52 protein-coding genes and 1 pseudogene (2 of these 53 only partly in view) are annotated in these 56,218 nt (G+C 72.8%); 27 read left to right on the forward strand and 26 right to left on the reverse strand.

Annotated elements, in window-relative coordinates; genetic code table 11:
* On the reverse strand, positions 1-159 hold the start of the coding sequence (locus HA039_RS31735; protein ID WP_167035212.1) for a CGNR zinc finger domain-containing protein. It extends 525 nt beyond the left edge of the window; the window shows 159 of its 684 coding nt (coding positions 1-159); it begins with the start codon at positions 157-159; its stop codon lies off the left edge, out of view.
* Positions 160-287: 128 nt separating this feature from the next.
* Here HA039_RS31735 and HA039_RS31740 point away from each other — a divergent pair, with 128 nt between their 5' ends.
* The 3 genes from HA039_RS31740 to HA039_RS31750 all read left to right on the forward strand — a co-directional run bounded on the left by HA039_RS31740 (position 288) and on the right by HA039_RS31750 (position 5,819).
* Positions 288-1,220, forward strand: coding sequence for a pyridoxamine 5'-phosphate oxidase family protein (locus HA039_RS31740; RefSeq protein ID WP_167035214.1), 933 nt, complete (start codon positions 288-290; stop codon positions 1,218-1,220).
* 210 nt (positions 1,221-1,430) lie between these two features.
* A complete protein-coding gene (locus HA039_RS31745; RefSeq protein ID WP_167035217.1) occupies positions 1,431-4,718 on the forward strand; it encodes a S8 family peptidase in 3,288 nt (1,095 codons plus the stop codon).
* A 156-nt stretch (positions 4,719-4,874) separates the two neighbouring features.
* On the forward strand, positions 4,875-5,819 hold the full coding sequence (locus tag HA039_RS31750) for a D-2-hydroxyacid dehydrogenase family protein (protein ID WP_167035219.1): 945 nt from the start codon (positions 4,875-4,877) through the stop codon (positions 5,817-5,819).
* A 42-nt stretch (positions 5,820-5,861) separates the two neighbouring features.
* On the opposite strand, the gene HA039_RS31755 is transcribed toward HA039_RS31750, so the two are convergent.
* From HA039_RS31755 to HA039_RS31765, 3 genes are all read right to left on the reverse strand, one after another.
* Positions 5,862-7,106: a threonine synthase gene (locus tag HA039_RS31755; RefSeq protein WP_167035221.1), complete on the reverse strand. Its 1,245-nt coding sequence runs from the start codon at positions 7,104-7,106 to the stop codon at positions 5,862-5,864.
* 113 nt (positions 7,107-7,219) lie between these two features.
* Positions 7,220-7,963 carry a tetratricopeptide repeat protein gene (locus tag HA039_RS31760; RefSeq protein ID WP_167035223.1) on the reverse strand — a complete coding sequence of 248 codons (744 nt, stop codon included), beginning with the start codon at positions 7,961-7,963 and terminating at the stop codon, positions 7,220-7,222.
* A gap of 70 nt (positions 7,964-8,033) precedes the next feature.
* Positions 8,034-9,179 carry a glycoside hydrolase family 88/105 protein gene (locus HA039_RS31765; protein WP_167035225.1) on the reverse strand — a complete coding sequence of 382 codons (1,146 nt, stop codon included), beginning with the start codon at positions 9,177-9,179 and terminating at the stop codon, positions 8,034-8,036.
* A gap of 417 nt (positions 9,180-9,596) precedes the next feature.
* Between HA039_RS31765 and HA039_RS31770 the strand changes: the two genes are divergently transcribed.
* The 5 genes from HA039_RS31770 to HA039_RS31790 all read left to right on the forward strand — a co-directional run bounded on the left by HA039_RS31770 (position 9,597) and on the right by HA039_RS31790 (position 18,062).
* A complete protein-coding gene (locus HA039_RS31770) occupies positions 9,597-12,317 on the forward strand; it encodes a glycosyl hydrolase family 95 catalytic domain-containing protein (protein ID WP_208298746.1) in 2,721 nt (906 codons plus the stop codon).
* Positions 12,318-12,486: 169 nt separating this feature from the next.
* Positions 12,487-13,458: a lysylphosphatidylglycerol synthase transmembrane domain-containing protein gene (locus HA039_RS31775; RefSeq protein WP_167035227.1), complete on the forward strand. Its 972-nt coding sequence runs from the start codon at positions 12,487-12,489 to the stop codon at positions 13,456-13,458.
* A gap of 109 nt (positions 13,459-13,567) precedes the next feature.
* Entirely contained in the window at positions 13,568-14,503 is a 936-nt protein-coding gene (hemC, locus tag HA039_RS31780) for a hydroxymethylbilane synthase (RefSeq protein WP_167035229.1), read from the forward strand.
* Positions 14,504-14,811: 308 nt separating this feature from the next.
* A complete protein-coding gene (locus HA039_RS31785) occupies positions 14,812-16,437 on the forward strand; it encodes a M4 family metallopeptidase (RefSeq protein WP_243869879.1) in 1,626 nt (541 codons plus the stop codon).
* Positions 16,438-16,637: 200 nt separating this feature from the next.
* Positions 16,638-18,062 (forward strand): MFS transporter, encoded by a 1,425-nt coding sequence (locus HA039_RS31790; RefSeq protein WP_243869881.1) that lies wholly within the window; start codon positions 16,638-16,640, stop codon positions 18,060-18,062.
* Positions 18,063-18,233: 171 nt separating this feature from the next.
* Here the strand turns inward: HA039_RS31790 and HA039_RS31795 are convergent, their stop codons facing one another.
* The 3 genes from HA039_RS31795 to HA039_RS31805 form a co-directional block, all read right to left on the reverse strand.
* A complete protein-coding gene (locus HA039_RS31795) occupies positions 18,234-19,262 on the reverse strand; it encodes a hypothetical protein (RefSeq protein ID WP_167035233.1) in 1,029 nt (342 codons plus the stop codon).
* Positions 19,263-19,421: 159 nt separating this feature from the next.
* Positions 19,422-20,207 carry a glycoprotein gene (locus tag HA039_RS31800; RefSeq protein WP_167035235.1) on the reverse strand — a complete coding sequence of 262 codons (786 nt, stop codon included), beginning with the start codon at positions 20,205-20,207 and terminating at the stop codon, positions 19,422-19,424.
* Positions 20,204-20,839: a sigma-70 family RNA polymerase sigma factor gene (locus tag HA039_RS31805; protein ID WP_167035237.1), complete on the reverse strand. Its 636-nt coding sequence runs from the start codon at positions 20,837-20,839 to the stop codon at positions 20,204-20,206. Before HA039_RS31805 ends, HA039_RS31800 begins: the two co-directional genes overlap by 4 nt.
* A gap of 193 nt (positions 20,840-21,032) precedes the next feature.
* Here HA039_RS31805 and HA039_RS31810 point away from each other — a divergent pair, with 193 nt between their 5' ends.
* A complete protein-coding gene (locus HA039_RS31810; protein ID WP_167035239.1) occupies positions 21,033-21,842 on the forward strand; it encodes an SAM-dependent methyltransferase in 810 nt (269 codons plus the stop codon).
* A gap of 198 nt (positions 21,843-22,040) precedes the next feature.
* Here HA039_RS31810 and HA039_RS31815 read toward each other — a convergent pair whose 3' ends face one another.
* From HA039_RS31815 to HA039_RS31835, 5 genes are all read right to left on the reverse strand, one after another.
* Positions 22,041-23,075, reverse strand: coding sequence for a hemolysin family protein (locus tag HA039_RS31815; RefSeq protein WP_167035241.1), 1,035 nt, complete (start codon positions 23,073-23,075; stop codon positions 22,041-22,043).
* Positions 23,072-24,403, reverse strand: coding sequence for a hemolysin family protein (locus HA039_RS31820; RefSeq protein WP_167035243.1), 1,332 nt, complete (start codon positions 24,401-24,403; stop codon positions 23,072-23,074). The genes HA039_RS31815 and HA039_RS31820 overlap by 4 nt, the downstream gene beginning before the upstream one ends.
* Before the next feature lie 222 nt (positions 24,404-24,625).
* Positions 24,626-26,032 (reverse strand): LCP family protein, encoded by a 1,407-nt coding sequence (locus tag HA039_RS31825; protein WP_481906684.1) that lies wholly within the window; start codon positions 26,030-26,032, stop codon positions 24,626-24,628.
* A gap of 97 nt (positions 26,033-26,129) precedes the next feature.
* A complete protein-coding gene (locus HA039_RS31830; RefSeq protein WP_425086394.1) occupies positions 26,130-26,615 on the reverse strand; it encodes a BlaI/MecI/CopY family transcriptional regulator in 486 nt (161 codons plus the stop codon).
* Between the two features lie 155 nt (positions 26,616-26,770).
* Positions 26,771-27,637 (reverse strand): alpha/beta fold hydrolase, encoded by an 867-nt coding sequence (locus HA039_RS31835; RefSeq protein ID WP_167035247.1) that lies wholly within the window; start codon positions 27,635-27,637, stop codon positions 26,771-26,773.
* A 135-nt stretch (positions 27,638-27,772) separates the two neighbouring features.
* Between HA039_RS31835 and HA039_RS31840 the strand changes: the two genes are divergently transcribed.
* The gene (locus HA039_RS31840; RefSeq protein ID WP_167035249.1) at positions 27,773-28,267 is read left to right on the forward strand and encodes a CGNR zinc finger domain-containing protein; all 495 of its coding nucleotides are present in this window, start codon (positions 27,773-27,775) and stop codon (positions 28,265-28,267) included.
* A 16-nt stretch (positions 28,268-28,283) separates the two neighbouring features.
* Here HA039_RS31840 and HA039_RS31845 read toward each other — a convergent pair whose 3' ends face one another.
* The gene (locus HA039_RS31845; protein WP_341830046.1) at positions 28,284-29,780 is read right to left on the reverse strand and encodes a glycosyltransferase family 39 protein; all 1,497 of its coding nucleotides are present in this window, start codon (positions 29,778-29,780) and stop codon (positions 28,284-28,286) included.
* Positions 29,781-29,874: 94 nt separating this feature from the next.
* Here HA039_RS31845 and HA039_RS31850 point away from each other — a divergent pair, with 94 nt between their 5' ends.
* The gene (locus HA039_RS31850) at positions 29,875-30,555 is read left to right on the forward strand and encodes a response regulator transcription factor (protein ID WP_167035253.1); all 681 of its coding nucleotides are present in this window, start codon (positions 29,875-29,877) and stop codon (positions 30,553-30,555) included.
* Positions 30,542-31,999, forward strand: a complete 1,458-nt coding sequence (locus HA039_RS31855) for a sensor histidine kinase (protein ID WP_167035255.1) — start codon at positions 30,542-30,544, stop codon at positions 31,997-31,999. Before HA039_RS31850 ends, HA039_RS31855 begins: the two co-directional genes overlap by 14 nt.
* On the opposite strand, the gene HA039_RS31860 is transcribed toward HA039_RS31855, so the two are convergent.
* Positions 31,996-32,979: a DMT family transporter gene (locus HA039_RS31860; protein ID WP_167035257.1), complete on the reverse strand. Its 984-nt coding sequence runs from the start codon at positions 32,977-32,979 to the stop codon at positions 31,996-31,998. The genes HA039_RS31855 and HA039_RS31860 overlap by 4 nt on opposite strands.
* Before the next feature lie 60 nt (positions 32,980-33,039).
* On the reverse strand, positions 33,040-33,867 hold the full coding sequence (locus HA039_RS31865) for a YhjD/YihY/BrkB family envelope integrity protein (RefSeq protein ID WP_425086434.1): 828 nt from the start codon (positions 33,865-33,867) through the stop codon (positions 33,040-33,042).
* A 269-nt stretch (positions 33,868-34,136) separates the two neighbouring features.
* Between HA039_RS31865 and HA039_RS31870 the strand changes: the two genes are divergently transcribed.
* From HA039_RS31870 to HA039_RS31880, 3 genes are all read left to right on the forward strand, one after another.
* Entirely contained in the window at positions 34,137-35,219 is a 1,083-nt protein-coding gene (locus HA039_RS31870) for a magnesium and cobalt transport protein CorA (protein WP_167037934.1), read from the forward strand.
* Positions 35,220-35,404: 185 nt separating this feature from the next.
* The gene (locus tag HA039_RS31875; RefSeq protein ID WP_167035261.1) at positions 35,405-36,226 is read left to right on the forward strand and encodes an alpha/beta fold hydrolase; all 822 of its coding nucleotides are present in this window, start codon (positions 35,405-35,407) and stop codon (positions 36,224-36,226) included.
* Between the two features lie 98 nt (positions 36,227-36,324).
* A complete protein-coding gene (locus tag HA039_RS31880) occupies positions 36,325-37,116 on the forward strand; it encodes an MBL fold metallo-hydrolase (protein ID WP_167035263.1) in 792 nt (263 codons plus the stop codon).
* Positions 37,117-37,149: 33 nt separating this feature from the next.
* On the opposite strand, the gene HA039_RS31885 is transcribed toward HA039_RS31880, so the two are convergent.
* Together HA039_RS31885 and HA039_RS31890 are read right to left on the reverse strand one after the other, a co-directional pair.
* The gene (locus HA039_RS31885; RefSeq protein WP_167021958.1) at positions 37,150-37,317 is read right to left on the reverse strand and encodes a hypothetical protein; all 168 of its coding nucleotides are present in this window, start codon (positions 37,315-37,317) and stop codon (positions 37,150-37,152) included.
* A gap of 38 nt (positions 37,318-37,355) precedes the next feature.
* Positions 37,356-37,712 (reverse strand): PRC-barrel domain-containing protein, encoded by a 357-nt coding sequence (locus tag HA039_RS31890; protein WP_167035265.1) that lies wholly within the window; start codon positions 37,710-37,712, stop codon positions 37,356-37,358.
* A gap of 431 nt (positions 37,713-38,143) precedes the next feature.
* Here HA039_RS31890 and HA039_RS31895 point away from each other — a divergent pair, with 431 nt between their 5' ends.
* Positions 38,144-39,220 (forward strand): fatty acid desaturase family protein, encoded by a 1,077-nt coding sequence (locus HA039_RS31895; RefSeq protein WP_167035267.1) that lies wholly within the window; start codon positions 38,144-38,146, stop codon positions 39,218-39,220.
* 72 nt (positions 39,221-39,292) lie between these two features.
* Here the strand turns inward: HA039_RS31895 and HA039_RS31900 are convergent, their stop codons facing one another.
* Positions 39,293-39,664, reverse strand: coding sequence for a VOC family protein (locus HA039_RS31900; protein WP_167035269.1), 372 nt, complete (start codon positions 39,662-39,664; stop codon positions 39,293-39,295).
* A gap of 93 nt (positions 39,665-39,757) precedes the next feature.
* Between HA039_RS31900 and HA039_RS31905 the strand changes: the two genes are divergently transcribed.
* Positions 39,758-40,132 (forward strand): BlaI/MecI/CopY family transcriptional regulator, encoded by a 375-nt coding sequence (locus HA039_RS31905; protein WP_167035272.1) that lies wholly within the window; start codon positions 39,758-39,760, stop codon positions 40,130-40,132.
* A gap of 201 nt (positions 40,133-40,333) precedes the next feature.
* Here the strand turns inward: HA039_RS31905 and HA039_RS31910 are convergent.
* Positions 40,334-40,741 (reverse strand): annotated as a pseudogene (locus HA039_RS31910) (hypothetical protein); the annotation flags it as partial.
* Positions 40,742-41,002: 261 nt separating this feature from the next.
* Here HA039_RS31910 and HA039_RS31915 point away from each other — a divergent pair.
* Together HA039_RS31915 and HA039_RS31920 are read left to right on the forward strand one after the other, a co-directional pair.
* Entirely contained in the window at positions 41,003-41,320 is a 318-nt protein-coding gene (locus tag HA039_RS31915) for an ArsR/SmtB family transcription factor (protein WP_167035274.1), read from the forward strand.
* Entirely contained in the window at positions 41,317-42,180 is an 864-nt protein-coding gene (locus HA039_RS31920; RefSeq protein ID WP_167035276.1) for an SRPBCC family protein, read from the forward strand. The genes HA039_RS31915 and HA039_RS31920 overlap by 4 nt, the downstream gene beginning before the upstream one ends.
* A gap of 13 nt (positions 42,181-42,193) precedes the next feature.
* Here the strand turns inward: HA039_RS31920 and HA039_RS31925 are convergent, their stop codons facing one another.
* Positions 42,194-43,045 (reverse strand): helix-turn-helix transcriptional regulator, encoded by an 852-nt coding sequence (locus HA039_RS31925; RefSeq protein WP_167035278.1) that lies wholly within the window; start codon positions 43,043-43,045, stop codon positions 42,194-42,196.
* Positions 43,046-43,248: 203 nt separating this feature from the next.
* On the opposite strand from HA039_RS31925, the gene HA039_RS31930 reads away from it, so the two are divergent.
* Positions 43,249-44,019 carry an SDR family oxidoreductase gene (locus tag HA039_RS31930; protein ID WP_167035280.1) on the forward strand — a complete coding sequence of 257 codons (771 nt, stop codon included), beginning with the start codon at positions 43,249-43,251 and terminating at the stop codon, positions 44,017-44,019.
* Between the two features lie 127 nt (positions 44,020-44,146).
* Here HA039_RS31930 and HA039_RS31935 read toward each other — a convergent pair whose 3' ends face one another.
* Positions 44,147-44,602, reverse strand: coding sequence for a tellurite resistance TerB family protein (locus tag HA039_RS31935; RefSeq protein WP_167035282.1), 456 nt, complete (start codon positions 44,600-44,602; stop codon positions 44,147-44,149).
* A gap of 230 nt (positions 44,603-44,832) precedes the next feature.
* Here HA039_RS31935 and HA039_RS31940 point away from each other — a divergent pair, with 230 nt between their 5' ends.
* A complete protein-coding gene (locus HA039_RS31940) occupies positions 44,833-45,492 on the forward strand; it encodes an alpha/beta hydrolase (RefSeq protein ID WP_167035284.1) in 660 nt (219 codons plus the stop codon).
* A 30-nt stretch (positions 45,493-45,522) separates the two neighbouring features.
* Positions 45,523-46,230: a dienelactone hydrolase family protein gene (locus HA039_RS31945; protein WP_167035286.1), complete on the forward strand. Its 708-nt coding sequence runs from the start codon at positions 45,523-45,525 to the stop codon at positions 46,228-46,230.
* Between the two features lie 30 nt (positions 46,231-46,260).
* On the opposite strand, the gene HA039_RS31950 is transcribed toward HA039_RS31945, so the two are convergent.
* The 3 genes from HA039_RS31950 to HA039_RS31960 all read right to left on the reverse strand — a co-directional run bounded on the left by HA039_RS31950 (position 46,261) and on the right by HA039_RS31960 (position 49,553).
* Positions 46,261-48,192, reverse strand: a complete 1,932-nt coding sequence (locus HA039_RS31950; protein WP_167035288.1) for a sigma-70 family RNA polymerase sigma factor — start codon at positions 48,190-48,192, stop codon at positions 46,261-46,263.
* Positions 48,193-48,357: 165 nt separating this feature from the next.
* Positions 48,358-48,537 (reverse strand): hypothetical protein, encoded by a 180-nt coding sequence (locus HA039_RS31955; protein WP_167035290.1) that lies wholly within the window; start codon positions 48,535-48,537, stop codon positions 48,358-48,360.
* Between the two features lie 134 nt (positions 48,538-48,671).
* A complete protein-coding gene (locus tag HA039_RS31960) occupies positions 48,672-49,553 on the reverse strand; it encodes a UbiA family prenyltransferase (RefSeq protein ID WP_167035292.1) in 882 nt (293 codons plus the stop codon).
* A 190-nt stretch (positions 49,554-49,743) separates the two neighbouring features.
* Here HA039_RS31960 and HA039_RS31965 point away from each other — a divergent pair, with 190 nt between their 5' ends.
* Genes HA039_RS31965 through HA039_RS31975 form a run of 3 tightly spaced genes read left to right on the forward strand, consistent with a single transcriptional unit; the run spans position 49,744 to position 52,368 of the window.
* Positions 49,744-50,796, forward strand: coding sequence for a type III polyketide synthase (locus HA039_RS31965; protein ID WP_167035294.1), 1,053 nt, complete (start codon positions 49,744-49,746; stop codon positions 50,794-50,796).
* Positions 50,797-50,830: 34 nt separating this feature from the next.
* Entirely contained in the window at positions 50,831-51,355 is a 525-nt protein-coding gene (locus HA039_RS31970; RefSeq protein WP_167035296.1) for an isoprenylcysteine carboxyl methyltransferase family protein, read from the forward strand.
* Entirely contained in the window at positions 51,352-52,368 is a 1,017-nt protein-coding gene (locus HA039_RS31975; protein WP_167035298.1) for an NAD(P)/FAD-dependent oxidoreductase, read from the forward strand. Before HA039_RS31970 ends, HA039_RS31975 begins: the two co-directional genes overlap by 4 nt.
* Positions 52,369-52,475: 107 nt before the next feature.
* Here HA039_RS31975 and HA039_RS31980 read toward each other — a convergent pair whose 3' ends face one another.
* A complete protein-coding gene (locus HA039_RS31980; RefSeq protein ID WP_167035301.1) occupies positions 52,476-53,732 on the reverse strand; it encodes a DUF4032 domain-containing protein in 1,257 nt (418 codons plus the stop codon).
* Between the two features lie 244 nt (positions 53,733-53,976).
* Between HA039_RS31980 and HA039_RS31985 the strand changes: the two genes are divergently transcribed.
* Positions 53,977-55,458: an MFS transporter gene (locus HA039_RS31985; protein ID WP_167035303.1), complete on the forward strand. Its 1,482-nt coding sequence runs from the start codon at positions 53,977-53,979 to the stop codon at positions 55,456-55,458.
* Positions 55,455-56,099, forward strand: coding sequence for a TetR/AcrR family transcriptional regulator (locus HA039_RS31990; protein WP_167035305.1), 645 nt, complete (start codon positions 55,455-55,457; stop codon positions 56,097-56,099). The genes HA039_RS31985 and HA039_RS31990 overlap by 4 nt, the downstream gene beginning before the upstream one ends.
* 27 nt (positions 56,100-56,126) lie before the next feature.
* Here the strand turns inward: HA039_RS31990 and HA039_RS31995 are convergent, their stop codons facing one another.
* Positions 56,127-56,218, reverse strand: the 3' end of a protein-coding gene (locus HA039_RS31995) for a TIGR03767 family metallophosphoesterase (RefSeq protein ID WP_167035307.1). 1,669 nt of this gene lie beyond the right edge of the window; only the last 92 of its 1,761 coding nucleotides appear in the window; the start codon falls outside the window, past its right edge; its stop codon occupies positions 56,127-56,129.

The raw sequence follows: 56,218 nt of genomic DNA on the forward strand, positions 1-56,218 counted from the left end.
CAGGTCGCCCGCGTCCAGCAGCGCGTCGTACTCACCCTCCCGGTCCGCCCAGACGGTGTTCATCAGCTCGACGGGGAGGGGTTCGCCGAGGAGCGGCGGGGGCGGGGCGGGGCGGGCGCCCGGCGGGGCGGCGGCCGGTGGAGGCGTGCTGCTGTCCATGGGACCAGCGTAACCGGACCCCTAATGGCTGTCGATCGGCCCAGCCATTTGACGTGTCGGGGCAGACGTGGTTTCCTTGCCCCACATCTAATGGCAAAGAGCATCGTCAAGCATTAGGGGAGCGGGTCATGGGTGTTCCGACCGGATTCCACGAGGGTGAGCTGGCGGTGCAGCGGCGCGCCGGGGTCGCCGGACCGGCAGCCCGGCTGGCCGGCATGCTGGCCCCGCCCGAGCTCGACGGGGGTGCGGCCCTGTTCCTCCGCGACCGCGACCTGGCCGTCCTCACCGCCCGCGACCGCGACGGCCTGCTCTGGACCTCACCCCTGCCCGGCGCCCCCGGCTTCCTCGCCGCCCACGGCCGGTCCCTGGACGTACGCGCCCTGCCCGCCCCCGGGGACCCGCTGGCCGGCCTGGCCGCGGGGCAGCAGGTCGGCATGACCGCCGTCGACCTCGCCACCCGCCGCAGGCTGCGGATCAACGGGGCCCTCGCCGAGGTCGGCGCGTCCGGATTCACGGTGGCGGTCGACCAGGCGTACGGGAACTGCCCCCAGTACATCCAGCGGCGGCACCTGCGCCGCTCCCCGGCGCGCGCGGGCGCCCCGTCCGAGGCGCGGTGGGGCGACACGCTCGACGCGGGCCACCTGCGCCTGATCCGGGCGGCCGACACCTTCTTCCTGGGCACCACCCACCCGACCCGGGGCGCCGACGCCTCCCACCGGGGCGGCGCCCCCGGCTTCGTACGGGCCGACGCCGAGGGCCTGTGGTGGCCGGACTATCCGGGCAACAACATGTTCAACAGCCTGGGCAACCTGGCCGCCGACAACACAGCAGCCCTGCTCTTCCTGGACTTCGCCACCGGCACCACCCTCCACCTGTCCGGCACGGCGGCTGTCGACTGGACCGCTCCCGGCGTCCCCGGCGACGACGGCGGCACGGGCCGCCGCGTCCGCTTCACCCCGCACCGCGTGGTCACCACCACGATCCCGGTCGTCGCGGGCCCGCCCGCCCCGTACCCCCGCAACCCACCCCTCACCGACACCCCCGACCAGCATTCGGCCTGAGCGCACGGCCCGGCGATTCTCGGACGCGTGCTGGCCGATATCGACTTCACGGGAACCCGGCGGTAGGAATTCACCTCTTCTGTTCACACGCGGTCGAAACTGATCGTATATACCTCAACTAAAGCTCAAATGACGCCAGTTGAGGTCCTCAATCACTTCAGCCTTGGGGAAAACTTGCTCAGAAGCAGGAGAACGAGAGCCGGCGCGGCCATGGTCGCCGCACTGCTCACCGCGGGCCTCACCACAGGCCTGACCGCGGCCGCGCCGAACGCCACGGGGACCTCCGCGGGGGAGGCCCCACGGACCTCCGGCACATCCTCCGTCGTCACCCTGATCACCGGCGACCGCGTCTACGCGGACGCGAAGGGCCGGGTCAGCCGGGTACGGCCCGCCGAAGGCCGCGACCACATCGCCATGGCGGTACGCCGCATCGACGGCAGGACGTACGTCCTGCCCGCCGACGCCGCGAAACTGGTGTCCCAGGGGAAGCTCGACCGCCGCCTCTTCGACATCACCGGACTGATCGCGGGCGGCTACGACGACGCGCACCGGACGACGCTGCCGCTCATCGTGTCGTACACGCAGCAGAAGGCGCGGGCGAAGTCCGCCTTCGCGGCCGCCGACGTGTCGGTGCGCCGCAGCCTGCCGGCGCTCTCCGCGGAAGCGGTCACCACGCCGAAGGAGGCCTCCTCCGAGGTCTGGCAGGCCCTCACCGCGCCCGGCGCGCAGGGGAGTTCGTCACGAGTCGCCGGGACGGGCATCGGGCGCGTCTGGCTCGACGGCAAGCGCCGGGCGAGCCTGGACCGGAGCGTCGCGCAGATCGGCGCGCCGACCGCCTGGCAGGCCGGGTACGACGGCAAGGGCGTGAAGATCGCCGTCCTGGACACCGGCGTCGACGAGACACACCCCGACCTCAAGGGTGTCGAGATCGCGCAGAAGGACTTCTCCGGGGCGGGCAACACCGTCGACCACGTCGGCCACGGCACGCACGTCGCGTCCATCGCCGCGGGCTCCGGCGCCAAGTCCGCCGGCAAGTACAAGGGCGTCGCGCCCGGCGCGAAGATACTCGACGGCAAGGTCCTGGACGACGACGGATGGGGGGACGAGTCCGGGATCATCGCCGGCATGCAGTGGGCCGCCGACCAGGGCGCGAAGGTGGCCAACCTCAGCCTCGGCGACTTCGACGCGCCGGAGGTCGACCCGCTCGAAGCGGCCGTCGACAAGCTCTCCGCCGACAAGGGCATCCTCTTCGTCGTCGCGGCGGGCAACGAAGGACCCGGCGCGCGCACCGTCGGCACCCCGGGCAGCGCCCCGGCGGCCCTCACCGTCGGCGCCGTCGACCGGGCCGACAAGCTCGCCCCGTTCTCCAGTGTCGGACCCGCGGCCGACGGGACGCTCAAGCCCGACCTCACCGCGCCCGGCGTGGACATCGTGGCCGCCAAGGCCGCCCAGGGCCAGATCGGCGACCCGGCGGCCGACGGATACGTCACCCTGTCCGGTACGTCCATGGCGACGCCGCACGTGGCGGGAGCCGCCGCGATCCTGTCCCAGGAGCACCCGGACTGGACCGGCGCCCGGATCAAGCAGGCGCTCACCGCCTCCGCCGCGCCCGGTACCGGCCTCTCCGCCTACCAGCAGGGCACCGGCCGGGTGGACCTCGCCAGGGCCGTCACGCAGTCCGTCGTGAGCGACGAGACCTCCGTGAGCTTCGGTGTGCAGCAGTGGCCGCACACCGACGACAGCCCCGCGTCCCGGACGGTCACCTACCGCAACAACGGCGCCGTCCCGGTCACCCTCGACCTCGCCACGGAAGCCACGGGTCCCGACGGCAAGGCGGCCCCGGCCGGCGTCTTCGCCCTGGACACCGACCGGCTGACCGTGCCCGCGGGCGGCACCGCGCACGCCGTCCTCACCTCCGACACCCGCGTCGCGGGCCCGGACGGGGCCTACTCCGGCGCCGTCCGCGCCACGGCCACGGAGGGCGGACAGCGCGTCCGTACGTCCTTCGGCGTCATCCGTGAGGCGGAGTCGTACGACCTCACGCTCAAGTTCATCGGCGCCAAGGGCAAGCCCGCGCAGGGCGGGGCGGACATCATCGGGCACCAGAACGACGTCTGGGAGTCCCCGTTCGACGAGGACGGCGACGGCACCCTGAAGGTCAGGCTCCCCAAGGGCACCTACCTCCTGGACGTGCCGCTGATCAGCCCGAAGGCCGACGGGACGGCGGACCTCGCCCTGCTCGTCCAGCCGAAGTACGACGTCACCAAGAACGCCACCCTCACCTTCGACGCCCGCAAGGCCAAGCCCGTGAGCATCACGCCGCCGGGCAAGGCGAAAGAGCTCACCGCCTACACGAACTACCTGCTGGACACGGGCAACCGGGTCGGTGCCGCCTGGTTCCTCGACAGCTTCAAGGGTGTCTCCACGGCCCAGATCGGCACGGCGCTGCCCGCCAAGCAGTTCAGCGCGCAGTTGGGCGCCTTCTGGCAGCAGGGCAGCACGACCTACCACCTGCTCTACGCCCGGCCGGGTTCCCTCTTCACCGGGTTCACCCACAAGGCCACGGCCGGTGAACTCGCCCTGGTGAACATCAAGATCGGAGCCCCGGCCAAGAAGCGCACCGGCTTCGTCAGCTCCTCCTGGAACGCGACGAGCGGGGACGGTATAGGAGTCGGGAGCCAGCTCTTCGCCCTGCCCGGCACGGCGAAGACGTACATCACGGTCCCCAAGGGCTTCACGTGGAACTTCAGCGTGGGCCAGCAGCAGGCCGAGGACGAGTACGGGGTGTACCTCGGCTCCGACGGCGCGCGGACGTACCAGGCGAAGAAGACGTACACGAAGACCTACAACGTGGGCGTCTTCAGCCCGCGGGTGGGCCCGTACAGCGGCGAGCGGCTGGACAACGACATGCTCGTCTGCGTCGACCTCTTCTCCGACGGCGCCGGGCACTTCGGCAGCTCCCCGGTCACCAAGCAGCGCACGGTGATCACCGCCGACGGCAAGAAGCTCCTCGACAACCGCGAGGACCTCTGCCAGGAGGTCGGCAACCTGCCCGCCACGTCCGCGCGTTACGTCGTCAGCACCGACGCGTCCCGCTCCACCACGCTCGCGGGCGTCACCACCCGCCTCGTCGCCTCCTGGTCGTTCACCTCGAAGCGGCCGCCGGCCACGGGCGCCACCCTCCCGCTGTCCACCGTCCGCTTCCTCCCGAAGCTCGACCTGGCCAGCACCGCGGCCGCCGGCAAGAAGCTCACCGTCCCGCTGGCGATCGACGGCCCGGCGGCCGGCAAGGGCTTCAAGTCCCTCGCCGTGCAGGTCTCGTACGACGGCGGCACCAAGTGGGCCAAGGCCCCCGTCACCACCGCCAAGGACGGGAAGAAGAGCCTGACGCTGAGCCACCCGAAGAAGGCCACCTCGGTCTCCTTCAAGGCGAAGCTCACCGACACCAAGGGCTTCACGTACGACGTGACCGTCGTCAAGGCCTACTTGCTCAAGTAGTCCGCGGGAAGACCCGTTTCTTCCACGCGCCCGCCGCGCCCGGGGACCGGCACCACTCCCCGGGCGCGGTTCCGTGTCCGGATCTCCCCCTCCGCGCCCGGCGGAAGCGGCCCGCGTAGGCTTCGGCCATCAACAGCCGGGCAGGGAGGAACGACCGTGCGCGTCGCCGTGTTGGACGACTACCAGAGGGCCGCTCACCGCTTCGGTGACTGGGGGAGCCTCGACGCCGAGGTCACCTTCCTGCACGACCACCTCGCCGACACCGACACACTCGTCGACACCCTGCGCGGCCACGACGTCGTCGTCGCGATGCGCGAACGCACCCCGTTCACGGAGGAGCGCTTCGCGCGCCTGCCCGACCTGGAGCTGCTCGTCACCACCGGCGCGGCCAACGCCGCCATCGACGTCGCGGCCGCGCACCGCCACGGCGTCACGGTCAGCGGCACGGAGAGCAAGCCGTACGCCACCCCCGAGCTGACCTGGGGCCTCATCCTCTCCCTGATGCGGCACATCCCCGAGGAGTCCGCCGGGATGCGCCGGGGGGAGTGGCAGCACACGCTCGGCGGCGACCTGCACGGACGTACCCTCGGCATCGTCGGCCTGGGACGGCTCGGCGCACGCGTCGCCGCCGTCGGCAACGCCTTCGGCATGCGCGTCATCGCCTGGAGCACCCACCTCGACCCCGCGCACGCCCGCGCGCACGGCGCCGAACCGGTCGACAAGGAGACCCTCTTCGCGACGGCCGACGTGGTGACCCTGCACTACAAGCTCAGCGCCCGCAGCACCGGCCTCGTCGGCCGCCCCGAGCTGGCCCTCATGAAGCCCGGCGCCTACCTGGTCAACACCTCACGCGGCCCGCTCGTCGACACGGACGCCCTCGTCGACGCCCTGCGCGAGGGCCGGATCGCCGGGGCCGGCCTCGACGTCTACGACGTGGAGCCCCTGCCGGCCGACGACCCGCTCCGTACCGCGCCCCGCACGGTGCTGACCCCGCACCTCGGGTACGTCACCGAGGAGACGTACCGCGTCTTCTACGGAGGCGCGGTGGAGGCCATCGCCGCCCACCGCGCCGGCGCGCCCGTCCGTACGCTCACGCCCTGACGCACCCCTGACGCACCCGGACACGCCGTCACACGACCGCCGTCACGCGGTGGCGTCCCCCCGCCGCGCCGGGATCCGGCCGTGCACCGGCAGCGTCGGCACGTCCACCGGCACGGTCTCCGGGTACTTGAGCCCGCTGCCCGTGTTCAGCACCACCACGTTCTCGTCGCCGCGCAGCCACCCGGAGGCACGCAACCGCTCCACCGCCGCGAAGCAGGCGGCCCCCTCGGGGCAGATGAACGCCCCCTCCGCGCGGGCCACCGCCGCCTGCGCGGCCAACAGCTCCTCGTCGCTCACCGCGATCGCGGTGCCCTCCGTCTCCCGTACGGCGTCCAGGACCAGGAAGTCGCCCAGCGCCTTCGGCACGGTGATCCCGAAGGCGACGGTACGGGCGTCCACGGCGGCCACACTCTCGCGGTCACCGCGCTCGAACGCGTCCACGATCGGCGCGCAGCCCGTCGCCTGCACCGCGACCAGCCGCGGCAGGTCCCCGGTCAGCCAGCCCAGCTCCCGCATCTCCAGCAGCGCCTTGTGGATGCCGATGATCCCGACCCCGCCGCCCGTCGGGTACAGGATCACGTCCGGCGCCCGCCAGCCCAGCTGCTCGGCGATCTCGTACCCCATGGTCTTCTTGCCCTCCAGGCGGTACGGCTCCTTGAGCGTGGACACCTCCTGGTAGCCCTCGCGCTCGGCGACCGCCGCGGCCACCAGCTTGCCCGCGTCCCCGATCAGCCCGTCCACGAGGTACAGCTCCGCGCCCGACACCACACATTCGGTACGGGTGATCTCCGGGGCGTCGACCGGCATCGCGATCAGGCTGCGCATCCCGGCGCGGGCGGCGTACACGGACCACGCGGCCCCGGCGTTCCCGTTGGTCGGCATCGCGATCCCGGTGACGCCCAGCTCGGCCGCCCGGGACACCCCGACGGCCGCGCCGCGCGCCTTGAAGCTGCCGGTCGGGATGAGCCCCTCGTCCTTCATCCGCAGCCCCGGCACCCCCACGCTCGCGCCGTAGCGCGGCAGGTCGAGCATCGGCGTCATGCCCTCGCCGAGGGACACCACGTGGCGCGCGTCGCGGACGGGCAGCAGCTCGTGGTAGCGCCAGAGGTCCGGCGCGCGGCCCGCGATCTCCTCGCGGGTGACGGTGGCCCGTACCCGCTCCAGGTCGTAGCGGGCCAGGAGCGGCGCGCCCACCGCCGAGGTCCCCTGGACCACGTCGGGGTCGCTCACCTCTCCGGTCCGGGAGCATTCCAGGTGGTCCAGGGCCGAGAAGAACGCTGCCGGCATGTCGTTCCTTCCACAACGGGTGTCCGGAACGTGCGCGGTCCGGCCTCTTCCCGAGGAGAACGCACGATGATCGTTCCCGTCAAGGCCCGGCCCGTGCCACGCGGGCCGCCCCCTCACACGGCGAGCAGCGCCAGCGCCCGGCGGGCGTCCTGGGCCGCGCCGGCCGTGTACTCCACGTCGAACACGTCCGCCCCGAGCGCGCCGATCAGCCGCTCCCGCAGGGCGTCCTGCTCGACGGCGTCGTCCGGGTCGGGGATCTGCCCGGCCGCCCGGTACGCGCCCGCCGCCGCGCCCAGCAGCCGGGCCGACCGGGCGTGGTCCCCGTCCGCGTCGGCGATCACGGCGGCGTCGGCCGTCACGTACGGCAGCATGTCGGACCAGTCCTCCGCCAGCGCCCGGGCGCGCACCTCGGCGAACAGCTCCCTGGCCCGGTCCGGCCGGCCCAGGCGCAGCTCGACGTAGCCGAGGTTGTGGTGCTCGACGGCGACCATGCGGGCGTCGCCCAGCTCCTGGTGGAGCGTGACGCTCTCCCCGATCAGGACCCGGGCCGTTTCGAGCTCGCCGGACATGGTGGCCACTCCGGCGAGGATGTGGGCCGGACCCGATCCGAGCCGCTTGTCGCCGCTGCCGTCGGCCACCTCGCGGGCCTGCGCGGCCCACCGCCCGGCCTCGGCGAGGTCGCCGCCGCGCACCTGGACGCGGGCCAGCATGCAGAGCGCGTCCACCTGGCCCGCGGCGTCGCCCGCCTCGCGCGCCCGGTCCAGTTCGTGCCGGCTCAGCCGCTCCACGACGGCGGTGTCACCCCGGCGGAACGCGTCGCGCGCCTGCTCGTGAAAGCTCATGCCGTGAACGCTCATGCCCACCACGCTACTGCGGTCGCGCGGGTACGGCAGAGGCCCGCGCGACCGCCCGGCGACGCCCCGCCCGTCAGGTGGCGAGCGCCGCCAGCTCCGACCCGGCGAGCAGGAACGCGCCCACCCCGAAGTCGGCGGTGCTTCCGTAGGTCACCGGCTGGCTGGACTCCGGCCGGTCGCCGACCTTCTGCACGTAGCCGAGGAAACCGTCGGGGTGCACGGCGGTGGCGACCAGCCCGTTCCAGGCGCGCGCGGCGACCGGCAGATAGGTCGCGCGCGCGACCAGCCCGGTGGCGACGGCGTACGCGGTGCCGTACACGAAGAAGGACGTGCCGCTGGTCTCGGGTCCCGGCAGGTGCGCGGGGTCGGCGAGGTTGACGTTCCAGAAGCCGTCCGTCCGCTGCACCTTGGCCACGGCGGTGACCAACTGCGCGAGCGTGGACCGGTATTCGGCGACGTGGCGCTCGGAGGCCGGCAGGGCCTTGAGCGTCTTGACGTGGCCGCCGGCCACCCAGCCGTTGCCGCGCGACCACACCACCGGCCGGCCGCCCGGCGACACGATGCCGCCCGGCAGGAACCGGTCGTCGCGGTACCAGAGGCCGGTGGCCGCGTCGTACAGCCCCGGGCCTCCCCGGACCCGCTTGGTGTGCTGGTACAGGCTGTAGAGCTTCTCCCAGTACTGCGTGTCGCCGCGGAGCCTGCCGAGGCGGGCGAAGGGCGGCATCGCCATGTGCAGGGCGTCGTCCCACCACCAGTCGTCGTTCTTGGCGGGCTGGTCCGTGTACACCATGCGGCGCAGGGACGCCTCGATGGCCGTGAGTTTCTGCGCCGAGGGCTCGATCTCGTACAGGTCGAGGTAGGCCTGTCCCGCGTTGTGGTTGTCGGCGTGGCGGGTGTTGACCCCGCCGTTGAGGCCGTACGCGTGCTTCTCCGCCCAACGCCGCGCGTAGGTGAGGTAGGCGGCCTCGCCGGTCAGCCGGTACACCGCGAGGAGACCGCTGAAGAAGGTGGCGTTGGCCCAGCCGTTGTCGCCTGAGTTGCCGTGCGTGCCGATCCACTGGTCGGCGACCCGGCGCAGTACGCCGACGATCGCCGCCCGGGACGGCAGTTGGGGGGAGGGGGCGGCGGGCGTGGGGGCCGCCGACGCGGCCCGCGCGGGCAGCACGGTCGCGGAGGCCGCGAGCGCGGCGCCGCCGGCGAGCAGGTGTCGTCTGTCCATGTGAACGACTCCTCGGTATGTGGGGGTCCCTATCTTCGGGTGCGACCCCTGAAGTGTCCATGGTGGGTACGGAACTTCTACCGATCGGACGCGATCCGAGCCCGGCCCGCGTCCGGATCGTCTGTTCATGTAGGTGAACGGCTGGCGCGCCCGGGTGGGCGGTATCGGCAAGGGAGTCCCCTACGGAGGTCCGATCAATGGAAGTCCAGCCTGGGGGAGAGGGCCGGAAATACTTGTGCGCGACGGCTTGACGGCCGGAAACCTCCGATGTTCACTGCGTGTTGCGAGCATGTCACGCCGCTGCTTCATGCAACTCGCCCATCCCCGCCCGGTTACGCCTCCGCCTGCCGCCAACCGCCTGCCGTCGAAGCACCTTTCCCCGCACCGCCCCCTCGCCGTCCGTGGGAGTGACACACCATGAGAGCCACCCGACTACCCGTCTTCCTCCTTGCCCTCGCCTGCCTGTTCGGCGGTCTCGCCGGTGCGCCGGCCTCCGCGTCGACCACCGATGCCGCGTTCAACTCCGGCACCGGCGCCCTCGACGTGGACTACGCGAGCTATCTCTCCAAGCACGACATCGTCTACAACCGCCCCAACACCAGCCCCGTGCAAGGCCTGACCGTCGGCAACGGCAGGACCGGCGCCATGGCCTGGCAGGAGAACGGCCTCACCATGCAGGTCTCCGGGGTCGACACCTCGCAGCAGACCGCGTTCGGCGCCGGGCTGCTCAACCTGCGGACCACCCCCGCGATGGACTCGGGCTACTCCACGTACCAGCAGCGCCTTTCGCTGTACGACGGGACGCTCACCACCAAGTACGACAACAACCGCACCGTCACGGTGATGGGTTCGCCGAACTCCGAGGTCATGGGCGTCCACGTGGACGACACCCGGGGCGGCGTGTCCAGCATCTCGCTCGACCTCAGCCTCTGGGACGTCTCCCAGCTCGGCAACAGCGGGGACGTGCCCAACCTCGACACCTGGAAGACGGTGTCGACCTACGCGGACTCCACCGGCGCCGGGCTCAGCCGGGGCCAGGCCGACCCGCAGAACTTCGGCTACACCCTGGCGGCCACCGTCGAGGGGGCGCCGTACACCGCGCAGGTCGTGGACGGCCGCAAGGTACGGCTCACGATCACGCCGTCGTCCAGCTACACCATCTGGTTCACCGCCAGCAGCCGGCTCAACGCGCCGTCGCACAACTCCGTCGCGCAGGCGAAGAACGCGCTGAACGCGGTCAAGAGCACGGGATACACCACCACGTACAACAACTACCGCAACTGGTGGCACTCGTTCTGGCAGAAGTCGTTCGTCCAGTACTCCAACGGGTCCAAGGACGCGGACTACATGGAGAACATCTACTACCTGAGCACGTACATGATCGCGGCGGGCGGGTACGGCACCAAGCCCTTCCACTTCATCAACGGCGTCTTCCGGGCCACCGGGGACGCGACGAAGTGGAGCAACGCGTACTGGTACTGGAACCAACGCGACGTCTACAACTCGTTCCTGGCGTCCAACCACAGTGATCTGCTCAACGGGTTCAACCGGTTGTACAGCGACAACTTCAACGCGCTGAAGTCGGCGACCCAGACCAGATACGGCGTGGACGGCATCTGGGTCCCGGAGACCATGGGCTGGGACGGCAACGCGCGCGGCACGGTCAACAGCGACTACACGAAGAACATCTGGTCGACCGGCGCCGAGGCCGCGTACAACATGTTCCTCCAGTACAAGTACACGAACGACGCCAACTACCTGCGGAACACCGCGTATCCGTTCATGCGCGAGGTCGTCAAGTTCTACCAGGCGAAGCTGTCCCGCAACGCGAGCACCGGCCAGTACTACGTCGCGACGTCCAACTCGCACGAGACGTACTGGAACGTGCCCAACGCCATCACCGACCTCACCGCCGTCCGCATGCTCTTCCCGCTCGCCATCCAGGCGGGGACGCAGCTGGGACTGGACGCGAGCCTGCGCCCGCAGTGGCAGTCGATCCTCGACAACCTCATCCCGTACCCGGCGGACGCCAACACCTACCTGCCGCACACCCCGCCGATCGCGCAGACCCGCAACAACGAGAACGTCGCGTCCGAGATCATCTGGCCGTACGACCTCACGGGCATCGGCTACCCGGACCAGCAGAAGGCGATCAACACCTTCAACGCGCGGCCCTTCCCGTACGGGAACGTCTGGGCACCCGACGCCGTGCAGGCGGCCCGGCTGGGCCTGGGGGACCAGACCTACCAGGGCATGAAGACCATGCTGCGGCAGTACCAGAACTACCCGAACGGCATGACGACCAACACCAACGGCGTCTTCGAGTACCTCGGGGTGCACCTGACCGCGATGAACGAGTCGCTGCTCCAGTCGTACAACGACAAGATCCGGGTCTTCCCCGCCGTCCCCACGGACTCGACGTTCGTCGGCAAGTTCAGCCTCCAGGCCAAGGGCGGCTTCACCGTCAGCTCGGAGCGTGAGGCCGGCGAGGTCAAGTACGTCGGCGTCAAGAGCCAGTTCGGCAACAGCGCCCGCGTCGTGAACCCCTGGGGCACCCAGCAGATCAGGGTCCGCCGGGTCTCCGACAACGCGATCGTCGCCAGCGGCGCGAGCGCCGAGATCACGTTCTCCACGGCGGCCAACACGGTCTACGTCGTCGAGCGCACCGCCAAGCCGCTGTCCAACTACACCACCACGCGGCTCACCGGCACGGCCAACCAGGGCTCCAAGGCACTGAGCGGGACCGCCTCCACCCTGGGCATCTCCGGCACGGCCAACCCCATGGTCAACAACACCGCGCTGACCTACGACAGCAACTGGCACCTGACGAGCCCCCGGGGATACGGCGACTACAACGACGACACCCACCACAGCAACACGGTGGGCGCGGTCGCGCAGTACACCTTCACCGGGACCGGCATCCAGTACCTGTCCGAACGCAACGGGGACATGGGGACGGTGGACGTGTACCTGGACAACGTCCTCCAGGCCACGGTGAATCTGAACGCGTCGGGAGCGCGGCAGGTGCAACAGGTGGTCTGGCAGAAGTCCGGACTCTCGTCGGGCACGCACACGTTCAAGGTCATCAACAGGAGCACCGCGGTGGGCATGATCGACGCGCTACGGATCACTCCGTAACACCGTGTGATCCCGCGCAGGCGCTGTCCCCTCACCGGGACAGCGCCTGTCCGTCGTCCAACGGACCCCCGCAGGACGCCGGGACGTCGCGCCCGCCTGGGACGCTCACCGCGAGAGCACTTCCCGGCAGGTGCCCGCGCACCACGGACGACCAGGGACGACCGAGCCGATGGCCCTACTTCACCCGTCCGTCCCCCCGGGCGGCCTCCTCCGGCGCCTCCCGGTGCGCCGGATCCTCATGGTCCTGCCGCTCGTGGCGGTCGGCGTCTGGGTCGTCCTGCACCGGTCGCTCATCGTCTCCGGCGGCCGGGAACTGCTCACGGCCGACCGCTTCTGGCTGCTCGCCGCCGTGACGGCGACCGGGCTCGGGTGGGTGGCGGTGTCCTTCACCCGGCAGGGGACGGTCCTGGAGAGACTGCCCGCCGGACGGCTCCTGGCCACGCAGTTCGCCGCCGGAGCCGCCAACCACCTGCTGCCCGCCGGGCTCGGCGCGGGCGCGGTCAATCTGCGCTTCCTGCGCCGCTGCGGCCTCCCGCTGTCCCGTTCCTCGGCCTCGCTCGCGCTCTACCTGCTGGCCGAGTCCGTCGGGCGCGTGGTCCTCCTCCTCGTCCTGCTGGCCGCGTTTCCCCGGGCGCTGCGCCTGGACGGCCTCGTCCCGGACGGGGCCGTGCTGCCGCTCGCCACGGCGGCGGCCGGGGCGGTGGCCGCCGCCGTCCTCGTCCTGTTCGCGGTGCGCCCCCTGCGCCGCCTCGTCCGCGACTTCCTGCGCGTCGCGCTGACCGAGGCGCGCAGCCTGCACACCCGGCCGGCCCGCGCGCTGGCCCTGTGGGGCGGTTCGCTGGCCTTCCCCGCCCTCCAGGCGGCCGGGCTGGTCGCGGTGGCGCTGGCGCTCGACGTGCCCGTACCGGCGGTCCACGTCGCCGTCGCCTACCTCGCGGCGAGCGTGGCGGCGGCCGCCGTACCGACCCCGGGCGGCATCGGTTCGGTGGACGCCGCCCTGGTCGTGGCCCTGGTGACGGCGGGCGCGTCGGTGGCCGTCGCCACCTCGGCGGTGCTCGGCTTCCGCATCATCACGGTCTGGCTCCCGCTGGTCCCCGGCGCGCTGGTCCTCGGCCACCTGGTCCGCAGGAGGGTCGTCTGAAGGAAGCCGTCCGAAGGAGGGGAGTCCGGCCCGGCGGTTTGGACGGTCGGGGCCGTGGGTACGGGAGTCCGGCCACGAAGCGCCCCGGCGACGGCCTATCGTGGTCCCCATGTCCGCTCCCACGCTGATCCGCATCGTCTCCCGCGACTCGCCCATGGCCCTCGCCCAGGTGGAACGAGTCCGTGCCGAACTGGGGCTGCTGCACCCCGGCATCGCCACCGAGGTCGTCCCGGTCAAGACCACCGGCGACAAGTGGATGGGCGATCTGTCCCAGGTCGAGGGCAAGGGGGCGTTCACCAAGGAGGTCGACGCGGCCCTGCTCGACGGGGAGGCCGACCTGGCCGTGCACTGTGTGAAGGACGTACCCGCCGACCGGCCGCTGCCCGCCGGCACCGTCTTCGCCGCCTTCCTCCGCCGGGACGACATCCGCGACGCGCTCGTCCACCCCGGCGGCCTCACGCTCGACGAGCTGCCCGCCGGCACCAGGATCGGTACGTCCTCGGTCCGCCGGATCGCCCAACTCGCCGCGTCCCACCCGGACCTGGAGTGCGTCCCGTTCCGCGGCAACGCCAACCGCCGGCTGGAGAAGCTCGCCGCGGGCGAGGCCGACGCGCTGCTCCTCGCCGCCGCGGGGCTCGGGCGCATCGGCCGTGAGGACGTCATCTCCGAGATCCTGTCGCCCGACACGATGTGTCCCCCGATCGGCGCGGGCATCCTCGCCCTCCAGTGCCGCGAGGGCGACACGGAGCTCATCGACACGGTCAGTGACCTCGGCGACCCCGACACGTACCGGGAGGCCACCGCCGAACGGATGTTCCTCCACGTCCTCCAGGGACACTGCAACAGCCCGATCGCCGGGTACGCGCGGGCCGAGCGCGGCGGCGAACTCTCGCTGCGGGCCCGGGTGTTCACCCCCGACGGCAAAACCGTCCTCAACGCCCACGAGTGGGCAGGCCGGTTGGATCCGGCGACTCTCGGCACATCCGTGGCGGTAGCACTCCTCCGGCAGGGCGCGCGCGAGCTGATCGACAGCATCGCGCACTGACCTCCGCAGGGCCCGACGGGCGGTTCCCCACTCCGGGGAGCCGCCCAATTCGCTTGTCAGGACGCCCGATTGATCTCTGTATGTGGCATGTAACTGACAACACAAGGTCAAATCCTCGTTTCAGATCTGTCCGAACGAGCCTCTTCGATGTCACTCTCTGGACGGCTCACCGCGCGTAGACCGTGCGGTGGGTCCACGTGGCACAGCACACGTGTAGCTCCATCGCCAGGAAGGCGGCGGCCGACCCCCAGGCCGCCGCACCCCCACAAGGGCCGCCGACCGGCGCGCCCGACACTCTTGGAGACTGAGTGAGACTCGTAGCTTCCACCTCCCGCAAGAACGCCGTCCGCGTCGCCGCGCTCGCCGCGTCGGCCGCGATGGTGGCCGTGGCCTTCCAGAGCGGGCCGGCCGTCGCCCAGCCCGACGCCGCCCGTGACAGCGGAGCCGTCGCCGTACCGTTCACCGCCGCACAGCGGGTGACCGCCATCCAGTCCGCCCAGGCGGACACGACGAGCGAGGCCAAGACCCTCGGTCTCGGCGCGCAGGAGAAGCTGGTCGTCAAGGACGTCATCAAGGACGCCGACGGCACCGTCCACACCCGTTACGAGCGGACCTTCGCGGGTCTGCCCGTGCTCGGCGGCGACCTCGTCGTCCACGAGAGCCCGGCCGGCAAGCAGACCGTCACCAAGGCGACCTCGGCGAAGATAGCCGTGGCCACCACCGACGCGGCGGTCACCGCCTCCGGCGCCAAGTCGACCGCGCTCAAGGCGGCGTCGGCGGAGAAGACCGCCAAGGCCGACGCGGGCACCGCGCCCCGCAAGGTCGTCTGGGCCGCCGACGGCACGCCCGTGCTCGCCTGGGAGACCGTCGTCAAGGGCTTCCAGCCCGACGGCACCCCGAGCGAACTGCACGTCGTCACCGACGCGGCCACCGGCAAGGAACTGTTCCGCGACGAGGCCATCGAGACCGGCACCGGCACGGGCAAGTACAACGGCACCGTCCCGCTGACGACCACCAAGAGCGGCAGCACGTACAACCTCACCGACGGTTCCCGCGGCGGCCACAAGACGTACGACCTCAACCAGAAGACGAGCGGCACCGGCACGCTCTTCACCGACGCGGACGACGTCTGGAGCGGCGGCCGCCAGACCGCCGCCGTGGACATCGCCTACGGCGCGGCCGAGACCTGGGACTTCTACAAGAACGTCCTCGGCCGCAACGGCATCAAGAACAACGGTGTCGCGTCCTACTCCCGCGCCCACTACGGCAACAGCTACGTGAACGCGTTCTGGGACGACAGCTGCTTCTGCATGACGTACGGCGACGGCGCGGGCAACGCGAACGCGCTCACGTCGATCGACGTCGCCGCCCACGAGATGAGCCACGGCCTCACCGCGGCCACGGCGAAGCTGGCGTACTCGGCGGAGTCCGGCGGTCTCAACGAGGCCACCTCCGACATCTTCGGCACCGCCGTCGAGTTCTACTCCAACACCTCCACCGACCCGGGCGACTACCTCATCGGTGAGAAGATCAACATCAACGGCGACGGCACGCCGCTGCGCTACCAGGACAAGCCGAGCAAGGACGGCGCCTCCAAGGACGCCTGGTCGTCGACGCTGAAGAACCTCGACGTCCACTACTCCTCGGGCCCGGCCAACCACTTCTTCTACCTGCTGTCCGAGGGCAGCGGCGCGAAGACGATCAACGGCGTGAGCTACAACAGCCCCACGTCCAACGGATCGACGGTCACCGGCATCGGCCGGGACAAGGCCGTCCAGATCTGGTACAAGGCGCTCACCACGTACATGACGTCGAGCACCAACTACGCGAAGGCGCGCACCGCGACGCTGAGCGCGGCCGGCGCGCTGTACGGCACCACCAGCGCCGAGTACAAGGCCGTCGGCGCCGCGTGGAGCGCCGTCAACGTCGCCTGACTCCCCGTCACACCCGGCGGTAGGCGGTAACCCAGGGCACGGGCCCCTCGCGTTCGCGACGCGAGGGACCCGTGCCCGGCCGTTTCCCGCCACGGCCCGGGGGCGCCGTCCTCCGCTGCCCGGCGAGGTGCCGTGGACCGGGGGAGGCCCGGCCGCATGATGGGGGTTCCTGCCCGCGGTGGAGAGAGGAAGCCGGCTCCGTGTCCTCGCAGCCCCCCGACCCCCGGCGCTGGAAGGCGCTCGCCGTCTGCCTGGTCGCGGCCTTCATGACCCTGCTCGACGTCTCCATCGTCAACGTCGCGCTGCCCTCGATCCGGGAGGGGCTCGACGCCCCCGAGTCCGATCTCCAGTGGGTCGTCTCCGGATACGCCCTGGTGTACGGCCTCTTCCTGATCCCCTCCGGCCGCCTCGGCGACGCCCGCGGCAGGCGCCCGGTGTTCATGGTGGGCCTCACCCTCTTCGTCCTCGCGTCGGCGGCCTGCGGCGCCGCGCAGTCCAGCGCCTGGCTGGTGACCGCCCGGCTGATCCAGGGAGCCGCGGGCGGCCTCGTCGCCCCCCAGGTCTCCGCCCTCATCCAGCAGATGTTCTCCGGCCGGGAACGCGGCCGGGCCTTCGGCATGTTCGGCACCGTCGTCGGCATCTCCACCGCGGTCGGCCCCCTGCTCGGCGGGCTGATCATCCAGGCGGCCGGCGCGGACGACGGATGGCGGTGGGTGTTCTACGTCAACCTGCCGCTCGGGGCCGTCTGCCTCCTGCTGGCCCGTCGTCTCCTGCCCGACACCCCGGCGGCCGGCCACGTCCGGATCCGCGACCTCGACCCGGTCGGCGTGCTCCTGCTCGGGTCGGGCGTGGTCGCGCTCCTCCTGCCCTTCGTGCAGTCACGGGAGTGGCACGGGAACACCAAGTGGCTCCTCGTGGTGCTCGCCGCCGCGCTGCTCACGGCCTTCGTCCGGTGGGAGGCCCGCAACAGGACGGGCGGCACCCGGCCGGTCCTGGACCTGGAACTCTTCCGGATCCATTCGTACTGGCTGGGCTGCCTGATGATCCTGTTCTACTTCGGCGGCTTCACCTCGATCTTCTTCATCACCACGCTCTTCCTCCAGAGCGGGCTGCACTACTCGGCGCTCCTCGCCGGACTGACCATCACCCCCTTCGCCCTCGGCTCCGGGGTGTCGGCGGGCATCGGCGGACGGCTCGTCGGCCGCTTCGGGCGGCGGCTGATCGTCGTCGGGCTGACCATGGTGGTGGCCGGCCTGGCCCTCACCGTCCTCGCCGTCCATCTGGTCCCCGGCCACCACGCGGGCTGGGCCATGGCGGGGCCGCTGCTGCTCGCCGGTCTCGGCAGCGGCCTGGTGATCTCACCGAACCAGACCCTCACCCTCGCCGAGGTGCCGGTCGCCGGCGCGGGCAGTGCGGGCGGCACGCTCCAGACGGGACAGCGGGTGGGCTCCTCGATCGGCATCGCCGCCATCGGCTCCGTCTTCTTCGCGGCGGTGCCCCGCGACGGCTGGGCGTCGGCGTACGACCACGGCCTGGCCGTGTCGGTGGCGTTCGCGCTGGCGGCCCTGATCGTGGCCCTCGCCGACGTGCTGGTCGCGCGCCGGAAGCGGAAGGCCCACACCTAGGGCGTGTCGTTCGGATCTCCGTGGCGTCGCGGTGTCCGGCACGCACGCCTGCCGCGTTGTCGCCGGACGCACGACGGCCGCGCCCGCCCACGGGCCGGGAATCATCCGGTACGTGGACGGGCGCGGCCCGCGCGGAGTGCGGGACGCGTTGCTGGGCCCGGAAGAGACGGCCTAGGCGCGTGCGGCGGCCCCGGCCGCCTGCCGGCGGAGCGTCAGGGCCGTACCGGCGAGACCCACGGCGGCCACGGCGCACACCACCGCCACCACGGCCGCGCCCGGGAAGCTCCCCAGACTGCTCGACAGCAGGTCCATCCCGGCGACCGCCGAGACGGCCTGCGCGATCACCACCGCGAGGGCCGCGGAGGCGCTCGCCACCCAGAGGCGCACGGTGTCGCGTACCGCCAGCCAGACGGCGCTCGCCAGGCACACCACGGTGAGGGCCAGGGAAAGCACGTCGGCGACGCTGCCGGATCCCAGCCGCGTGTAGTCCGTGGGCAGGTGCAGCACCGCGCACACCACCAGCAGCGCCATGACCGGCCAGCGCAGCACCGACCGCAGCGCCGAGCCGGCAGCCGGGACGGCGGTCGTGCCGGCCCGGCGCCGCGGTCGGGCGGCCGCCGCGGGGGCGGGGGCCGGGCGGCTGAACGCCGACGCGATCCCCGCCGGGCGTACCGCCTTCGCCGGAGCGTCCTGCGCCGCCTCGGCGGCGTCGTCACCGTCCGCCGGGCCGCGCGCCTCCGCCGCCCGGTCGGCCGCCGCGGGCCTGGTGGCCTCGGCCTCGTCGCCGCCGAAGATGGTCACCAGCTCGGCCACGTCCTCGATCGGCCGGCCCACGGCCGCCGCGCGCAGCGTCGTGTCGGCCTCGTCGAACTCGTGGGGAGGCTCGTGCAGCAGGGCCACCAGCTGCATGACCTCCTCCAGGGGACGGGCCACCGCGGCGGCCCGCAGCGCCTCGTCACCGGGGCTGGGCACCTCGCCGGTCCGCCGCAGCAGACTGACCAGCGCGGCGACCTCCTCCAGCGGCCGGGCGGTCGCGGCCGTCCAGAGCAGGGTCCGTATCGGCTCCTGACCGGGCTCCAGGGACAGGCTCGTGCTGTCGGTGAGGCCGGTGAGGGCGGCGAGAGCGGCGTCGTCCGGCGTACGCGGACGGCTCTCGTCGCGGTCCTCGGTGGCGGGGTCGAGGTGGGGGTCAAGAGACATGGCGCGGCTCCCTCTGCCGAACTCCACGGGCGGGCACACACCCAGGTGGTCACCGTGCGGCCACATACGGCGCACGCTTTGTTACATGAAATGCCCCGATGTGCGGATTGCGCCATCCGGGACCGGCATACGAGGGGTTCTCGCCGCCGCGCGCATGCTTCAGCGCGTCCGGGCGGGTCCCGCCCCCGGCCCGTCGTCCACCCCGTCGCCCGCCCCTTTGCCCGTCCCCCCGACCGGCCACGTCACCAGCGTCGCGTCCGGCTGCGGCACCTCGCCGTAGTCCTCGTCCGCGCTGTCCACGCGCAGCCGGTTGACGACGGACTCCAGCGCGGCGGGCAGCGTGGGATGCCGGCCGCGGTGGCACTGGCCGATGAGGTCGTGGAGGACGGCCTCGGGCAGCAGCGACGACAGCGCGGCGGCCGAGGGTGACGCGCCGTCGGCGGGGGTACGGCCGGGCGCGGCGAGCCTGCGAGACTCGGCGCGCCAGTGGGCCGCGTCCCGGAACTCGGCGCGCCGCTGGTGGACGAGGAAGAGGCAGAACGCCGCCGTGCGGTTGCCGCCGCCCGCCGCGAACTGCCACCAGAACTGGGCCGCGTCCCGGTGCCCCGTCAGATGCAGCAGGGCGGCGAAGACGACGGCGCCCTGCGGGTCGATCCGGTCGTGGTCGACGAGCTGGGCCAGACAGCCCGCCGCCTCGGGGGCGTTCAGGACGAGCGCGACGGCCAGGTCCAGGTCGCGGGCGGCCTGTTCGTGCGCCGCGGCGCGGTTCCCGGGGGCCGGTGGGGCGTCGCTTCCCGGGGGCGGCGGGGCCCCCTCCGCCCGGTCCCCGGCCCGCTCGGCGATCCGCCGCAGCGCGGTGCCGGTGTCGTAGGTGTCGTACGTGTCGACGAGGACCTCGGCGCCGTCCAGCAGCACCTCGATCGGCGGGTCCTCGTAACCCTTCACCGGGCGCGTCCCAACTCCCTGGCCAGCCGCCGCCGGGCGTGCCGGACGTGCGAGCGCACGGTCGGCACCTCGATGCCCAGGTACTCGGCCACCACCTCGTCCGCGACGCGCAGCACGTAACGCAGCACGACGACGTCGTACTGCCGCTCGGGCAGCCGCGCGATGGCGCCGTACAGGCCCATCTCGTGCTCCAGGACCGTGAACTGATCGGGCGTCCCGTGCTGGAGGAGCTTGCGGGCGGCCGCGTCGAAGGCGGCGGTGTCGACGAGGGCCGGCCCTTCGTGCGCGTCCCGCCGGCGGGCGATCTCCTCCTTCAGGACCGCCCACGCGTACTGCGCCACGGACTCCTGGAGCAGGACGTGCGGCCAGTACGCCAGTAAGCGGGCGCACGCCGACTCGACCACCGACTCGGCGGCGGCCCGGGAACCGACCTGGGTGTGGGCGTACCGCAGCCACAGCCGGTGGTGGTGGGCGGCGAAGGCGTCGAACGTCAGGGCCAGCCGGTGCCTGGAACGGTCCGCGTGCCGGCGTACGCCGGGCTCACTCCGATCCGGTCCCGCCGGGTCGCGTGGATCCGGACGAGCCGGGTCGCGTACGACCACGCCCCGGGCCTCGCCGCTGTCACGGGCCATCAGGTGCCGCCCCTTCGGTGCCTCTCCGTCAGGAAGGGATTTCCTTCCGGGGGACAGTCAACCGGATGTCTGTGGTGGTGGTGGAGTGGTCGGGCGAAAAATATTGTCGCGGATCACCTTACGCGCAGGGGGAGTTGACGCGTCTCGTACCGTAGTTGCTCCTGGCGGGCGGACGTGGGAAGTGGGGCGTGCGGTGACGGACGGTGGCGCGGTGGACCTGGAGCTGGACAGGGCGCATTCAGCCCGGATGTACGACTACTACCTGGGCGGGACGACCAACTTCCCGGCCGATCGGGAGGGGGCGGCGCGCGCGATGGGCGCCTTCCCCTCGATCCTGGCGACGGCGCGGATCAACCGGCGGTTCATGCACCGCTCGGTACGCTTCCTCGCCCGGTCGGGGATGGACCAGTTCCTCGACATCGGCACCGGTATCCCCACGTCACCCAACCTCCACGAGGTGGCGCAGGCGGAGGTCCCGCACGCCCGTGTCGTCTACACGGACAACGACCCGATCGTCCTGGCGCACGCCCGCGCACTCCTGCACAGCCATCCGGCGGGGCGCACCGCGTACGTGCACGCGGACGTCAGGGAGCCCAAGGCGCTGCTGGCCGCCGACGAGATCCGCACGACGCTGGACCTCACCCGGCCGGTCGCCCTGAGCCTGAACGCGCTCCTGCACTTCGTGACCGACGACCACGGCGCGCACGACCTCGTGGAGGAACTCAAGTCCGCGCTGCCCTCCGGCAGCACGCTCGCGATCGCCCATGTGACACCGGAGTTCGACCCCGAGGGGATCGCGCGCCTCACCGAGGCCTACCGCGCCTCCGGGACGCCGGGCCAGGCCCGTACCCGCGAGGAGATCACCCGATTCTTCGACGGCTGGGACCTGCTGGACCCGGGGGTCATTGCCTCCCACCGGTGGCTTCCCGACCCCGGCGACGGCCGGGACGGGGCCACGGACAAGGAGGCCGCCTGCTACGTGGGGGTGGCCCGCAAGCCCTGACCTGCGAGTTCGCGGTCCCGGGGCTCGACGGCAGCGGGCGACTTTGCCGCGCCGTTACCGACTCGTCTCCTCCGGTGTGAGGCGGACGTGTTCCCTTCCCGGCGCGAATACGGTACCCATGACCCACGTGGACGAGGAGCGGCCGGTGCCCGGGGCGGGGCACCGGACGCTCCTCTGCCGCCGTGTCCGGTCGCCCGGCTATCCGGCGGCTGCCTGGACACCGGCGGCGGGACCGACCAGTTCGTCCAGGACGTCTTCCATGGTGACAAACCCGATGACCGTTCCGCGGTCGCCGGTGACGGCGGCCAGATGCGTGCCGGCGGCGCGCATCGCGGTCATCGTGTCGTCGAGGGGGGTGTCGATCTCGACCCTGACCATGGTGTGCAGGGCGGAGCGCGGGAAGGGCCCCGTCCGGTCGGCCGCGCCGAGGGCGTCCTTGATGTGCAGGTAGCCGAGGACGGTCCGGTCCGGGCCGGTCACCGGCAGCCGCGAGAAGCCGGACGACGCCGCCGTCCGCTCCAGCTGCTGCGGGGTGATCCCGTGGTCCACCATGACGGTCCTGCCGAGCGGGACCATCACCTCACCGGCGGGCCGGGTGCCCAGCTCCAGGGCGTCCCGCAGCCGCTCCCCGTCCGCCGGGTCGAGCAGGCCCGCCTCGCTGGAGTCCTTGACCAGCCGGGCCAGTTCGTCGTCCGTGAAGACGGACGTCACCTCGTCCTTGGCCTCGACCTTGAGCAGCCGCAGCAGCAGGTTCGCGAACGCGTTGATCCCGAAGATCACCGGCCGCAGCGCCCGGGTGAGGGCGATCAGCGGCGGCGCCAGCAGCAGCGCGGTCGGCGCGGGCGCCGCCAGCGCGATGTTCTTCGGCACCATCTCGCCGATCAGCATGTGCAGGTACGTCGCCAGGGTCAGCGCGATCACGAACGCGATCGGATGGATCAGACCCTCGGGCACCCCGACCGCCTCGAACGGCGGCTCCAGGAGGTGCGCGATGGCCGGCTCGGCGACCGCGCCCAGCACCAGCGAGGAGATCGTGATGCCGAGCTGGGCGGTGGCCATGGCCGCCGAGAGGTGCTCCAGGCCCCACAGCGTGGTCCTGGCGCGCCGGCCGCCCTTGAGCGCGGCCGGTTCGATCTGGCTGCGCCGCACCGAGATCAGGGCGAACTCGGCCCCGACGAAGAAGGCGTTCGTGAGGAGCGTCAGGGCGCCGATGGTCAGTTGCAGGCCGGTCATCGGGCGTCCTCCGTCAGCGTGGCGGGAAGCGGGGACGTGATCCGTACCCGGTCCGCCCGGTGGTGCTCGACCCGCAGGACCGCGAACCGCCAGCCGTCCACGTCCAGCCGGTCGGCCGCCACGGGCAGCCGCTCCAGCCGGGTCGCGAGCAGGCCCGCGAGCGTTTCGTACGGCCCCTCCGGGGCGGTGAAGCCGATCTCGTCCAGCTGGTCGAGGCGCAGACTGCCGTCGGCCTCCCACACGCGGCGGCCCGCGGCGCCCGCGGTGACCGGGACCAGGCCCGGGATCTCGTCCGGGTCGTGCTCGTCCCGTACCTCCCCGACGACCTCCTCCACGATGTCCTCGACGGTGGCGACGCCCGCGGTCCCGCCGTACTCGTCGATGACCACCGCCATCGTCCGCGCCTGCCGCAGCCGCCGCAGCAGCCGGTCGACCGGCAGCGAGTCGGGGACGAGCAGCGGCTTCGTCGCCAGCGCGGTGACCGGAGTGCGGTCGCGCAGGGTCTCGTCCAGGGCGAGGACGTCCCGGATGTGGACCGTGCCGATCACCTCGTCCAGGCTGTCGCGGTAGACGGGGAAGCGGGAGAGACCGGTGGCCAGGGTGAGCCGCGCCGCGTCCGACGCGGTGGCGTGCGCCTCCAGTGCCCGGACGTCCACACGGGGCGTCATCACGTTCTCGGCCGACAGGTCGGCCAGGTGCAGGGTCCGTACGAACAGCTCGGCGGAGTCCGCCTCGATGGCCCCCTCGCGCGCCGAGTGCCGGGCCAGGGCGACCAGTTCCTCGGGTGTCCTGGCGGAGGCCAGTTCCTCGGCGGGCTCCAGGCCGAAGCGCCGGACCAGGCGGTTGGCGGTGTTGTTGAGGTGCCGGATCAGCGGGCCGAAGGCGGCGGTGAAGGCACGCTGCGGGCCGGCCACGACCTTCGCGACGGCCAGCGGACGGGAGATGGCCCAGTTCTTCGGGACCAGCTCACCGATCACCATCAGCACCACGGTCGACACCACGACGCCGAGCAGGGTGGCGACGGTGGACACCGCGCCCCCGGGCAGCCCCGCGCCCTCCAGCGGGCCGCGCAGCAGCACCGCCAGCGACGGCTCGGCGAGCATGCCGATGACCAGGGAGGTCACCGTGATGCCCAGCTGGGCGCCGGACAGCTGGAAGGTCAGGCGCTTGGCGGCGGCCAGGGCGCTCGCCGCCCCGCGCTCGCCGGCCGCGGCGGCGCGTTCCAGCTCACCGCGTTCCACGGTGGTGAGGGAGAACTCGGCCGCGACGAACACCGCGCAGGCGAACGTCAACGCGAGAGCGAGCAACAGCAGGAGTACTTCGGTCACCGTGCCACCCCCGGCCCCTGGTGCGACGGGACGGGGATGGCACGGTTCGTACTGGGAGGCTCACCCATTGCGGGACCGCAGCTCCTTACTCGGAAGAACGATTCGGGACGGGACGGTCAGGCCGTCCCGTGTCGCTCAATAGTAAAGGACTCGCAAAACAAAGCAATGTGGCGTCCGGCACGATCCCGGCCGGGGGCCTCCCCGCGCCGTGGGTCGGCGCCCCTACCGGACGTCCGTGAAGTCCGTCCCCACGGTGAGGGTCACGAGCCCGGGCGCGGCCTGCGCCGACTGCCGCGCCGCGGCGTCCGGCAGGCGCGAGGCGAGGACCCTGGCCTGCGGGCCGAGGCCGCCGGGGTACTCCACCGTCGTCCTGGCCGTGGTCTCCGGCGCGTTGCCGACGGCGGCGACGGTGAAGCCGGCCGTACGGAGCGTCTCGGCGACCGCGGCGGCCCTGCCCGACGTGCCCGTGCCGTTGAGGACCTGGACGCGGACGGTGTGCGCGTAGAGCGGGTTCCTGGTGGCGGCCTCCAGCTGCTTCTTACTCACCTCCTTGTCCCGGGCCAGGGAGCCGAACAGGTCGGACGCCTGCGGGTACTGCCACACCACGTTGGCCCGGTCCGCCGGGACGTCCGCCTGGCGGGGGTAGTTCGGTACGGTCAGGAAGGCCAGCCGGTCCTTGGGGATGCCCTTGATCTCGGAGGCCAGCGCGTACAGCGGCTTGATCCCGGCCAGCGGTTCGTCGGTCGTCAGCGACTTGGTGGCCGAGTCGAGGAACCCGTACAGCGCCTTCGGGCTGGTCAGCTTCTGCTGCGCCTTGGCGGCCACCGCCTCCATGAACTCCTGCTGCCTGCCGATCCGGCCGAGGTCGGAGCCGTCCCCGACGCTGTAGCGCGTGCGGACGTACCCGAGCGCCTTCTCGTCGCGCACGGTCTGGCAGCCGGCCTCCAGGTCGAGGTGCGCCTTCTTGTCGTGGATCGCGGTCTCCGGGCAGACCTCGATGCCGTCCAGCGCGTTGACCATGCCCTTGAAGCCCTGGAAGTCGACGGACATGAAGTGGTCGATGCGCAGGCCGGTGTTGCGCTCCACCGTCCTGATGGTGCACGCGGCGGCCCCGGCCACGTCACCACTCGTACCGCCGATGGCGAACGCCTCGTTGATCTTGAAGTGGTGGGGGGCGGACTCGCTGCCGTTCCCCCGGTCGCAGGCGGGGATGGTGACCCAGGAGTCGCGCGGCAGGGAGACGACGGTGGCCCAGTCCCGGTCGGCGGCGATGTGCAGCACCATCAGCGTGTCCGACTGCATCGTGGTCAGGTCGCTGCCGTACTTCGCGTTGGCGCCCTTCCGCGAGTCGGACCCCACGACCAGGATGTTCTGTGAACCGGGGCTGGAGTTGACCGGCCGGCCGCCGCCGATCTTGCCGTCGACGTCCGCGCCGTGGATGTTGCCGTCCAGGCGCTGGTAGATCCAGGTCCCCGCGCCGCCCGCCCCGAGGGCCCCGACGGCCAGCACCCCGCAGATCCAGACCGCCACCCGGCCGCGCCGGGTGAGCCTGGTCCGGCCCGGCCCGGCGCCTCCCCGGCGCCCCCTGCTCGCGGCGCCGGGCCGCCGCCCCCTGGTTTCCGTCCCCACCTGGTCCTCCGTGCCCCGCTCCCCGTCCGGTCCGTCCTCCGGCCCGGCCGTCGCCCGCTGCGACGGACCGACTCTACAGGCGTGTAGAAGCGGCAGGTCAGCTTTCCGTGCCGTCCCCGGGGGCTCCGCCGGATTCCGGGCCTCCGCCTGATTCCGTGCCGCTGCCGGAGAGCAGGGCGCGCAGCACCCGCTCGTCGTGGGGGGAGAGGGCCGAGACGAACCGGGAGAGCACCGCGTCCCGGTCGTCGCGCTCGTCCAGGAGCCGCCGCATCCGCAGCGCGGTGAGGCCCGCCCCGTCGGCGACCGGGGTCCAGAGGAAGGAGCGGCCCGACCGGGTGCGGGTGACGGCCTGCTTGTCGAGGAGGCGGGTGAGGATCGTGATCACCGTCGTGTACGCGAGGTCGCCGTCGAGGCGCTCCTGCACCCAGGTGGCGGTCACCGGGCCGGTCGCTGACCCGAGGACGGCGAGCACCTGTGCCTCCAGCTGGCCCTGGCCCCGCCTGCGGGTGCGGGACTCCCGCCCCGGCCCGTCGCCGCTCCCGGTGCCCGCTGTGTCTCCGGCGTCCCCGGCGTTCCCCACCACGAAACGGCCTCCTCCCACGCTGCCGCGCCAGGCGACCTGGTGCCGGGGCATCCTAACCAGCGCCGCCGGGGTGTGACCCGGGGTGCGACGGCGCACTTCTACAGTGTTGTAGATGCGTGGCCGGCCCCGCCACCCCGGGGATCGCGCGGCGCTCGTCAGCCGAGCGCGCGCTCCAGGAACGGCGTCATCAGCGCGGCCACGGCGGTCAGTTCGCTCTCCAGCAGGAAGTGGCCGCCGTCCAGCAGGTGGATCTCCGCGTCCGGCAGGTCACGGCGGAAGGCCCGCGCCCCGTCCGGGCCGAAGATCTCGTCGTTACGGCCCCAGACGGCGAGCAGCGGGACCTGCGACGAGCGGAAGTACGCGTGCACGTCCTCGTACAGGCCCACGTTGGTCGGGTACTCGCGGAAGAGCTTGAGCTGCACCTCGTCGTTGCCGGGCCGGCTCACGGCGGCGTGGTCGTGGGCCCAGGTGTCGGGGCTCACGAGGCTCGGGTCCGGTACGCCGTGGACGTACTGCCACCGGATCGTGTCCGGGGTGAGCGCGTCGCGCAGCGGCGCCGACCTCTCCTCGGTGGGATCGGCGGCGTACTCCCAGAGCGGCTTCCAGAAGGACTCCACGAAGCCTTCCACGTACGCGTTGCCGTTCTGCGTGACGATCGCGGTGATCCGCGACGGGTCGCGCAGCGCCAGCCGCCATCCCACCGGCGCGCCGTAGTCCTGGACGTACATCGCGAACCGCTCGACGCCGGTCGCGCGCAGGAAGCCCTCGACCGAGTCGGCGAGCGCGTCGAAGGTGTAGTCGAACTCCTCCACCGGCGGGGCGTCGCTGAGGCCGAAGCCCAACAGGTCGGGCGCGACGACGTGGTAGCGGTCGGCCAGCAGCGGGATGAGGTCGCGGTACATGAAGGAACTCGCCGGGAATCCGTGCAGGAGGACGACGGCGGGCGCCCCGGGGTCGCCCGCCTCGCGGTAGAAGACCCGCCGGCCGTCGACGTCGATGCTGCGGTGGTGCACTGCGGACATGACTAACCTCCAAGGTGCTTCAAGCTGGTTAGTCCAGCCAAGCAGGCGACACTAACCGTGTCAAGCTTGTAAGGTGGTTAGAGCGCCGGTGGGGAGCCGGGACCGGCGGAATCGTGAAAGGAGGCGGGCGGCGGCATGGAGGACAGCGTCGTGGTCGACCTGCTCAACACCACCCCCGTCGTCGACGGCCGAACGGTGGACCGGCTCGCGGACGACGCCGCGGCCGACGCCTGGCTGACCGCGCACGGCGGTGGGACCGGCGGAGCCGGGGAACGGGCCGCGCTGCGGAGCGTGCGCCGGGACCTCCAGGCGGTGGTACGGGGTCAGCGGCCCGCCACGATCCTCAACGCGGCCCTGGCGGACGTCGGTCAGCACCCGGTGATCGACGGCGACGGCCTGCGCTGGGACCTGTACGCGCCCCCCGAGCGCGCCCTCCCCGCCCGGATCGTGCTGGCCTGGGCCGCGCTGTCCGCGCGCATGCCCGGACGGCTGCGCCCCTGCGCCAACGACGAGTGCGATCTCTTCCTGCTCGACCGCAGCCGCTCCAACACCGCCCGCTGGTGCTCGATGACCACCTGCGGCAACCGCCTCAAGGCCCGCCGCCACCAGGCCCGCCGCACCGACGCCTGACGCGCCGTGCGCTCCGTCACGGGCCGGGGGGCGGCCCGTCCGCCGGTGACACGCCCCGGTCGCGTACGAAGAGGGTGACCCGCGCCCCGGTGACCCGGGTTGTTTCCCACGGCCGGAAGTACCGCCGCAAGGTGCGCGTCTTCGCCTCCTCCCGCGCGTCCGACGGTGAATGCTCACCCGCCGGGTCACGGACGACGACGATCCGGTCGAACCGCAGCATGCGCGCCGCGATCTCGGCGGCGGGAAGCTCCACACCGGCGAGCGTGTCCGAGGAGACGGCGTCGCGCGCCAGGGCCAGATCCGTCAGGAGGCGGGTGCCCCCGGGGTCCGCCCCGGTCCAGACGCGGTGCCGGCCGGACAGATAGAGCAGACCGTCGCCGGGACGGCCCTCCCTCCGTACGGCGGCGCCGATGGCGACGACGTCGTCGTGCTGGCTCCCGGGCGTCCGCAGGAAGAGAGCGGCCGGCAGGAGCGAGGCCAGGACGGCGAGCGCCGCGACCCAGGACGTCCGGGAGGACGGCCGCAGCCGGAGGACATGATCCGTCCACGCGCCCAGCAGCAACGCGAATCCGGTGCAGCTGTAGAGGACGTACCGCTCGGCGAAGAGCGGCTCGACGGGGGAGAGGAGCAGCAGCAGAAGGCCCGGGAGCACCAGGATCGGCAGCGCCAGCGCGGACAGCCGGACCGGCCCTCTCCCCTCCAGCGGCGCCCGGGCACACACCGCGCCCACCGCCGCCAGGACCAGGAAGCCGGCCAGCCGCACCGGCCCCGGCCAGCCGATCCACGACACCTGCCCCGCCTGCCCGGAACTGCGCACGGCCAGCGGCAGCAGCCCCGTCACCACGGCCGCGGCGGTCGCGCTCCACGCCCGGAGCACCGGCCGTGCCGCACCCGAGACGATCAGGGTCACGCCGTGCGCCACCAGGGCCAGGACCGCGAACTCGTGGAGCAGACAGGCCAGCAGCAGGGTGGAGCCGTAGACCACCCACCGCCGCCGGGAGCGGTGCGCGACACTGCCGACCAGCGCGTACGTGGCCCAGGTGACCAGGGCGCACACCATGGCGTACGAACGCCCCTCCTGCGCGTACTGCTGGATCTGGGGGAGGAGCGGGAACACCAGCCCGGCGAGCAGCCCCGCACGGGGTCCCGCGAGGCGCCGCCCCAGCAGCCCGACCCCGGCCGCCGCGAGGGACATCGCCAGCACGGAGGGCAGCCGCAGGGTCAGCAGCCCGCCGCCGAAGAGACCGAAGATCTCGTGCATCACGGCGTAGTAGAGGGCGTGCACCAGATCCACGTGCTGTGTCGTGTGCCATATCCGCGAAAGGCCGCGGTGGGCGAGTTGGTACGTGACCGACTCGTCCCCCCACATGCTGTCGCGCCTGCGGATGCCCCAGAGCCCGAGAGCGACGGTCAGCGCCACGGGCCCGACCACGACCAGGGCGTCGGGCGGGTGTGGGGCGCTCCGGCGGCCGGCGGGCGGGGACGTTCGGGGCGGTGCGAAGGCTGAGGACACGCCGCCACCGTGCCCGGACCTCGTTGACCGGGGCCTGACCCGACCTGACCGGCTCGTCAGGAAGCCCCCGGGGCGGTGTGCGAAGCTGCACCGCATGCGCATTCTGGTGGTCGAGGACGAGGTGGACCTCGCCCGCACCCTGCACACCGGTCTGACCGCCGAGGGCTACAGCGTCGATCTCGCCCATGACGGCCGGCAAGGACTGTGGATGGCCAGGACCGGCGCGTACGCCCTTGTCGTCCTGGACCTCATGCTGCCGGGGCTCAACGGCTACAAGGTCTGCGCCCAGTTGCGCCGGGAGGGCAACGCGACCCCCATCCTGGTGCTCACCGCGAAGGACGGGGACTGGGACCAGGCGGAGGCCCTGGACACCGGGGCCGACGACTACCTGGCGAAACCGTTCTCCTACGTTGTCCTCGTCGCGCGGCTGCGGGCGCTGGTCCGACGGGCCGCCGCGACGGCCCCGCCCGTCCTCGCCGTGGGCGACCTCTCCCTGGACATCGCCGCGCGGGTCTGCCGCCGGGCCGGGACCCGGGTGGAGCTGACGCCCCGGGAGTTCGCCGTGCTGGAGCTGCTGGCCCGCCGGGAGGGCCAGGCGGTCCCCAAGGCGGACCTCCTCTACCACGCGTGGCCCGACGAGGCGTGGGACCCCAACCTGGTGGAGGCGCGGGTCAGCTCGCTCCGCAAGAAGGTGGACGCCGCGTTCGGCCGCCGGTCCCTGGAGACCGTACGGGGCGTCGGCTACCGGCTGGTGGACGACCGTGAGCGCGGCTGAGCCGCGCCGCCGCTGGCCGCGTTCGGTACGGGCCAGGGCGGCGCTGGCCGCCGCGGCGGCCGCGGCCGTCGTCCTGGCCGGAATCGGCTGGTGGGTGCACCGCGACGTCTACCACCGGAGCACGGAGATCACCGACACCCAGGCCCAGGAACAGCTCTGGGATCTTGTCGACCAGCTGCACGAGGGTGCCGTCCCCGGTCGCAGGAGCGCCCTTCCGTACGAGATCGTCGCGAGCGGCCGGCGCTCCGCCGTGGCCTACGGCGGGGCCATGGAGTCCTTCGACCCCGGCATCCGCCATGTGCTGCCCTCCCCGCCGGTGGACGGGGCGTCCGGGTACTGGGACATCCGTACCCTCCGCCTGCCGGTGCGCCGTCCCTGGGATCCCGGCGAGAGGTCCGCACTGCCCGACGGGTCCTACCGGGTCATGACCGCCGATGTCCGGGCCGACGAACTCGGCCGGGACAAGGCCGCCGCGCTGGGTGTCGCCCCCGCTGCCAAACTGCGGGTCTACGTGGTGCTCGTCCCCGACCCGGCCGAGGCGCTCGCCCGGACGACCGACGGCCTGCTGCTACGGGCCGGGGGCGCCGGTCTCGTACTGATCGCCGCTGTCGCCTACGTCGCCACCCGGCTCGCGCTCCGGCCGGTCGAGGCCATCCGGGTCCGCACCGCCTCCGTCACCGCGAGCGACCCCCGCGAACGCGTGGACGTCCCCGGCACCGGCGACGAGATCGCCGCCCTCGCCACCACCATCAACGCCACCCTCCAACGCCTCGACGACGCGGCCGTCCAGCAGCGCCGTTTCGTCGCGGACGCCGCCCACGAACTGCGCAGCCCCCTCACCACCCTCCTGGCCAGCCTGGAGGTCGCCCTCGCCTACCCGGAGCGCACCGACTGGCCCGCCGCGGCCACCACCGCCGCACGGCAGACCCGCCGCCTCCAGGCCCTCGCCGAGGACCTCCTCCTGCTCGCCCGCCTCGACGCCCGCGCCCCGGTGGTACGGCCCGGCACCGTCGACCTGGCGGCCCTCGCCGCCGCGGTGGCCGGGCAACACGCCGTCACCGGAGGTCCGCCGGCCCTCTCCTGCGACAGCCGGGGCCCGGCCCCCGTGCACGGCGACCGGGACGAGTTCGAACGGCTGCTGCGCAACCTCGTCGACAACGCCGTCCGCCATGCCGCGCACCGCGTCGGGATCACGGTCCGGGACCAGGACGGCTGGATCGTCCTCACGGTGCGGGACGACGGTCCCGGCGTGCCCGCGAAGGACGCCGAGCGCGTCTTCGAACGCTTCGTCCGGCTCGACGACGCCCGCTCCCGCGATCGCGGCGGCGCCGGCCTGGGCCTCGCCATCGCCCGCGACCTGGCCACCCGTCACGGGGGCACCCTCACCCTCGCCCCCGGGTCCCCCGGGGCGTGTTTCGTACTCCGCGTACCGAAGGCCGGCTAGGCCGCGTCCAGGCCGTCCCTTCCGGACCCTGTCCCCACGGACCCCGCCGCCGGCCGCGATCCGCGATCCGCCGCCCGCCGGCCCCAGGTCGTCCCCGCCAGCACCAGCCCGGCCCCCAGCACGCCGGGAGCGCCCAGGTGCTCGCCGCCGAGGGCGATCCCGGTGGCGGCGGCCCACAGCGGTTCCGTACCGAGCAACAGGCTCACCCGGGACGGTGAGGAACGCCGTACCGCCCACATCTGTACGAAGAACGCGGCCAGCGTGCAGAACACCGACAGGAAGAGCAGCGCCGCCCAGTCACCGGCGCCGAAGCCGGCGGCCACCGACCAGGGCGAAGGACCCGTGCCCGGCACCGAGGCCAGGACGGCGAAGACCGCGACCGCGCCGCCGAGCTGGACGGTCGTCAGCGACAGCGAATCGGCGGTGCGCACCGCCCTGACCCGGGCCATCGCCAGCACGTGGACGGTACGGGCCAGCGCGGCCAGCAGCATCAGCAGGTCGCCCGCCGAGGGCGCGGTGAAACCACCGCCCTGGGTCAGCAGCACCACCCCGGCGACCGACAGCCCGGCGGCGGCCACGAAGGACCCCGGCGGCCGCGTCCTGGTCACCACGGCCTCCGCGAGCGGCGTGAAGATCATGGTGAGGCTGATGATGAGCCCGGCGTTGGTCGCCGACGTGTGCACGACGCCGTACGTCTCCAGCAGGAAGATGCCGCTCAGGATCAGCCCCAGCAGCCCCGCCCCGCGCCACTGCGCCGCCGTCAGCGCCCGCAGCCGCCGCCACCCCGCGACCGCCAGGACGGGCAGGACCAGCGCGAAACGCAGCACCAGGACCGCCACCACGGTCCGCGGGGTGGTGACCCCCTTGGCCGCCAGGTAACTGGCACCCCACACGACCGCGATCAGCAGGACCGGCAGGTCGGTCAGCCACGCCCTGCGCGGCACGAAGGAGGGGACGGGGGCGGCGAGCGGCGAGGTCATGGGGTGCGAGGTCTCCGGCGGACGGGGGCGCGGAGACGTCGGCGGCCCGCACGGGGACGGTCACCCTACCGGTCCGCCCCCTCCGTCGGCCCGGTCGCGTTCCTCCCGCAGGCCCGCCGGCTCCCGCGCCAACCGCCGCACGAAGACGTGCTCGTGGTAGATCCGCCCCACCAGCGCCCCGCCGTAGACCACGAAGCCGACACCGACCAGCCACGACTGGAGGACGAGCACCGTGCCGAACGGGCCGTACGTCACCGCGCTCGACGCGATCAGCGGCGAGAACACCAGCCGGGAGAAGCCCCGAAGCCCCAGCAGCCCCAGCGAGGTCGCCACGGAGCCCGGGATCAGCGCCCGCCAGCGGACCCGGCCGGCGAGCAGCAGCCGCTGCGACCACCAGAAGAACAGGAACGCGACGATGACGTCGGCCGTGGTCACGAGAATCGTGTCGATCACGGACCGGGCCCTGACCTGCGTGTTGACGAACGCCACGAGGAACCCGACCAGGACCGCCAGCCACACCACGTGCCGCCAGACCTGGTGCCAGCGCGCCGTCGACAGCTCCCAGACCTTCTCGTACCCCGTCTGCACCGCCGACCCGAAGGTGAGGCCGAACACGGCGAGCGCGGCGAGACCGAACGCGGTCGTCCGCTGGAGCGCCTCGCCCGGCTTGCCGAAGAGCTGCTCGATCTCGCCCTGCGACGACGCCGAGACACCGACGCCCTGGGCGAGCCAGCGGGCGAAGCTCTGCCCGCTGGCCGGGTCGGCCGCGGCGACGAGGATCAGCAGGGGAACGAGCGTGAGGAAACCGAGCGCGGCGAAGGACATGGCCCGGTGCATCAGTTCCGTCTCGCTGCCGCGGCTCACGGTCAGCGCGACGGGAGAGTCCATGATCCTGCGGTACAGGTCCCGGAACCGGTGCGCGTGCCTCGTCACACCGAATCGCTTTCGGGTCATATGTCGTCTACTACCCCGGAGCGGGCCGTGTCGTGTCCAGGGCCCCCGGATGGGTGCCGACGACTGGCCACGGTGCGGCCACCCCGCCCAGGCCCACGGTACGACCGCCACCCGTCGGGACCCCGTCAGACGCCGCCGGACCTGGGCGTTCGCCCGGTCGTGGCACACTGGCGGCCGATCCGCCGAAGGAGCCCACCGTGTCGATGATCCGCAACCTCCGCAGAACCGTGCGCAGGGCCTATCGCCGCACGGTGGACCTGAGCCACCCCGCCCGCTCCCCGCTCGGCAGCGCGGTGGTCAACTGCGTCGTCTACCTGGACGGCGAGCGGCAGATCGACCACTGCGCGGCGGAGGAGGCGCTGCGGCGCGTCCGCAAGGCGGGCACCGGTTTCGTCTGGATCGGGCTGCACGAGCCGGACCGGGAGGAGTTCGCCGGGGTCGCCGAGCTGTTCGACCTCCACCGGCTCGCCGTCGAGGACGCGGTCACCGCCCACCACCGGCCCAAGGCGGACCTGTACGGCGAGACGCTGTTCGCGGTCTTCAAGACCGTCAGCTACGTCGAGCACGAGGAACTGACCGCCACCAGCGAGGTGGTCGACACCGGGGAGCTGATGGTCTTCGCGGGGGCCGACTTCGTGATCACCGTACGGCACGGCCGGCACGGCTCGCTGGGCCCGCTCAGGGAGAACCTCGAAGCGTCCCCCGAGCAGCTCGCCAAGGGCCCCGCCGCCGTCCTGCACGCGATAGCGGACCACATGGTCGACGACTACCTCGGCGTCACGGACGCCATCCAGGACGACATCGACGCGGTCGAGACCGGGGTCTTCTCCGGGCAGGCGTCGCGCGGCGAGGCGGGCCGGATCTACCAGCTCAAGCGGGAACTGCTGGAACTGAAGCGCGCGGTCGCACCGCTGGACCGCCCGCTGCGCAAGCTCGCCACGGAGCCGAGCCGGCTGCTGGACCCCGAGATCCAGAAGTACTTCAGGGACGTCTCGGACCACCTGGCGCGCGTCACCGAGCAGATAGCCGCGTTCGACGGCCTGCTCGACTCCGTCCTCCAGGCCCACCTCGCGCAGGTGACCGTCGCCCAGAACGAGGACATGCGCAAGATCACGGCCTGGGCCGCGATCATCGCCGTACCGACCATGGTCTGCGGGGTCTACGGCATGAACTTCGAACACATGCCGGAGCTGCGGTGGACGTACGGCTACCCGCTCGTCGTCGGGGTGATCGCCGCCGTCTGCTTCGGCGTCCACCGCACCTTCCGGCGCAACGGCTGGCTCTGACAGCCCGTCACGACCCGTCCCCGCGCCGCCCACGACACCGCCCACGACACCGTGCACATCACGACGAGAAGTCAGCACGCTGAGCAGATTCGCACGTGCGCCCCGCTGCGAGCATCCAGTCAGGCCCCGCGGGGCTTGCGCCGGCCCCACCCAGGCCGGCGAGGACAGCGCACGAGGAGCGTTCGATGGGCATCGTCACCACCACCGACGGCACGGACATCTTCCACAAGGACTGGGGCAGCGGGCAGCCGGTCGTCTTCAGCCACGGCTGGCCGCTGAACGCGGACGCCTGGGACGGCCAGCTCAAGCTGGTCGCCGACCACGGCTACCGCGCGATCGCGCACGACCGGCGCGGCCACGGCCGCTCCGCCCAGCCCTGGCAGGGCAACGACATGGACACCTACGCCGACGACCTCGCCCAGGTCATCGAGACGCTCGACCTGCACGACGTCGTGCTCGTCGGGCACTCCACCGGCGGCGGCGAGGTCACCCGTTACATCGGCCGGCACGGCACCGCGCGCGTCGCCAAGGTCGTCCTCCTCGGAGCCGTACCGCCGCTGATGCTGAAGACCGACGCGAACCCCGGCGGACTGCCCGCCGAGGCCTTCGACGCGATCCGGGACGGGGTGCGCGCCGACCGCTCGCAGTTCTACCGCGACCTCAGCGTGCCGTTCTACGGCTTCAACCGGGAGGGAGCGGCGGTCTCCCAGGGCGTCAGGGACGCGTTCTGGCTGATGAGCATGCAGGTGGGGCTCAAGGGAGCGCTCGACTGCGTCCGCGCCTTCTCGGAGACCGACTTCACCGAGGACCTCAAGAAGTTCGACGTCCCGACGCTGGTCGCGCACGGCGACGACGACCAGATCGTCCCCATCGACGCCTCCGCCCGCAGGACCGCCGAACTGATCGAGGACGCCACCCTCAAGGTCTACCCGGGCGCCCCGCACGGCCTGTACGGCTCCTTCGCCGACGCGTTCGACGCCGATCTGCTGGAGTTCCTCGCCCGCTGACCGGCCCGCTGACCGGCCCGCTGACCGGCCCGCTGACCGGACCGCCCCGTACCCGTCCCCCCGTCCCGCCGACCCGTGGTGCAGAGGATCGACGCCAGATGACGAACGTACGCCTCACCCACGTCGGCGGTCCCACGGTGCTGATCGAGTTCGGCGGCTGGCGGCTGCTGACCGACCCCGCGTTCGACGCCCCCGGCCACAAGTACCCCTTCGGCCGGGGGATGTCGGCGCGCAAGACCACCGGGCCCGCGCTCCGCGTCGCCGACCTCCCGCCCATCGACGCCGTGCTGCTCAGCCACGACCAGCACCCCGACAACCTCGACACCACGGGACGCGGGGTGCTCGCGACCGCTGGCGTCGTCGTCACCACCCGCTCCTGCGCCCGGCGGCTGCGCAGGACCGTCCACGGGCTGCGGCCCTGGGGCACCACCACCCTGGAGGGCCCGGGGCGCCCGCCGATCGGGATCACCGCGACCCCCTGCCGCCACGGTCCGCCCCTGTCGGGGCGCCTGTCCGGCGAGGTGACCGGCTTCTCCCTGCGCTGGAGCGGCCAGCGCCACGGCGAGCTGTGGATCTCCGGCGACACCGTGCTGTACCGGGGGGTACGGGAGGTCGCGCGGCGCCTCGACATCGGCACCGCGCTCCTCCACCTGGGCGGCGCCCGGCACACCGCGACCGGGCCCGCGCGCCACTCCATGACCGCGGCGGACGCCGTACAGCTGTGCGGGCTGCTGCGCCCCCGGACCACCGTGCCCGTGCACTACGAGGGCTGGTCGCACTTCCGGCAGGGCCGGATCGCGGTGGCACGCGAGTTCTCCCACGCGCCGCCCGAGGTCCGCACCTCCCTGACCTGGCTCCCCCGGGGCACCGGCACCCAGATCACCGTATGAGCGGACCACGGCGGCATGGGCGGGGCGCCCGCCTCAGCGGCCGTAGCGGCCGCTGCGACGCAGCCGCGCGCCCGCGAACGCCAGGTCGGCGACGAACACGACGATACCGATGACCAGCAGGATCGTGAGGCCCGAAGCGGCCACGCCGATGATGCCCAGCACGACGGCGACCAGGAGCAGGAAGAGGAAGAGGGACAGCATGGTGTGCGCTCCTGATGGTTGATCCTCGGCGGGGGCCGTCAGCGGCGGCCGAGCCGGCGTTCGCCGCCGGCGCCCGTCTTGTACGGCAGCCCGTAGTGCGAGAAGACCCGCGGTTCGTCCTCGGCGAGCAGCTCGCCGTCGGCGTCGATCCACGGCGCTTCCCTGGCCAGCTTCTTGTCCCAGCGCACCTTCAGGTAGCCGGGACCGACCGTGGCCTCGTCCAGCGGTACGAAGACCAGGCGCCGCTTCATGGGCATGCCGATGGTCACCGTCGCGAACGACGGGGCGTCGGTCGCCGTGTCGACGTACACGGCTTCGAGCGTGCCGATCTTCTTCTTCTCGGCGTCGACCACGTCGTGGCCCCGCCATTCCCGGATGTCATCAGCCTCGAACACGTGTCATCCGCCTTCTTGTCCAGCTCTGGTCGAGTGGTGCCGCAAAAGGTCGTTCCTGTACCGGATACCCGCTATTCGCGCCTCCGCTCCTGGCCGGGACCCCGTACCCCCCGATCGGGTCTGTACCCGCCCGCCCGCCGGTCCGCCGGTTACACTGGCGCCAAGACGCCTCAGACCCCGGCTTCCCGCTGTCCCCGGACCCGGGCAGCAGTACTCGCCGCGTCACCGCAGTGGACCCCGGACCGCACCCAGCAGACAACGCGCTGTGTGATCCCGCTGCTCACCTGTTCCCGGTCGGCAGCAGAGATACGCCCTGCGATCTTCCGTCGGAACACCCGCGGCTGTACGTTCCGTACATCCACCGAGCCACCCTGCCTGCGGTCATCACGTCGGCACAAGGCGGTCGTGAACGACCCGAAAGGCGTGGCTGAATGTCCGTCCACACCACTGGTGAACCCACCGTCGTGCAACAGCGGGGGGAGTCCGGCGCCGCCGGCAGCGATTTCTCCCGCCTCTCCAAGGCGATCACGGCGGCCGGCCTGATGCGCCGCCGGCCCTGGTACTACGCGGTCAGGATGTCGCTGGTCGCTCTCTCGTACGCCGCCGCCTGGGCGGCCTTCCTCGTCGTGGGGAACAGCTGGTGGACGCTGGCCGTGGCCGCGCTCCTCGCGGTGGTCTTCGGGCAGGTCGCCCTCGTCGCCCACGACGTCGGCCACCGCCAGGTGTTCCGGCTGCGCAAGGCCAGCGAGCGCACCGGCCGGATCGCCGGGAACCTGGGCATCGGCATGGGGTACGGCTGGTGGCAGGACAAGCACTCCCGGCACCACGCCAACCCGAACCACGAAGAGCTGGACCCGGACGTCAACCCCGACATCTTCGTGTGGTCCCAGGCACAGGCGCGCGAGGCGACCGGGCTGCCCAAGTTCATCGGCCGCCTCCAGGCGTACCTGTTCTTCCCCCTGCTGACGCTCGAAGGCTTCAACCTCCACGTCGCGGGCGTACGGGCGCTGGCCGACCGCACGCTCAAGCAGCGCAGGAAGGAGGGCTTCCTGCTCTTCGCGCACTTCGCCCTGTACCTGGGCGCGCTGTTCGTCGTGCTGCCCCCCGGCAAGGCCGTGCTGTTCCTCGTCGTGCACCAGTGCCTGTTCGGCCTCTACCTGGGCTCGATCTTCGCCCCGAACCACAAGGGCATGCCCACCCTGACCGGTGAGGACCGCCCCGACTTCCTGCGGCGCCAGGTCCTCACCTCGCGCAACGTGCGCGGCGGCTGGTTCACGGACCTCGTGCTGGGCGGGCTGAACTACCAGATCGAGCACCACCTCTTCCCGAGCATGCCGAGCCCGCACCTGCGCAAGGCGCAGCCGATCGTGGCCCGCTTCTGCCAGGAGCACAACATCGGCTACCTGGAGACCGGGCTGATCAACTCCTACCGGCAGGCGCTCAAGAGCCTGCACGACGCGGGAGCGCCCCTGCGGGCCGCCGCCGCGACCCCGGGGCCCCGGGGCTGACCGGCCGCGCCGGGCCGGGGCCGTCCCCGGCCCCGGCCCGTGCTCCGGTCAGGTCCCGGGCGGGTGCCTCCGTCAGCGCGTCTGGAGAACCGACAGGATGTTCCCCGCCGGGTCCGTGAACCACGCGATGTACGGACCGCCGCCGCGGAAGATGCCCTTCTCGTCCGCCTTCAGGCCCGGGTACCGCTCGAAGACCACCCCTCGGGCGGCCAGCGCGTCGACCGCCGCGTCGATGTCGTCCACCGGGAAGTTCAGGACGGTGAAGGTCCCCGGTGTGTGGTGGGGCTTGGGGTAGAGCAGCACGTCGGTGCCGCCGCCCAGCTTGAGGGTGAGGATCCCGTTCTCCTCACTCGTCTCCAGCCCGAGCGTGTCCTCGTAGAACCGCTTCGCCTTCTGCGTGTCGTTCACCGCGAACCCGCTGAACGCCTTGCTCGTGCCGAGCATGGGTGCTCCCTTCGTCTCGCTGGTCGCCCATTGACTACAGTGTCGTAGACAGTCTGCTTCGCGGGTGGACGAGGAACCGGGAGGAGCGTCCCCATGGGCGACGAGAGCGCGGAACGCCGGCCGGCCGGCGAGCTGGAGGCCGAGGTGCTGGCCGCCCTGTGGGCGGCCGGGGAGCCGCTCACGCCCGGCCGGGTCCGGAAGGCGCTCGGGGTGCCGCTGGCCCGTACCACCGTGACCACGATTCTTTCACGGCTCCACGAGAAGGGCACCGTCGCCAGGACCCGGTCGGGCCGCGGCTACGCGTACGCGCCGACCGAGGACGCCCCCGGGCTGACCGCCCGCAGGATGCACTCCGAGCTGGCGAAGGACGAGGACCGCGGCGCGGTCCTCGCGCGCTTCGTCTCCCAGCTCAACGACGAGGACGAGCGCCTGCTGCGCGCGCTGCTCGACGACGGGGAAGCCGGCTGAGGCGCCCGGCTCTACCCCCGGCGCCGACCCCGCCGCCGCGCGGCCGTTCGTACCGTCGTGCTGGTGATCCGGTGCGCCCCCTCAACCACCCCCGCCGATCGGTCCGCCCGACCGGACCGCGGCCGCGGCGGGTCCGCCCGCATTCCACCGGACCCCCGCCGCGCTTTTCCTGACAGCGGGCCGATGCGCGGGGCCCGGCATTGCCGCCGGGTCGATGAGAACCGGAATCGCGCGGTCCATTCGCATGGCGTCCACCGATTCCGCGAGCAGTTCGTATTCAGTGGTGTCGTCGTGCGTGGCGACTCGAATGAGCCGCCCCGCGGCCAAATGTTCACCGACGATATTCTGATGGATCACATCGTCCCGCCACGCCCGCAGCGTATGCGGAACGTCCGGCACGCCCGGTCCGACCGGAGTGAGCGCGGAGGCGGGGAAATGATCGTTCTCGGGACTGGGATCGAGCCGCTCGGCGATCCAGGTCGCCCGGTCCCGCAACCACCACAGTGCAAGAGTCAGAGTGGGTGCGCGATAGGTGCCGAGGGGTACGCCGATACGCTCGCCGCCGCAGACCCCGTATGCGGTGACATGGCACAGGAATTCGTCATGCACGGCCGCTCTCCTCGCGCCGTTCTGTGGAGGCCTGAGGCCTGGTCGGTGGTGTTTCGCAGTGACGCTGTACGGTGCCTCGTAGGGCGATTCCTGGGAGAGCTCTTCATTGATCGGTGGTCGCCCAACTTGCCATTATGTTCATTTCTGATGTGTAGTCACCACACTGTTCTGGCCAGAGTTCGGGTGAATTCCCCGACGCGATGGCCGAAATTCTCGGCCGATCGCCCGCGGGTTATATAGCCGATGGGCTATGTTCGCCGAATGCCCATACCGTTCGACGTTCTCGCGGACCCGAGCCGCCGGACGATTCTCGATCTTCTGCTGGAGCGCCCGCACCTGGTCGGCGAACTCACGGACCGGCTCGGGCTGAGCCAGCCGGGCACCTCCAAGCACCTGCGGGTGCTGCGGGAGGCCGGGCTCGTCCGGGTCAGGCAGGACGCCCAGCGCCGGTGGTACGAACTGCGGCACGAACCCCTCGCGGAGCTCGACTCCTGGCTCCACCAGTACCGGCACCTGTGGTCCGGCGCGCTCGGCGCGCTCGAACGGCATCCCGACGCGACAGAGGACAACTCCCCATGAACACCACCCCGTGGCCCGACTCCCTCACCACCACCGCCGAAGGCAGGACGGTCCTGCGGATGGAGCGGCGTCTCCCGCATGCCCCGGAGCGGGTCTGGGCGGCGATCACCGAACCGGCGAGCCTCGGCCGGTGGTTCCCCGCCGAGGTCTCGGTGGAGCCGCGTCCGGGTGGCGCGCTGACGTTCCGTTTCCCGGGCCCCGGCGCCGAGGGGCCACGCATGACCGGTGAGGTCACCGGCTTCGACGCGCCCCGCCTCTTCGCGTACACGTGGGGGAGCGAGCACCTGAGCTGGACCGTCGTCCCGGAGGGCGACGGGTCGTCACTGACGCTGGTGCACACCTTCGACGACCGTGCGGGCGCGGCGAGCTTCGCGTCCGGCTGGGAGCTGTGCATGGCCGCGCTGGGCCGGCTGCTGGACGGCGAGCCGGTCGCGGTGGGGCGGGACTCGGGCGCGCTCCACGAGTCGTACGTGCACCGGTTCGACCTGGACCGCGGGGTGGCCGAGGCCGTGCCGGGCGGCCGGCGGGTGCGCTTCGAACGGCAGTTGGTGCGGCCGGCCGAGACCGTCTGGGAGATCCTCTCGGCGGGCATCGAGCCGGTGGCGGGGCTGCCGGTGCCGGACGGCTTCACGGCGGAGAAGGTCCCGGCGGGACCGGTCACCGAGGTACGGGCGCCCCGGTCGCTCACGTACACCTGGCAGCCGCACGGGACGGTCGACTGGGAGCTGGCCGAGGGGACGGGGTACGGGGCGCGCCTCGTGCTCACCCAGACCGGCCCGGAGGACTTCGACACGGCCGCCGCCTCGGCGGCCTGGCAGACCCGCATCGAGGAGCTGGCCGCGCGGCTGGTCCGGGCCTGAGGGCGGCCGTACGTCAGCCGCGGGCCGGGCGCGGGCCGGGCGCGCGGCCCGCGGCGTGCAGGGAGCCGAGCAGGGCCAGCGAGTCGGCGTCCGCGCCGCCCGGCTCGGCGGTGCCCACCAGGAGGTACTGCCCGGGCGCGCCCTGGACGTCGAAGGTCTGGTACGTCAGCGTGATCCTGCCGACGTCCGGATGGTCGAACACCTTCGACTTGCGGCCGAGGGCGCCGACGCGGTGGTCGCCCCACAGCGTGGCGAACTCCTCGCTGGCGACGAGGAGTTCCCCGACCACCGCGGCGATCCCCGGGTCGCTCCTGTGGCGGCCCGCGCCCAGCCGCAGCGCCTCGACGGTGTCCCGCGCCACGGTGTCCCACTCGGCGAACAGCTCCCGGGCCGCGGGGTCACGGAACAGGGAGCGCACCATGTGGCGGCGGTCCGCGAGCGGCGAGAGCAGCGCGTCCGCGAGCGCGTTGGAGGCGAGGACGTCCAGGCGGTGGTCGACGACGTACGCGACCGCGGTGGGGAAGGTGTCCATGAGCCGCAGCAGCGCGGGGTCGACCTCGCCGGGGGTGTCCGGTGCTTCCGCCGGCCTCGGTACGAGCCCGGCGAGCCGGTAGGCGTGCCCGCGCCCGTCGGTGTCCAGGCGCAGCGCCCGGGCGAGGGCGTCGACCACGGGCCCTGAGGGGCTTCTCTCGCGGCCCTGTTCGAGGCGGGCGTAGTAGTCGGCGCTGACACCGGCCAGGACGGCGACCTCCTCGCGGCGCAGCCCGGCGACGCGGCGGGAGCCGGAACGGGGCAGGCCCACGTCCTCCGGGGTCAGCCGGGCGCGGCGCGCGCGCAGGAACTCGCCCAGTTCGTAGCCGCTCATCCGTCAACCCTACGTCGGCGGGGTCGCGCCGGCCGGTCCCGTGGCTGCGGGGGCGCGGGCTGTTCGCCGAGCCAGGGAGTGGCACACCCAGGAAGTCCCGCCCTGCCATCCCGGCCCGGTCCGGCGCACGCTGGTGCCGTCCGGCGGACCACCGCCGTCGGCCGTCCTTCTCGGCCACCTCGACCCTCACCGAACGGGCTCTCATGACTGTCGTGTCCTCGACCGTGTCCTCCACCTCCGCCGGCACCACTCCCGGCGGCAAGGTCGTCCTGATCACCGGAGCGAGCAGCGGGATCGGCGAGGCCGCGGCCCGCCGGCTGGCCGCGTCGGGCCACCGGCTGTTCCTCGGCGCCCGGCGGACCGGGCGCGTCGCCGCCGTCGCCGGGGAGATCGAGGCCGCCGGGGGAGTCGCCGGGCATCACGTGCTGGACGTGACCGACCGGGACAGCGTGGCGGCGTTCGTCGAGGCGGCACGGGAGCGGTACGGGCGCGTCGACGTGCTCGTCAACAACGCCGGGATCATGCCGCTGTCGCTGCTGGAGGCGCTGGAGGTCGACGCGTGGGACCGCATGATCGACGTCAATCTGCGCGGCGTGCTGTACGGCATCGCCGCCGTCCTCCCCCTCATGCGGGAGCAGGGCTCGGGGCACGTCGTCAACGTCGCCTCGACCTCCGGGCACCGCGTCGACCCCACCGCCGCCGTCTACAGCGCGACCAAGTTCGCGGTCCGCGCGGTCTCTGAGGGGCTGCGGCAGGAGAGCCGCGACGTGCGCGTCACGGTCATCACGCCCGGCCTGGTCAGCAGTGAGCTGACCGGCGGCATCACCGACCGCGGCGTCCGGGAAGCGGTCGAGGGGCTCATGGAGATCGCCATTCCCGCCGCGGCCGTCGGAGAGGCGATCGCCTATGCCGTCGGCCAGCCCGGTGACGTCGACGTCAGCGAGATCGTCGTCAGGCCCACGGCCCAGGGCTGAGCGACGGCCCGCGTCCGGGGACGGGCGAGCCGCGTCCGGGAACAGGCTGACCGCCTCCTGGGACGGGCGGGCCCGCCTCGCGGGGCGGCGCGCCGCCGCCCCGCCGAGGAGCGGGTGCCGGCCTTGCTCAGAGGTCGAACTCGTGGGGCGGCAGGTCGAGCGCGAAGCAGGCCTCACGGACGACCGCCTGCTCGTCCTTGTCGAAGTCCCCGTCGGCGCCGCCGATGACGATGCCGATCTGGATGACCGCGCGCGCCTCGGCGGGCTTCTTCTTCGCCTTGCCGATCTCCTGGAGGATGCCGACCTTGCCGAACGCGAAGTCCGCCGCCAGCTTGTCCAGCGCGGCGTCGAAGCGGCGCTGGAGGTCCGCCGCCGGGAAGTTCTGGAGCACCTCGTTGCTCGCGATCAGCGACGCGACCCGCTGGCGCTCCGACGGGTCGACCGAGCCGTCCGCCGCGGCGACCAAGGCGCACATGGCCATGCTGGCATCGCGGAACGCACCGCTCTTGAGGTCGTTCTTCTTCGCCGTGAGCTGCGTCTGCATCGTCGCGGCGGATTCCTTGAAGCGGTCCCACAGAGCCATGGCGCCATCTCTCCTCGTGTGTCGTCTACACCTGTCCGGACAACGTCCGGGACACCCCGGGCGTGCCCGCCGAACGGGTGATGTGCGCGACGGAGGGCACTGATTGAACCTTCAATGACGAGGCGTAGGCTGCGAGAGGGTGCGGAACCGCCTCGTGCGTCCGGCCGGAGCCCGCGCACGGCCGTGCGCGCCCGGGCCCGCCCCGTACAACGAGGAGACGAGCCACCGCCATGGCCCCCGCACGACAGTCCCCGGTGTCCCCCCTGGTCGTCCGCTGGTCGCGCGCGGAGGGCGAGCGCGCCGGTACGCCCCTGCTCTTGGCGCTGCACGGCCGGGGCTCCGACGAGCGGGCCTTCTCCGGCATCGCCCCCTACCTTCCCGAAGGCCTCACGATCGCCTTCGTCCGCGCCCCGATCGCCGAGGGTGGCGGCTACGCCTGGTTCACCAACCGGGGGATCGGGCGGCCCGTCGCCGAGTCGATCGCCGACTCCGCCGCACAGGTCCTCGACTGGCTCGACACGGTGGCCGACCGGCACACGTCGGTGAGCGTGCTCGGGTTCTCCGGGGGCATGGCGATGGCCGGCGGCCTGCTGTTCACCCAGCCGGAACGTTTCTCCTCCGCCGTGCTGCTCTCCGGGACCCTGCCCTGGGACGCCGGACTGCCCGCCGGACCCGGCCGCCTGGCCGGGGTGCGGGTCCTATGGGGCCGCGACGAGGCCGACACCGTGATCCCCGCCGATCTGGTGGCCCGCACGGGGCGGTGGCTGCGCGAGGAGTCCGGCGCCGACCTGGCGGAACGGGTCTACCCGGCCCTGGGCCATGCCCTCGGCGAAGGCGAACTGCACGACATTCATACTTTTCTCGCGGAGACGGGCGACCGGCCTTCGTGAGCACCACCATCCCCCGTACCAGGAGCCCGCATGTCCACTGATCCCGCCCCGCACAACGTCGAGTTCCCCAGCGCCGGCGCCACCGCCCACGGCTATCTCGCCCTGCCGCCCGCCGGACACGGCCCCGGCGTCATCGTCATCCAGGAGTGGTGGGGACTGACCGACCACATCAAGGACATCACCGACCGCCTCGCGCGCGACGGCTTCGTCGCCCTGGCGCCCGACCTCTACGGCCGGACGGTGGCGCACGACTCCGCCGAGGCGCTGCGCATGATGAACGCACTCCCCACGGCCCAGGGCGTCGAACAGCTGGAGGGCGCCGTGACGTACCTGCTCTCCCGGGAGGAGACGCGGGGCGACACGGCCGGCGCCGTCGGCTTCTGCATGGGCGGCGGCTTCGTCATCAGCCTCGCCGCCGCGGACGAGCGGATCTCCGCGGCCGTCCCGTTCTACGGCGTCAACCGCGACGGCGTGCCCGACTTCTCGCACCTCAAGGCCGAGATCCTGGGCCACTACGGGGAGTTGGACGAGGGCGTGCCGCCGTCGTCCCTCGTCCCGATCGAGGAGGCCATCAGGGAAGGGGGCTCCGGCATCGTTCCGACGTTCCACCTCTACGCCGGCGCGGGCCACGCCTTCTTCAACGACGGCCGCCCCGAGGCGTACCACGCCGAGGCCGCCGAACTGGCCTGGGCGCGCACCCTCGACTTCCTGCACGCCCAGCTCGACCCGAAGGCCTGACCGAGGACTTCCGGCCTCGCGGGCCGGCCGTCACCGGGCGTCGCGGAACGCCCGCCCCGCGGGGGTGACGGCCGGCCCGCTGCGGTACAGGCCGGTGCTGGGACCGGAGTCGGCCGCGGGCAGGCCGAACCACGCCCAGCGCTGGACGTACGGCAGACCCGCCAGCATCTTGGCCGCCGACGCGAGGAACGCCGCCTGCTGGTCCTCGGTCGGGAAGCGCGGCGTCCCCTGCGAGAAGTCGGTGAGGGCGAACTCGGTCAGCCAGACGGGCTTTCCGTAGCGCGCGTGAACGGCCTCGATGTACGAGCGGAGCTGGCCGACCGCCGCCTCCGTACGGAAGTCGCCCCCGTACCAGTGCAGGGTGACGAAGTCGACGCGGTAGCCGCGGGACTTGGCCCCGCTCATGAAGCGGTCCAGCCACCCTCCCGCCGTGTCCCCGCCGAACGCGACCGCCGGGCTGCCCACGATCTTGCCGGTGTCCTGCACCTTCGGCCAGAGCGCCAGCGCCTGGTCGACCGTCATGTTCGACTGCGCCCCCATGTCCGGCTCGTTGAAGCCGAGGAGGTACGGCCCGGCCGCCCGCGCCCGCGCGAGGTTCGCCGGGTCGACGGAGTCCTTGCCCCAGATCATCGGGACGTACTGCGCCGAGCCGGAACTGACGAACGAGTGGTCGGTGCCCCACGTGTAGTACCACCCGGCGCCCGAGTCGCCGAGCGCCTTGGTCGCGCCCCCGTTCCAGTTCCAGACCCCCACGCCCTTGCGGGCCGACGCCACCGCCGCGGTCCTCGGCGGTGGGGCGGCGGCCCGGCGGGTGGGCTTCGTGGAGGGCGTGGGCTTCGGCTTGGCCTTGGTCTTCGCCTTGGGGGAGGGGGACACCGAGGCGGACGGCGAGGCGGACCGCTTCGGCGGGGCCGACGACGTGGCCGGTACGACGGCGGCGGGCGCGTCCGCGGTCGTCACGGTGTTCTGCTTCGCCGGCGACCCGCCGGGCAGGAACGCGACCACGAGCGCCGCGGCGGCGGCCACCGCCCCCGCCCCGAGCCCCACGGTCAGACCACGCCTGCGCTGCACGGTTTTGCGGGCGGCGCGGCGCCGCCCGGCGCGCCCGCCCGTACCGTGACCGGTCCCGCCGTCGCCGCCGACCACCGTGACGCCGTGCGCCGCGCCCGCGTCGGGGGTGAGTCCCGCCGAGGCCGAGGCGCTCCAGGAGACCGCGTCGGCGGGCAGCGGCAGCAGCGGCAGCCCGCCCAGCAGCCGTTCCACCGGCACCCGCTGGTCGTCGCCCACGCCGCAGACGTCGCACGCCCGCAGGTGACGGGCGAAGCGCTTGCGCCACAGCGGCCCCGGCTCGCCGGGCCACCGCTCGGTCAGCGAGCCCAGACCGGGGCACCCGCTCCCCGGTGTGTCGGCGGCCAGCGCGCGCACGATGCCGCGGCACACCTCTATCTGCTCCCGGAGGCGCTGCACCCGGACCGCGGCGTGCCGGCCGGACAGCCCCAGGGCCTCGGCCAGTTCGGTACGGCTGACCTCGCCGGTCGCCTCCAGCCACCACAGGGACAGCAGGGTGCGGTCGTCCTCGTCCAGCCAGCGCGTCGCCTCCGCGACCTCCCGCCGCTGGTCCGTGAGGCCCAGGCGCAGGATGGTGACGGAGGCGAAGTCGGAGGACGGGTCGGCCACGTGATCGGCCGCCTCCAAGGACGCGGTACGGTCCAGGGCGGCCGCGCGGTGCTGCTCCCGGTCGCGCACCTGCCGTACCGCGATGGCGACCGCCCAGGACCGGAACGCGTCGGGATCGCGCAGCCCCGGCAGCCCCCGCACGATCCTGACCAGCGTCTCCTGGACCACGTCGTCCACATCGCTGTGCCCGTCGAGCGCCCGCCCCACGATGTTGTAGATGAGCGGCATGCCGGCCGCCACCAGGGCGTCCAGCGCCCGCGGATCACCCCCACGGGCGGCGAGCACCGTGGCACGATCGGGTCCATTGCGGTCACTTCGGTACACGACGCTCCACCTTGTTCTCGTCCGTCACTCAGGAGACGGCGCGGCGCGGTGCCGGACAACAGAAAACCAGGTGGAGATTTCTCGGATCGTCGCGGGGTGCGGGGCGCGGGGTGCCGGGCGCGCGGGTCAGCGGCGGCCGCGGCGCGGCGCCCAGCCCGTACCGAGTCCCGCGACGTGCAGCGCGAGCAGCGTCAGGCCGAGGAGCATCAGGCTCGTCGGGGTGAAGATGGCGTGGTCCACCGACGTCTCGGTGCCGTTGATGAGGAAGGCGATCGCGAAGAGCGCCGCCGCTATGAAGCCGAGCATCTGTCTTCTCCCGGTGTTCCGAAGGCCGGCCGCGGGCGGAACGCCGTGGTCGTGCCGTGGCACCCGGGTGCCCCCGGCCGCGCGGATGAATCCTCCGGCGCGTAACAGAACCTGACACGAAGTCAGGCGACCCCTCAGGACGGGCCGGTGCCCCGCCACAGCAGCAGCGCCACGTCGATCCCGGCCACCAGGATCGCCGCGAGGAAGGGCACCTTGGGCCACCGGCGTCCCAGCACCGACCCGCCCGTCGCGGCCACGAGCGCCCCCGCGACGGCGGCGATCCCGAGCGCGCCGGGCCGCCCCGCCGCCAGCAGGACCGTGGCCGCCACCAGCGGGGCCGGCAGCAGCAGCCGTACGCCCGCCGGGCCCAGCCGCTGCGGCCAGCCGCGCACCCCCGTCGCGAGGTCGTCCTCGATGTCCGGCAGGACGTTGCCCAGGTGCGCGCCGACGCCCACCAGCGCGGACGCCGCCACGACCGACCAGGCGGGCGCCGGGGTGCCCGGCAGGCCGAGCGTCACGAAGGCGGGCAGGGAGGCGAATCCGACCGCGTACGGCAGCCACGACCACACCGTCCTCTTGAGCCGCATGTTGTACGCCCAGGCCGCCGCCACCCCGGCCAGGTGGACCGCCCCGGCGAGCGGCCCGTACGCCAGGGACAGCGCCACGCACAGGGCCAGGGCGGCGCGCGCCGCCGAGCCCACGGTCCGCGCGTCGACCGTCCCGTCCGCCACCGGCTTGTCGCTCCGGCGCAGCGCGGTGTCGCGGTCCGCGTCGACCGCGTCGTTGCTCCAGCCCACCGACAACTGGCCCGCCAGGACGGCGGCGGCCACCAGCGCGACGCCGGCGGCGTCCTGCCCCGAGGCCACCGCGAGCCCGGTGACGAGCAGCGTGACCGCCGCCGTGGGGCCGGGGTGACAGGCCCTCAGCAACCCGGCCACCGTGCCGCGCGACCACCGGCCCGGCACCTCGCCGAGCGGCCCGCGGGCCCCCGCCTCTGCTCGCTCGACAGCGTCCATGGCCTCATCGTAGGCCGCCCGCAGACGCGTTGGGGGTGCGTCGGGGGAGGGCTGTACGGGTGACGGGTCCCGCGGCCCGTCAGGCGGCCGCCCAGGGGCTTTCGCGGGGCCGTACAGGCGACTTCGGGTGTGGCCGCGCGGAGCGGGGGCAGGAATGGCACGTCCCACATCCCCCACCCTCGGACCGCAGATGACTCGCATCGCAGCCGTCCATGGAGCTCTGGCTCCGCATCAGCACAGCCAACAAGAGCTCACCGACATGGTCGCGAGGACATGTCTGCCGGTGGGAGCCGACCGCCGGGTTCTGGACCGGGTGCACCGCGGCGCTCGCGTGGACACCCGCCACACGGCACTGCCCCTGGACGCGTACGGGGATCTCAAGGACTTCGGGGCCTGCAACGACGCCTTCATCGCCACGGCCGTACCGCTCGGCGCCGAGGTCGTCGGCGCCGCGCTGGACGAGGCGGGCCTGTCCCCCCGCGACGTCGACCTCGTGATGTTCACCTCGGTCACGGGCATCGCGGCGCCCTCCGTGGACGCCCGGCTGGTGGGGCTGCTCGGCATGCGGCCCGACGTCCGGAGGGTCCCGGTCTTCGGCCTCGGGTGTGTCGCCGGGGCGGCGGGCATCTCCCGGATCGACGACTACCTCCGGGGGCGCCCCGACGACGTGGCGGTGCTGCTCTCGGTCGAACTGTGCTCGCTCACCCTGCAACGTGACGACGTGTCGGGCGCCAACCTGGTCGCCTCCGCGCTCTTCGGGGACGGCGCCGCGGCCGTGGTCGCCACCGGCGCCCGGCGCCGGGGAACGGGGCCGGTCGTCGTCGACACCCGCAGCCACATGTACCCGGACACCCAGGAGGTGATGGGCTGGGACATCACGGGCTCCGGCTTCCGGATCGTGCTGGACGCGGTGGTCCCCGACCTCGTACGGAAGAACCTGGCGCCCGAGGTGGACGCGTTCCTCGCCGACCACGGCCTCACCCGCGACGACATCACCGCGTGGGTGTGCCACCCGGGCGGCCCGAAGGTGCTGGAGGCGATGGAGGAGGTCCTCGAACTGCCCGACGGGGCACTGGACCTGACGTGGCGTTCGCTGGCCGCCGCGGGGAACCTGTCGTCGTCCTCCGTACTGCACGTCCTGCGCGACACACTGGCCGAACGCCGGCCGCCGGCGGGCAGCGCGGGACTGCTGCTCGCCATGGGGCCCGGCTTCTGCTCCGAGATGGTCCTGCTGCGCTGGTAGACGGTCCTGCTGTGCTGGGAGAGGGAGGGACGAGATGATCTGGTACACCGCGCTGATCCTGGCGGTCGGCGCCGAGCGCCTCGCCGAACTGGTCGTCGCCAAGCGCAACTCGCGCTGGAGCCTGGAGCGCGGCGGCGTCGAACGCGGCCAGGGGCACTATCCGCCGATGGTCGTCCTGCACACCGGCCTGCTGCTCGGCTGTCTCGCCGAAGTGTGGCTCGCCGACCGGCCGTTCGACGCCGTCCTCGGCTGGTCGATGCTCGCCGTCGCGGTCGCCGCGCAAGGGCTGCGCTGGTGGTGCATCCGCACGCTGGGCCCCCGCTGGAACACCAAGGTGGTGGTCGTGCCCGGACTGCCGCTGGTGACGGGCGGACCGTACCGCTGGTTCCGCCACCCCAACTACGTGGCGGTGGTGGCCGAGGGCGTCGCCCTGCCCCTCGTGCACACCGCCTGGACGACGGCCCTCGTCTTCACCGTGCTCAACGCCTGGCTGCTGACCGTCCGCATAAGGTGCGAGAACACCGCCCTCGACACCGTCGCGGCGGGCGCCCGGACGTGATCGACCTCCTCGTCGTCGGAGGCGGCCCCGCGGGACTGGCGACCGCCGTGCACGCCGCCCTCGCCGGGATGGAGGCGGTGGTCGTCGAGCCGCGCCCCTCCCCGGTCGACAAGGCGTGCGGCGAGGGCGTGATGCCCAGCGGCGTACGGGCGTTGGCGGCGCTCGGGCTGGAACTCCCGCACGGCCACCCGCTGCGCGGGATCCGCTACGTACGGGGTCCCCACCACGCCGAGGCGCCGTTCGGCGACGGGTTCGGGCTCGGGGTGCGCCGTACGGAACTGCACGCGGCCCTCACCCGGCGCGCCGAGGAGGCCGGCGTCAAGATCGTGACGGACCGCGTCGGCGAGATCGGGCAGCACGCGGACTCGGTCACCGCGGCGGGACTGCGGGCCCGCTGGCTGGTGGCCGCGGACGGGCTGCACTCACCGGTACGGCGCGGGCTCGGCCTGGACCTGCCCGACCACCGGCCCCGGCGGTACGGCCTGCGGCGTCACTACCGCGTGAAGCCGTGGACGGACTTCGTCGAGGTGCACTGGTCGGAGGCGGGGGAGGCGTACGTGACCCCGGTCGCCGAGGACGTGGTGGGGGTGGCGGTCCTCAGCACCCTGCGGCGCGGCTACGACGCGCACCTGGCCGGCTTCCCCGGCCTGCTCGCCCGGCTCGACGGGCCGCCCGCGACCGCCGTGCGCGGGGCGGGGCCGCTGCGGCAGCGGGTGCGCCGGCGCACGGCGGGGCGGGTGCTGCTCGTCGGGGACGCGGCCGGTTACGTCGACGCGCTCACCGGCGAGGGGGTGGCGCTCGCGCTGGCGTCGGCGGAGGCGGCCGTACGGTGCCTGCGCGCCGGGCGGCCCGAGCGGTACGAGCGCGAGTGGCTCAGGCTCTCCCGGCGCCACCGGCTGCTGACCGAGGGCCTGGTGCGGGTCGCCGGGCGCCCGGCGGGGGCCCGGCTGATCGTCCCGGCGGCGGCCCGCCTGCCGTCGGTCTTCGCGGCGGCGGTGCGGGCGTTGCAGTGAGGCGGGCGTTGCGGTGGGGCGGTGGGACGCGCGGCGGGTCCCGTACCGTCCGGCGGGAGGCCCGCTAGGTCCCGTACCCCGACCCGGCCGGACCCGTACCCCCGAGGTCAGGGCGACAGGCCCGCCGACTCGTCCGCGGCCTGGACGGTCAGCGCGCTCACCACGTGCGGCAGGACGTTCGCGACGTAGTCGTCGACGGTCGCCTCGATCCCCACGTCGTGCCCCGCCCTCTCCGACAGGTACCAGCGGTGCTCCAGCACCTCGTGGTAGATCTGCGCCGCGTCCATCTCCCCGCGCAGCTCCGGCGGAACGGCCCGTACCGTCGGCCGGAACACGTCCCGCACCCAGCGGTGCGCGAGCACCTCGGGGCGGGCGCCGAGCGGGTCCCCCGGTACGTAGTCGTCCTCTCCGGCCATCCAGCTCTCCAGGTCGTTGAGCAGCCGCCGCGCCTGGTTCTCCTCGGCGTCGAGGCCGGTCAGCCGCAGCAGTTGGCGCTGATGGTGGCCGGCGTCCACCACCTTCGGCAGGAACGTCACGGTGTCGCCCACGGGGGAGCGCTCGATCTGCATCTCGGCCACGTCGAAGCCCAGGTCGTTGAGCCGCCGTATGCGCCGGTCGATGTAGTGCCGCTTGCCCACCGGGTAGACCGACTCGCGGGTCAGCTCGTGCCAGAGGTCCTCGTACCGCTGGACGATCGCCGCGCCGAACGGGATCGGGTCGACCGACGGGTGCAGCGCCCCCGACGCCTCCAGGTCCATCAGCTCCCCGGCGATGTTCATCCGGGCCAGCTCTATGTCGTACTCCCGCTGGCCCCGGCTCAGGTTCTGCTGGAGCTGGCCGGTCTCGGCGTCCACCAGGTACGCGGCGTACGCGCCCGCGTCGCGCCGGAACAGCGCGTTGGACAACGAGCAGTCGCCCCACGCGAAACCGGCCAGGTGCAGCCGCACGAGCAGCACGGCCAGCGCGTCCATGAGCCGCTTCACGGTGGACGGCCGCATCGTCGACTCGAACATCGAGCGGTACGGCAGCGATCCCTTGAGGTGGCGGGTGATCAGCGCCGACTCCAGCGGCTCGCCGTCCGCGTCCACGCGCCCGGTCACCACGGCCAGCGGGTCCACGGCCGGTATGCCGAGCCGGTGCAGGTCCCGCAGCAGCCCGAACTCCCGTACCGCCGCCCGTTCGGTGATCTCCTTGACCGCCACCACGTCGGGCCCCGCCGACGCGAAGCGCACCACGTGGCGCGAGATGCCGCGCGGGAGCGCCACGAGGCACTCCGCGGGCCACTCGTCGAGCTGGGTGTTCCAGGGCAGGTCGAGGAGCACGGCGGGCTGCTCCGGGTTGGTCGCGCTGATCTGTAGCGCCATCGCGTCTCCCACGGCGTTGTCGGGCGCGAACCGGACCCGGAACCGCCGGTACCAGTGTGCCGGGGGGCGCGACGCCCCCCGACGGCCGGGGGAGCGGTCCGGTGGGCGGTGTCCTGAGGGGAGTGGCGAGGGGCGTGGTGAACGTCTGTGCACCCCAGTAGTTCGATGGTGTATACATGTATTTACCCTGAGGGGTGAACGCCTGTGCACCCCTCCTGCTGTGACCCGGCCCGTACGGAGAGACATGTCAGAAGCGACACCCCAGCCCGCCCCGGCCCCGCGCGCCCGCTTCCTGGTGGCCGTGCTCGCCTTCTGCGGAGTCGTGGTCGCCGTCATGCAGACGCTGGTCGTGCCGCTGCTGCCGCACATCCCCCAGCTCACCGGCGCCACCCCGACGGCCGCCAGCTGGCTGGTCACCGTCACCCTCCTCACCGGCGCCGTCTGCACCCCCGTGCTCGGGCGGGTCGGCGACATGTACGGCAAGCGCCGGGTGCTCCTCGCCTCCCTCGGCGTGCTGGTGGCCGGGTCCGTCCTGTGCGCGGTCAGCTCGCAGATCGCCGTGCTCATCGCGGGCCGAGCGCTCCAGGGCGCGGCGCTCGCCGTGGTGCCGCTCGGCATCAGCATCATGCGCGACGAGCTGCCGCCCGTCCGGGTCCTGCCCTCGATCGGGCTGATGAGCTCGACGCTGGGCATCGGCGCCGCCATCGGCCTGCCGGTCGCCGCGCTGGTGGTGGAGCACTACGACTGGCACACCATGTTCTGGGCGTCGGCCGGGCTGGGGCTGCTCGACATGGTGCTCGTCCTGCTCGTCATACCCGAATCGCCGGTGCGCTCGCGCGGGCGCTTCGACGCGCCCGGCGCGCTCGGGCTGTCCGCCGCCCTGGTGAGCCTGCTGCTCGCGGTCACCCAGGGCGGCTCGTGGGGCTGGACGTCCGTCCGCACGCTGGGCCTGCTCGCCCTCGCCGTCCTGATCGGACTGGTCTGGGGCGCGTACGAACTCCGTACCACCAGCCCCATGGTCGACCTGCGGGTCTCCTCGAAGCCCGCCGTCCTGCTGACGAACGTCGCGGCCCTCCTGATCGGCTTCGCGTTCTACGCCAACTCCCTGTCCACCGCCCAGATGGTGCAGGAACCGAAGGCCACCGGGTACGGGCTCGGCGCGTCGATCGTCGTCAGCGGCCTGTGCCTGCTGCCCGGCGGCCTCGCGATGGTCGCGCTGTCCCCGGTGTCGGCGCGGATCTCCGCGAAGTACGGGCCGAAGACGGCCCTCGCGCTCGCCGCGGCCATCCTGGCGGTGGGCTACGTGGTGCGGTTCTTCACCAGCCACCAGTTCTGGACGATCATCCTCGGCGCGACCGTCGTCGCGGCGGGTACCGCCATCGCCTACTCCGCGCTGCCCGCCCTGGTGATGCGCGCGGTGCCGGTGAGCGAGACGGGGGCGGCGAACGGGCTCAACACCCTGATGCGGTCGGTCGGGCAGGCGTTCTGCAGCGCCGTGGTGGCCGCCGTGCTCGCGAACGTCACCTTCCAGGTGGACGGGCGGACCGCCCCCACCCTCCACGCGTACCTCCTCGTCTTCCTCATCGCGGCGGGCGCGGCGCTGCTCGCGCTGGCCGTCACGCTGTGTCTGCCGCGGCAGCGCCCCACCGCCCCCGGTACCGTCGGGCGGGACAGGGCGCGGGTGACGTCGGCGGGCGTCCGCCCTGGCGGCCGGGAGGGCGCATGAACGGGCAGACCGACCACACCACCACCGGGGGCGCCGGCACCGGCGCCGGGGGTGGAACCGGTGCGGGCGGTGGTACGACGAGTGGGGGCGCCGACCCGGGAACCGGCCGCCGGGCCATCCTGCTCGTCGCCCGGCGCGCGTTCGCCTTCCGCCCCTACGCCGAGGTGACCCTGCGGGCCATCGCCGCTGACGCGGGGGTGAGCCCCTCCCTGATCGTCAAGCACTTCGGCACGAAGGAGGCGCTCTTCAACACCGTCGCCGACTTCGGCCCCGCCGCCGACACCCTCCTCGCCGCGCCGCCCGCCTCGCTCGGCCGCCACCTGGTGCTGGCCCTCCTGCGCGCCCGCGAGGAGCAGAGTTCCGACCCCCTGCTGCGGGTGGTGTTCTCGCTCGGCAAGGACGACGAACGGACCCTGCTGAGGGAGCGTTTCGACGCCCAGTTCACCCAGCGCCTGGCCGCGCTGCTGCCCGGCCCCGAGGCCGCCCTGCGCGCCGAACTGATCGCGGCCCAGGTCCTCGGCCTCGGCGTGACCCTCAGCCTGTACCGCGCGGGCGCGGCGGCGGCCGTGACCCCCGAACGCCTCGCCGACCTCTACGCGCCCGGCCTCCAGCGCCTCGTCACCCCCGCCGACGCGGCCTAGGACGGCCCCGGTTGCCGCACCGGGCACTCAGCGCTTCAGCACCAGCTCCGTGTTGCGGTCCTTCGACGTGCCCGCCCCCGCCTTGCCCGCGCCCGGGGCGTTGAACGAGAACTCCCGGT

Source organism: Streptomyces liangshanensis, assembly GCF_011694815.1.
Lineage (GTDB): Bacteria > Actinomycetota > Actinomycetes > Streptomycetales > Streptomycetaceae > Streptomyces > Streptomyces liangshanensis.

Excerpts from the sequence above, each read along its gene's own strand:
- HA039_RS31740 (WP_167035214.1), top strand. The coding sequence starts at position 288 with ATGGGTGTTCCGACCGGATTCCACGAGGGTGAGCTGGCGGTGCAGCGG.
- HA039_RS31745 (WP_167035217.1), top strand. The coding sequence starts at position 1,431 with ATGGTCGCCGCACTGCTCACCGCGGGCCTCACCACAGGCCTGACCGCG.
- HA039_RS31755 (WP_167035221.1), bottom strand. The coding sequence starts at position 7,106 with ATGCCGGCAGCGTTCTTCTCGGCCCTGGACCACCTGGAATGCTCCCGG.
- HA039_RS31760 (WP_167035223.1), bottom strand. The coding sequence starts at position 7,963 with ATGAGCGTTCACGGCATGAGCTTTCACGAGCAGGCGCGCGACGCGTTC.
- HA039_RS31765 (WP_167035225.1), bottom strand. The coding sequence starts at position 9,179 with ATGGACAGACGACACCTGCTCGCCGGCGGCGCCGCGCTCGCGGCCTCC.
- HA039_RS31770 (WP_208298746.1), top strand. The coding sequence starts at position 9,597 with ATGAGAGCCACCCGACTACCCGTCTTCCTCCTTGCCCTCGCCTGCCTG.
- HA039_RS31775 (WP_167035227.1), top strand. The coding sequence starts at position 12,487 with ATGGCCCTACTTCACCCGTCCGTCCCCCCGGGCGGCCTCCTCCGGCGC.
- hemC (WP_167035229.1), top strand. The coding sequence starts at position 13,568 with ATGTCCGCTCCCACGCTGATCCGCATCGTCTCCCGCGACTCGCCCATG.
- HA039_RS31795 (WP_167035233.1), bottom strand. The coding sequence starts at position 19,262 with ATGTCTCTTGACCCCCACCTCGACCCCGCCACCGAGGACCGCGACGAG.
- HA039_RS31805 (WP_167035237.1), bottom strand. The coding sequence starts at position 20,839 with ATGGCCCGTGACAGCGGCGAGGCCCGGGGCGTGGTCGTACGCGACCCG.
- HA039_RS31815 (WP_167035241.1), bottom strand. The coding sequence starts at position 23,075 with ATGACCGGCCTGCAACTGACCATCGGCGCCCTGACGCTCCTCACGAAC.
- HA039_RS31835 (WP_167035247.1), bottom strand. The coding sequence starts at position 27,637 with ATGTCCGCAGTGCACCACCGCAGCATCGACGTCGACGGCCGGCGGGTC.
- HA039_RS31840 (WP_167035249.1), top strand. The coding sequence starts at position 27,773 with ATGGAGGACAGCGTCGTGGTCGACCTGCTCAACACCACCCCCGTCGTC.
- HA039_RS31850 (WP_167035253.1), top strand. The coding sequence starts at position 29,875 with ATGCGCATTCTGGTGGTCGAGGACGAGGTGGACCTCGCCCGCACCCTG.
- HA039_RS31860 (WP_167035257.1), bottom strand. The coding sequence starts at position 32,979 with ATGACCTCGCCGCTCGCCGCCCCCGTCCCCTCCTTCGTGCCGCGCAGG.
- HA039_RS31865 (WP_425086434.1), bottom strand. The coding sequence starts at position 33,867 with ATGGACTCTCCCGTCGCGCTGACCGTGAGCCGCGGCAGCGAGACGGAA.
- HA039_RS31870 (WP_167037934.1), top strand. The coding sequence starts at position 34,137 with ATGATCCGCAACCTCCGCAGAACCGTGCGCAGGGCCTATCGCCGCACG.
- HA039_RS31875 (WP_167035261.1), top strand. The coding sequence starts at position 35,405 with ATGGGCATCGTCACCACCACCGACGGCACGGACATCTTCCACAAGGAC.
- HA039_RS31880 (WP_167035263.1), top strand. The coding sequence starts at position 36,325 with ATGACGAACGTACGCCTCACCCACGTCGGCGGTCCCACGGTGCTGATC.
- HA039_RS31885 (WP_167021958.1), bottom strand. The coding sequence starts at position 37,317 with ATGCTGTCCCTCTTCCTCTTCCTGCTCCTGGTCGCCGTCGTGCTGGGC.
- HA039_RS31895 (WP_167035267.1), top strand. The coding sequence starts at position 38,144 with ATGTCCGTCCACACCACTGGTGAACCCACCGTCGTGCAACAGCGGGGG.
- HA039_RS31900 (WP_167035269.1), bottom strand. The coding sequence starts at position 39,664 with ATGCTCGGCACGAGCAAGGCGTTCAGCGGGTTCGCGGTGAACGACACG.
- HA039_RS31905 (WP_167035272.1), top strand. The coding sequence starts at position 39,758 with ATGGGCGACGAGAGCGCGGAACGCCGGCCGGCCGGCGAGCTGGAGGCC.
- HA039_RS31915 (WP_167035274.1), top strand. The coding sequence starts at position 41,003 with ATGCCCATACCGTTCGACGTTCTCGCGGACCCGAGCCGCCGGACGATT.
- HA039_RS31920 (WP_167035276.1), top strand. The coding sequence starts at position 41,317 with ATGAACACCACCCCGTGGCCCGACTCCCTCACCACCACCGCCGAAGGC.
- HA039_RS31925 (WP_167035278.1), bottom strand. The coding sequence starts at position 43,045 with ATGAGCGGCTACGAACTGGGCGAGTTCCTGCGCGCGCGCCGCGCCCGG.
- HA039_RS31930 (WP_167035280.1), top strand. The coding sequence starts at position 43,249 with ATGACTGTCGTGTCCTCGACCGTGTCCTCCACCTCCGCCGGCACCACT.
- HA039_RS31935 (WP_167035282.1), bottom strand. The coding sequence starts at position 44,602 with ATGGCTCTGTGGGACCGCTTCAAGGAATCCGCCGCGACGATGCAGACG.
- HA039_RS31940 (WP_167035284.1), top strand. The coding sequence starts at position 44,833 with ATGGCCCCCGCACGACAGTCCCCGGTGTCCCCCCTGGTCGTCCGCTGG.
- HA039_RS31945 (WP_167035286.1), top strand. The coding sequence starts at position 45,523 with ATGTCCACTGATCCCGCCCCGCACAACGTCGAGTTCCCCAGCGCCGGC.
- HA039_RS31955 (WP_167035290.1), bottom strand. The coding sequence starts at position 48,537 with ATGCTCGGCTTCATAGCGGCGGCGCTCTTCGCGATCGCCTTCCTCATC.
- HA039_RS31960 (WP_167035292.1), bottom strand. The coding sequence starts at position 49,553 with ATGGACGCTGTCGAGCGAGCAGAGGCGGGGGCCCGCGGGCCGCTCGGC.
- HA039_RS31965 (WP_167035294.1), top strand. The coding sequence starts at position 49,744 with ATGACTCGCATCGCAGCCGTCCATGGAGCTCTGGCTCCGCATCAGCAC.
- HA039_RS31970 (WP_167035296.1), top strand. The coding sequence starts at position 50,831 with ATGATCTGGTACACCGCGCTGATCCTGGCGGTCGGCGCCGAGCGCCTC.
- HA039_RS31980 (WP_167035301.1), bottom strand. The coding sequence starts at position 53,732 with ATGGCGCTACAGATCAGCGCGACCAACCCGGAGCAGCCCGCCGTGCTC.
- HA039_RS31985 (WP_167035303.1), top strand. The coding sequence starts at position 53,977 with ATGTCAGAAGCGACACCCCAGCCCGCCCCGGCCCCGCGCGCCCGCTTC.
- HA039_RS31990 (WP_167035305.1), top strand. The coding sequence starts at position 55,455 with ATGAACGGGCAGACCGACCACACCACCACCGGGGGCGCCGGCACCGGC.